The organism is uncultured Rummeliibacillus sp., from assembly GCF_934216135.1.
In the GTDB taxonomy this organism is placed as follows: Bacteria; Bacillota; Bacilli; order Bacillales_A; family Planococcaceae; genus Rummeliibacillus.
Genome location: NZ_CAKQBI010000003.1, coordinates 115,344 through 173,014, shown reverse-complemented (window position 1 = coordinate 173,014; position 57,671 = coordinate 115,344). Strand labels below are relative to the sequence as shown.

General features: G+C 33.2%; 60 protein-coding genes, 2 pseudogenes, 1 riboswitch and 1 other annotated feature (2 of these 64 cut by a window edge). Of the genes and pseudogenes, 40 read left to right on the top strand and 22 right to left on the bottom strand.

The window, feature by feature from the left end; all coding sequences use genetic code 11:
* The 6 genes in view from Q0977_RS03645 to Q0977_RS03620 are tightly spaced (at most 18 nt apart) and all read left to right on the top strand, a layout consistent with a single transcriptional unit that may run on beyond the window.
* Positions 1 to 224, top strand: the end of a protein-coding gene (locus Q0977_RS03645; protein WP_299510691.1) for a cobyrinate a,c-diamide synthase. Its footprint begins 1,165 nt before the window's first position; the window shows 224 of its 1,389 coding nt (coding positions 1,166–1,389); its start codon lies off the left edge, out of view; its stop codon occupies positions 222 to 224.
* 13 nt (positions 225 to 237) lie between these two features.
* Positions 238 to 858, top strand: a complete 621-nt coding sequence (locus Q0977_RS03640) for a bifunctional precorrin-2 dehydrogenase/sirohydrochlorin ferrochelatase (protein ID WP_299510689.1) — start codon at positions 238 to 240, stop codon at positions 856 to 858.
* Positions 855 to 1,619: a uroporphyrinogen-III C-methyltransferase gene (gene cobA / locus Q0977_RS03635; protein WP_299510687.1), complete on the top strand. Its 765-nt coding sequence runs from the start codon at positions 855 to 857 to the stop codon at positions 1,617 to 1,619. The genes Q0977_RS03640 and cobA overlap by 4 nt, the downstream gene beginning before the upstream one ends.
* Before the next feature lie 12 nt (positions 1,620 to 1,631).
* Positions 1,632 to 2,195, top strand: coding sequence for a nitroreductase (locus tag Q0977_RS03630; RefSeq protein ID WP_299510685.1), 564 nt, complete (start codon positions 1,632 to 1,634; stop codon positions 2,193 to 2,195).
* A gap of 18 nt (positions 2,196 to 2,213) precedes the next feature.
* The gene (locus tag Q0977_RS03625) at positions 2,214 to 2,750 is read left to right on the top strand and encodes a cob(I)yrinic acid a,c-diamide adenosyltransferase (protein ID WP_299510683.1); all 537 of its coding nucleotides are present in this window, start codon (positions 2,214 to 2,216) and stop codon (positions 2,748 to 2,750) included.
* Between the two features lie 18 nt (positions 2,751 to 2,768).
* Positions 2,769 to 4,286 (top strand): cobyric acid synthase, encoded by a 1,518-nt coding sequence (locus Q0977_RS03620; protein ID WP_299510681.1) that lies wholly within the window; start codon positions 2,769 to 2,771, stop codon positions 4,284 to 4,286.
* 88 nt (positions 4,287 to 4,374) lie between these two features.
* Here Q0977_RS03620 and Q0977_RS03615 read toward each other — a convergent pair whose 3' ends face one another.
* A complete protein-coding gene (locus tag Q0977_RS03615) occupies positions 4,375 to 4,920 on the bottom strand; it encodes a pyridoxamine 5'-phosphate oxidase family protein (RefSeq protein ID WP_299510679.1) in 546 nt (181 codons plus the stop codon).
* 108 nt (positions 4,921 to 5,028) lie between these two features.
* Between Q0977_RS03615 and Q0977_RS03610 the strand changes: the two genes are divergently transcribed.
* The 4 genes from Q0977_RS03610 (at position 5,029) to Q0977_RS03595 (ending at position 7,871) form a co-directional block, all read left to right on the top strand.
* Positions 5,029 to 6,417: a PLP-dependent aminotransferase family protein gene (locus tag Q0977_RS03610; RefSeq protein WP_299510677.1), complete on the top strand. Its 1,389-nt coding sequence runs from the start codon at positions 5,029 to 5,031 to the stop codon at positions 6,415 to 6,417.
* A gap of 11 nt (positions 6,418 to 6,428) precedes the next feature.
* Positions 6,429 to 6,827, top strand: a complete 399-nt coding sequence (locus Q0977_RS03605; protein ID WP_299510675.1) for a VOC family protein — start codon at positions 6,429 to 6,431, stop codon at positions 6,825 to 6,827.
* Positions 6,828 to 6,925: 98 nt separating this feature from the next.
* Positions 6,926 to 7,348: an N-acetyltransferase gene (locus Q0977_RS03600; protein WP_299510673.1), complete on the top strand. Its 423-nt coding sequence runs from the start codon at positions 6,926 to 6,928 to the stop codon at positions 7,346 to 7,348.
* Positions 7,349 to 7,364: 16 nt separating this feature from the next.
* Positions 7,365 to 7,871 (top strand): flavodoxin family protein, encoded by a 507-nt coding sequence (locus Q0977_RS03595; protein ID WP_299510671.1) that lies wholly within the window; start codon positions 7,365 to 7,367, stop codon positions 7,869 to 7,871.
* Between the two features lie 139 nt (positions 7,872 to 8,010).
* Here the strand turns inward: Q0977_RS03595 and Q0977_RS03590 are convergent, their stop codons facing one another.
* The 4 genes from Q0977_RS03590 to Q0977_RS03575 form a co-directional block, all read right to left on the bottom strand.
* Positions 8,011 to 9,090 (bottom strand): AbrB family transcriptional regulator, encoded by a 1,080-nt coding sequence (locus tag Q0977_RS03590; protein WP_119416771.1) that lies wholly within the window; start codon positions 9,088 to 9,090, stop codon positions 8,011 to 8,013.
* Between the two features lie 99 nt (positions 9,091 to 9,189).
* Entirely contained in the window at positions 9,190 to 10,722 is a 1,533-nt protein-coding gene (locus Q0977_RS03585) for a cation acetate symporter (protein ID WP_299510667.1), read from the bottom strand.
* Positions 10,722 to 11,120, bottom strand: a complete 399-nt coding sequence (locus Q0977_RS03580) for a DUF485 domain-containing protein (RefSeq protein ID WP_299510665.1) — start codon at positions 11,118 to 11,120, stop codon at positions 10,722 to 10,724. The genes Q0977_RS03585 and Q0977_RS03580 overlap by 1 nt, the downstream gene beginning before the upstream one ends.
* Positions 11,121 to 11,824: 704 nt before the next feature.
* Positions 11,825 to 12,262 carry a hypothetical protein gene (locus Q0977_RS03575; RefSeq protein WP_299510663.1) on the bottom strand — a complete coding sequence of 146 codons (438 nt, stop codon included), beginning with the start codon at positions 12,260 to 12,262 and terminating at the stop codon, positions 11,825 to 11,827.
* 161 nt (positions 12,263 to 12,423) lie between these two features.
* On the opposite strand from Q0977_RS03575, the gene Q0977_RS03570 reads away from it, so the two are divergent.
* From Q0977_RS03570 to Q0977_RS03560, 3 genes are all read left to right on the top strand, one after another.
* Positions 12,424 to 13,374 (top strand): tyrosine recombinase XerC, encoded by a 951-nt coding sequence (locus tag Q0977_RS03570; protein ID WP_119416775.1) that lies wholly within the window; start codon positions 12,424 to 12,426, stop codon positions 13,372 to 13,374.
* 180 nt (positions 13,375 to 13,554) lie between these two features.
* On the top strand, positions 13,555 to 13,737 hold the full coding sequence (locus Q0977_RS03565) for a hypothetical protein (protein ID WP_299510660.1): 183 nt from the start codon (positions 13,555 to 13,557) through the stop codon (positions 13,735 to 13,737).
* A gap of 90 nt (positions 13,738 to 13,827) precedes the next feature.
* A complete protein-coding gene (locus tag Q0977_RS03560; RefSeq protein WP_299510658.1) occupies positions 13,828 to 15,309 on the top strand; it encodes a methyl-accepting chemotaxis protein in 1,482 nt (493 codons plus the stop codon).
* A 50-nt stretch (positions 15,310 to 15,359) separates the two neighbouring features.
* On the opposite strand, the gene Q0977_RS03555 is transcribed toward Q0977_RS03560, so the two are convergent.
* Positions 15,360 to 16,397 carry a PTS transporter subunit IIC gene (locus Q0977_RS03555; protein ID WP_299510656.1) on the bottom strand — a complete coding sequence of 346 codons (1,038 nt, stop codon included), beginning with the start codon at positions 16,395 to 16,397 and terminating at the stop codon, positions 15,360 to 15,362.
* 466 nt (positions 16,398 to 16,863) lie between these two features.
* Between Q0977_RS03555 and Q0977_RS03550 the strand changes: the two genes are divergently transcribed.
* From Q0977_RS03550 to Q0977_RS03490, 13 genes are all read left to right on the top strand, one after another.
* Entirely contained in the window at positions 16,864 to 17,130 is a 267-nt protein-coding gene (locus Q0977_RS03550; RefSeq protein WP_124217546.1) for a YhdT family protein, read from the top strand.
* Positions 17,130 to 18,578 carry a sodium/pantothenate symporter gene (panF, locus tag Q0977_RS03545; protein WP_299510741.1) on the top strand — a complete coding sequence of 483 codons (1,449 nt, stop codon included), beginning with the start codon at positions 17,130 to 17,132 and terminating at the stop codon, positions 18,576 to 18,578. Before Q0977_RS03550 ends, panF begins: the two co-directional genes overlap by 1 nt.
* Positions 18,579 to 18,755: 177 nt before the next feature.
* A complete protein-coding gene (locus Q0977_RS03540) occupies positions 18,756 to 18,914 on the top strand; it encodes a transcriptional regulator (protein WP_119417311.1) in 159 nt (52 codons plus the stop codon).
* Positions 18,915 to 19,054: 140 nt separating this feature from the next.
* Positions 19,055 to 19,239, top strand: a riboswitch (cobalamin riboswitch).
* 158 nt (positions 19,240 to 19,397) lie between these two features.
* Entirely contained in the window at positions 19,398 to 20,975 is a 1,578-nt protein-coding gene (locus Q0977_RS03535; RefSeq protein ID WP_299510652.1) for an Ig-like domain-containing protein, read from the top strand.
* An 81-nt stretch (positions 20,976 to 21,056) separates the two neighbouring features.
* A complete protein-coding gene (locus Q0977_RS03530; protein WP_299510650.1) occupies positions 21,057 to 21,989 on the top strand; it encodes a DUF4430 domain-containing protein in 933 nt (310 codons plus the stop codon).
* An 11-nt stretch (positions 21,990 to 22,000) separates the two neighbouring features.
* A complete protein-coding gene (locus Q0977_RS03525; protein WP_299510648.1) occupies positions 22,001 to 22,882 on the top strand; it encodes an energy-coupling factor transporter transmembrane component T in 882 nt (293 codons plus the stop codon).
* Positions 22,855 to 24,543, top strand: a complete 1,689-nt coding sequence (locus Q0977_RS03520; protein WP_299510646.1) for an ABC transporter ATP-binding protein — start codon at positions 22,855 to 22,857, stop codon at positions 24,541 to 24,543. Before Q0977_RS03525 ends, Q0977_RS03520 begins: the two co-directional genes overlap by 28 nt.
* The gene (locus Q0977_RS03515; protein WP_299510644.1) at positions 24,507 to 25,229 is read left to right on the top strand and encodes an ECF transporter S component; all 723 of its coding nucleotides are present in this window, start codon (positions 24,507 to 24,509) and stop codon (positions 25,227 to 25,229) included. Before Q0977_RS03520 ends, Q0977_RS03515 begins: the two co-directional genes overlap by 37 nt.
* A gap of 133 nt (positions 25,230 to 25,362) precedes the next feature.
* A complete protein-coding gene (locus Q0977_RS03510; protein ID WP_299510642.1) occupies positions 25,363 to 26,778 on the top strand; it encodes a S8 family serine peptidase in 1,416 nt (471 codons plus the stop codon).
* Positions 26,762 to 26,956: an Ig-like domain-containing protein gene (locus Q0977_RS03505; protein ID WP_299510640.1), complete on the top strand. Its 195-nt coding sequence runs from the start codon at positions 26,762 to 26,764 to the stop codon at positions 26,954 to 26,956. The genes Q0977_RS03510 and Q0977_RS03505 overlap by 17 nt, the downstream gene beginning before the upstream one ends.
* 269 nt (positions 26,957 to 27,225) lie before the next feature.
* Positions 27,226 to 27,978, top strand: a complete 753-nt coding sequence (locus Q0977_RS03500) for a helix-turn-helix transcriptional regulator (RefSeq protein WP_299510638.1) — start codon at positions 27,226 to 27,228, stop codon at positions 27,976 to 27,978.
* 57 nt (positions 27,979 to 28,035) lie between these two features.
* Positions 28,036 to 28,239 (top strand) — a binding site (T-box leader).
* 84 nt (positions 28,240 to 28,323) lie between these two features.
* Positions 28,324 to 29,715, top strand: coding sequence for an anthranilate synthase component I (gene trpE / locus Q0977_RS03495; RefSeq protein WP_299510636.1), 1,392 nt, complete (start codon positions 28,324 to 28,326; stop codon positions 29,713 to 29,715).
* Positions 29,712 to 30,302 (top strand): aminodeoxychorismate/anthranilate synthase component II, encoded by a 591-nt coding sequence (locus Q0977_RS03490; protein WP_119417077.1) that lies wholly within the window; start codon positions 29,712 to 29,714, stop codon positions 30,300 to 30,302. Before trpE ends, Q0977_RS03490 begins: the two co-directional genes overlap by 4 nt.
* Before the next feature lie 173 nt (positions 30,303 to 30,475).
* Here the strand turns inward: Q0977_RS03490 and Q0977_RS03485 are convergent, their stop codons facing one another.
* Positions 30,476 to 31,072, bottom strand: coding sequence for a tetratricopeptide repeat protein (locus Q0977_RS03485; RefSeq protein ID WP_119417078.1), 597 nt, complete (start codon positions 31,070 to 31,072; stop codon positions 30,476 to 30,478).
* A 248-nt stretch (positions 31,073 to 31,320) separates the two neighbouring features.
* On the opposite strand from Q0977_RS03485, the gene aspA reads away from it, so the two are divergent.
* The 3 genes from aspA to Q0977_RS03470 all read left to right on the top strand — a co-directional run bounded on the left by aspA (position 31,321) and on the right by Q0977_RS03470 (position 33,609).
* On the top strand, positions 31,321 to 32,745 hold the full coding sequence (aspA, locus tag Q0977_RS03480; protein WP_199670778.1) for an aspartate ammonia-lyase: 1,425 nt from the start codon (positions 31,321 to 31,323) through the stop codon (positions 32,743 to 32,745).
* 100 nt (positions 32,746 to 32,845) lie between these two features.
* Positions 32,846 to 32,998, top strand: a complete 153-nt coding sequence (locus Q0977_RS03475; RefSeq protein WP_299510749.1) for a hypothetical protein — start codon at positions 32,846 to 32,848, stop codon at positions 32,996 to 32,998.
* 125 nt (positions 32,999 to 33,123) lie between these two features.
* The gene (locus Q0977_RS03470) at positions 33,124 to 33,609 is read left to right on the top strand and encodes a cupin domain-containing protein (RefSeq protein ID WP_299510737.1); all 486 of its coding nucleotides are present in this window, start codon (positions 33,124 to 33,126) and stop codon (positions 33,607 to 33,609) included.
* 359 nt (positions 33,610 to 33,968) lie between these two features.
* On the opposite strand, the gene Q0977_RS03465 is transcribed toward Q0977_RS03470, so the two are convergent.
* Complete coding sequence (locus tag Q0977_RS03465) at positions 33,969 to 34,721, bottom strand: MerR family transcriptional regulator (RefSeq protein ID WP_299510632.1); 753 nt, start codon at positions 34,719 to 34,721, stop codon at positions 33,969 to 33,971.
* 95 nt (positions 34,722 to 34,816) lie between these two features.
* On the opposite strand from Q0977_RS03465, the gene Q0977_RS03460 reads away from it, so the two are divergent.
* From Q0977_RS03460 to Q0977_RS03440, 5 genes and pseudogenes are all read left to right on the top strand, one after another.
* On the top strand, positions 34,817 to 35,509 hold the full coding sequence (locus Q0977_RS03460) for a CPBP family intramembrane glutamic endopeptidase (protein WP_299510630.1): 693 nt from the start codon (positions 34,817 to 34,819) through the stop codon (positions 35,507 to 35,509).
* A gap of 183 nt (positions 35,510 to 35,692) precedes the next feature.
* Positions 35,693 to 36,877 (top strand): MFS transporter, encoded by a 1,185-nt coding sequence (locus Q0977_RS03455; RefSeq protein WP_299510628.1) that lies wholly within the window; start codon positions 35,693 to 35,695, stop codon positions 36,875 to 36,877.
* Between the two features lie 363 nt (positions 36,878 to 37,240).
* Positions 37,241 to 37,531: pseudogene (locus tag Q0977_RS03450) on the top strand (MFS transporter); the annotation flags it as partial.
* A gap of 279 nt (positions 37,532 to 37,810) precedes the next feature.
* A complete protein-coding gene (locus Q0977_RS03445; RefSeq protein WP_299510626.1) occupies positions 37,811 to 38,575 on the top strand; it encodes an LAGLIDADG family homing endonuclease in 765 nt (254 codons plus the stop codon).
* A 17-nt stretch (positions 38,576 to 38,592) separates the two neighbouring features.
* A complete protein-coding gene (locus Q0977_RS03440; protein WP_119415911.1) occupies positions 38,593 to 38,964 on the top strand; it encodes an rRNA methyltransferase in 372 nt (123 codons plus the stop codon).
* A gap of 219 nt (positions 38,965 to 39,183) precedes the next feature.
* On the opposite strand, the gene Q0977_RS03435 is transcribed toward Q0977_RS03440, so the two are convergent.
* The gene (locus Q0977_RS03435) at positions 39,184 to 39,465 is read right to left on the bottom strand and encodes a hypothetical protein (protein WP_299510623.1); all 282 of its coding nucleotides are present in this window, start codon (positions 39,463 to 39,465) and stop codon (positions 39,184 to 39,186) included.
* 241 nt (positions 39,466 to 39,706) lie between these two features.
* Between Q0977_RS03435 and Q0977_RS03430 the strand changes: the two are divergent.
* Positions 39,707 to 40,154, top strand: a pseudogene (locus Q0977_RS03430) (topology modulation protein).
* A 67-nt stretch (positions 40,155 to 40,221) separates the two neighbouring features.
* Here Q0977_RS03430 and Q0977_RS03425 read toward each other — a convergent pair.
* Complete coding sequence (locus Q0977_RS03425) at positions 40,222 to 41,883, bottom strand: ABC transporter substrate-binding protein (RefSeq protein WP_299510621.1); 1,662 nt, start codon at positions 41,881 to 41,883, stop codon at positions 40,222 to 40,224.
* Positions 41,884 to 41,981: 98 nt separating this feature from the next.
* On the opposite strand from Q0977_RS03425, the gene Q0977_RS03420 reads away from it, so the two are divergent.
* Positions 41,982 to 43,214, top strand: coding sequence for an MFS transporter (locus tag Q0977_RS03420; RefSeq protein ID WP_299510619.1), 1,233 nt, complete (start codon positions 41,982 to 41,984; stop codon positions 43,212 to 43,214).
* Between the two features lie 10 nt (positions 43,215 to 43,224).
* On the opposite strand, the gene Q0977_RS03415 is transcribed toward Q0977_RS03420, so the two are convergent.
* From Q0977_RS03415 to Q0977_RS03400, 4 genes are read right to left on the bottom strand one after another with little or no spacing between them, the layout of a single operon-like run.
* Positions 43,225 to 43,680 carry a GNAT family N-acetyltransferase gene (locus Q0977_RS03415; RefSeq protein ID WP_299510617.1) on the bottom strand — a complete coding sequence of 152 codons (456 nt, stop codon included), beginning with the start codon at positions 43,678 to 43,680 and terminating at the stop codon, positions 43,225 to 43,227.
* A 39-nt stretch (positions 43,681 to 43,719) separates the two neighbouring features.
* Positions 43,720 to 44,259 carry a GrpB family protein gene (locus Q0977_RS03410; RefSeq protein WP_119415905.1) on the bottom strand — a complete coding sequence of 180 codons (540 nt, stop codon included), beginning with the start codon at positions 44,257 to 44,259 and terminating at the stop codon, positions 43,720 to 43,722.
* A gap of 24 nt (positions 44,260 to 44,283) precedes the next feature.
* Entirely contained in the window at positions 44,284 to 44,967 is a 684-nt protein-coding gene (locus Q0977_RS03405; protein WP_119415904.1) for a response regulator, read from the bottom strand.
* A gap of 14 nt (positions 44,968 to 44,981) precedes the next feature.
* A complete protein-coding gene (locus Q0977_RS03400) occupies positions 44,982 to 46,556 on the bottom strand; it encodes a sensor histidine kinase (RefSeq protein ID WP_299510733.1) in 1,575 nt (524 codons plus the stop codon).
* 114 nt (positions 46,557 to 46,670) lie between these two features.
* On the opposite strand from Q0977_RS03400, the gene Q0977_RS03395 reads away from it, so the two are divergent.
* A complete protein-coding gene (locus Q0977_RS03395; RefSeq protein ID WP_299510615.1) occupies positions 46,671 to 47,717 on the top strand; it encodes a DctP family TRAP transporter solute-binding subunit in 1,047 nt (348 codons plus the stop codon).
* Positions 47,718 to 47,976: 259 nt separating this feature from the next.
* Positions 47,977 to 49,257 carry a dicarboxylate/amino acid:cation symporter gene (locus Q0977_RS03390; protein WP_119415902.1) on the top strand — a complete coding sequence of 427 codons (1,281 nt, stop codon included), beginning with the start codon at positions 47,977 to 47,979 and terminating at the stop codon, positions 49,255 to 49,257.
* 151 nt (positions 49,258 to 49,408) lie between these two features.
* Here the strand turns inward: Q0977_RS03390 and Q0977_RS03385 are convergent, their stop codons facing one another.
* Positions 49,409 to 49,906 carry a GNAT family N-acetyltransferase gene (locus Q0977_RS03385; protein WP_119415901.1) on the bottom strand — a complete coding sequence of 166 codons (498 nt, stop codon included), beginning with the start codon at positions 49,904 to 49,906 and terminating at the stop codon, positions 49,409 to 49,411.
* Positions 49,907 to 50,225: 319 nt separating this feature from the next.
* Here Q0977_RS03385 and Q0977_RS03380 point away from each other — a divergent pair, with 319 nt between their 5' ends.
* Positions 50,226 to 51,431, top strand: coding sequence for an MFS transporter (locus tag Q0977_RS03380; protein ID WP_299510610.1), 1,206 nt, complete (start codon positions 50,226 to 50,228; stop codon positions 51,429 to 51,431).
* A 173-nt stretch (positions 51,432 to 51,604) separates the two neighbouring features.
* On the opposite strand, the gene Q0977_RS03375 is transcribed toward Q0977_RS03380, so the two are convergent.
* The 7 genes from Q0977_RS03375 to Q0977_RS03345 form a co-directional block, all read right to left on the bottom strand.
* A complete protein-coding gene (locus tag Q0977_RS03375; protein ID WP_299510731.1) occupies positions 51,605 to 52,906 on the bottom strand; it encodes an NAD(P)-binding domain-containing protein in 1,302 nt (433 codons plus the stop codon).
* Positions 52,907 to 53,035: 129 nt separating this feature from the next.
* Positions 53,036 to 53,242: a hypothetical protein gene (locus Q0977_RS03370; RefSeq protein ID WP_124217565.1), complete on the bottom strand. Its 207-nt coding sequence runs from the start codon at positions 53,240 to 53,242 to the stop codon at positions 53,036 to 53,038.
* Between the two features lie 9 nt (positions 53,243 to 53,251).
* Positions 53,252 to 53,536 (bottom strand): Fe-S cluster assembly protein HesB, encoded by a 285-nt coding sequence (locus Q0977_RS03365; protein ID WP_299510605.1) that lies wholly within the window; start codon positions 53,534 to 53,536, stop codon positions 53,252 to 53,254.
* A 1-nt stretch (position 53,537) separates the two neighbouring features.
* Positions 53,538 to 55,313, bottom strand: coding sequence for an arsenical pump-driving ATPase (gene arsA, locus Q0977_RS03360; RefSeq protein ID WP_299510603.1), 1,776 nt, complete (start codon positions 55,311 to 55,313; stop codon positions 53,538 to 53,540).
* The gene (gene arsD / locus Q0977_RS03355; protein ID WP_119415895.1) at positions 55,313 to 55,681 is read right to left on the bottom strand and encodes an arsenite efflux transporter metallochaperone ArsD; all 369 of its coding nucleotides are present in this window, start codon (positions 55,679 to 55,681) and stop codon (positions 55,313 to 55,315) included. Before arsD ends, arsA begins: the two co-directional genes overlap by 1 nt.
* Before the next feature lie 101 nt (positions 55,682 to 55,782).
* Positions 55,783 to 56,835 (bottom strand): ACR3 family arsenite efflux transporter, encoded by a 1,053-nt coding sequence (gene arsB / locus Q0977_RS03350; protein ID WP_299510601.1) that lies wholly within the window; start codon positions 56,833 to 56,835, stop codon positions 55,783 to 55,785.
* A 1-nt stretch (position 56,836) separates the two neighbouring features.
* Positions 56,837 to 57,157, bottom strand: a complete 321-nt coding sequence (locus tag Q0977_RS03345) for a metalloregulator ArsR/SmtB family transcription factor (protein ID WP_119415893.1) — start codon at positions 57,155 to 57,157, stop codon at positions 56,837 to 56,839.
* Between the two features lie 213 nt (positions 57,158 to 57,370).
* Here Q0977_RS03345 and Q0977_RS03340 point away from each other — a divergent pair, with 213 nt between their 5' ends.
* A protein-coding gene (locus Q0977_RS03340) for a YbjQ family protein (RefSeq protein WP_299510598.1) crosses the window boundary here: on the top strand, positions 57,371 to 57,671 show its 5' portion. 14 nt of this gene lie beyond the right edge of the window; 301 of the gene's 315 nt are visible here — the first part of the coding sequence; its start codon is at positions 57,371 to 57,373; the stop codon falls past the right edge of the window.

Sequence of the window (57,671 nt, the reverse complement as noted above, 5' to 3'; positions counted from 1 at the left end):
CAAAAGGACATGAATTCCATTATTCTATATATTCAAAACCTGAAGACGTACCCCATGCCTATGAAACAAAAAGCCGTTTTCGTAAACAAGAGGAAGGCTATATGCATGAAAACTTAATAGCAGGATATACACATTTTCACTTTGCTTCTAACCCGATTTTAGCTATCCAATGGATAGAGCAATGTAAAAAATATCAGAAGAAAGCTGTGATTTCCCATTACTAATTACTATCCTATTATGTTGAATATCTCAGGAAAACAAGTCGTTGTCGTAGGTGGCGGTACTGTTGCTACAAGAAAAATTACAAGTTTATTAAGCTCCCAAGCTCAAGTAATAGTAGTTAGTCCTGAACTCTCACCTAAACTTCAACAATTAGCAGAAGAAAATGTGATTCAATGGAGAAAAAAATCCTTTTCTCCAGAAGATATAGTGAATGCATTTTTAATTATAGCTGCAACAAATTCTACTAATATCAATGAATTAGTCGCATCATCTGTTAGTCAAAATCAACTTTGTAATATCGTTGACAATGAAGCATTAAGTCAATTTATTGTCCCATCAGTCGTTCAACGTGGTCCTCTGACAATTGCAGTTTCAACGTCTGGTGCAAATCCAAAACTAGCAAAAAAAATCAAACAAGATTTAGAGGATCAATATGATGAATCATATGAAGATTATATTTTATTTTTACAACAAGCTAGACGACGAATTATTGATGAAGTAAAAGATTCTAAGAAAAAAAGTATCGTCTTAGAAGAATTACTAGATTCTCAGTTTTTCGTATTAACAACAACAAAACAACTAGCAGAACGTGAAAATCTATTCAAAAAATTATTAAAAAAGGGGACGATTCAATGAATCCCGGAAAAGTCTATTTAGTTGGTGCAGGACCAGGTGATCCAAAACTTATAACTGTATATGGCTTAGAGTGTATTAAAAAAGCTGATGTCATTGCATATGATCGCCTTGTTAATCCAGCTTTATTGGAAAACGCAAAAGAAGGTGCAGAATTGATTTTCTGTGGGAAATCCCCTGGCAAACATCATTTAATACAAGAACAAATTCATGAGTTATTAGTAGAAAAATCACTTGAAGGTAAAGTTGTAACTCGTTTAAAAGGCGGGGATCCTTGCGTTTTTGGTCGTGGGGCGGAAGAAGCTGAAGTGTTAGTCGAACATGGTATTGACTATGAATTTGTTCCTGGGATTACTGCTGGTATTGCAGCACCATCTTATGCTGGTATTCCTGTTACACATAGAGAATATGCTTCCAGTTTTGCAATAGTTACAGGACATGGTCGTGAAGAAAAAGGGCAAGATCATCTCAATTGGTATGCATTAGCTAATGGAATAGATACAATCGCTTTTTATATGAGCGTGGGGAATCTGGAACATATTAGTAAGAAGTTAATAGAAAATGGCAAACCAAGTACTACACCCGTTGCTGTTATAGAATGGGGAACAACTGAACACCAACGAACTATTACAGGTACATTAGAAAATATTCATAATCTCGTCGAACAGGAAGGTTTTCACAATCCATCGATGGTCTTAGTCGGAGATGTTGTTCAATTACGTGAAAAAATCCAATGGTTTGAAAGAAAAGCTATAGTAAAGTAAGGGGAAAATAAAATGACTATTATTGAAGCTATAAAAGAACGTCGTGCAATTCGAAATTATGAAGATCGTCCAGTTGAAAAAGAAAAAATTGAAAAATTATTAGAAGTTGCTACATTTGCACCAAATGATCGATTACGTCAACCTTGGCATTTCTATGTTATTCAAGGTTCAGCAATGAAACGCTATGAAGAATTGGCTACTGAGTACTTACAACAACGGTTTCCAACAAAGCCTCATTTAGTAGAAAGTTCATTGAAAGTTGTCACAACAACACCTGTTGCGATTGTTGTTACTTCAGCATTAAATCCAGATAAACCAGATGATTCAGAAGATAATATTTTTGCAACTTGTTGTGCAATTCATTCGATGTGGTTAGCTGCTCAAGAACTTGGTTTAGGCTTTGTTTGGAGAACAAGAGGTGTTGGTTTAGTTCATGATGAACGTATGCACAACTTTATCGGTTCACCTGAAAATGAAAAAGTAGTTGGCACAATTTTCATTGGCTATCCTGAAGAAGGAAAAGAAGTACCTCCTACAACTAGAATACCGTTCGAAGAAAAAACAACTTGGTTATAGAAAAAGGGAGGGAAGAATTTGGCACGTCAAGGTTTAGTTTTAATTTATACAGGTGATGGCAAAGGGAAGACTACTGCTTCTCTAGGTGTGACATTACGTGCGATTGGAAGAGGTTTACACGTAAAATATATGCAATTTATTAAATCACCTGACCGTACATATGGGGAAGCGTTATCACTTCGTAAACTTGGAGTAGAAATGGAACAAATGGGCATTGGATTCACATGGACAAAAACGCCGGAAGAGCATCGTGAAGCTTTGAGTTTGGCATGGCAAAAAGCTAAGGTTGCACTTGCAGATCCTACTATAGATTTATTAGTTCTTGACGAATTAAATAATGCTTTATCTATTGAAAAATTTCCTATCGATGATGTTCTTCCTTTGAATGAGGTGATTGAAGCAATTCGAAATCGTCCTTCTTCGATGCATCTTATCATTACAGGAAGGAATGCAAAACAGAAGTTACTCAACTTAGCTGATTTAGTTTCAACAATCGACGCAACAAAGCATTATTATGAAAGAGGAATACCTGCTGTAAAAGGATTAGAATTTTAATGAAAGAAGGTCTAGTATATGACTGCAAAAGCATTAATGATTCAAGGTACAGCATCAGATGTAGGTAAAAGTATGATCTGTACCGCTTTTTGCCGCATTTTTTCAGATGACGGAATGAAAGTTGTCCCATTTAAATCACAAAATATGGCGCTAAATTCTTTTGTAACAATTGATGGTGGTGAAATTGGCCGTGCACAAGGCGTACAAGCAGAAGCCGCAAAGGTAATTGCTACTACAGATATGAATCCAGTATTACTGAAGCCAAAGCAAGATATGGTATCAGAGGTTATTGTACATGGTAAACATTTTATGGATATGAGTGCTACAAGTTATCGAAATCATTTTGTCCAAAAAGCAATGCCGATTGTCGAACAATCTATACATAAATTACAAAATGAATTTGATGTTATTGTTTTAGAAGGAGCTGGTAGCCCAGCAGAGATTAATCTGAAAGACCGAGATATTGCGAATATGCGAATGGCACATGCTACAGACGCTGCTGTTATTTTAGTAGCAGATATTGAACGTGGGGGTATGTTCGCTTCCGTTATTGGTACATTAGCAATTCTTGATGAAACTGAAAGAGCTAGAGTAAAGGGAATTATAATAAATAAGTTCAGAGGAATGCGAGAGCTTTTAGATGATGGAGTAGAGTGGCTTGAAAAAGAAACAGGTATTCCTGTCCTTGGCATTATCCCTTATATAGATATTAATATTGAAGCAGAAGATTCTTTAGCTCTATCCTCGTTACGTTTTAAAAAACCAAAACAAGGTGAGTTTTCAATAGATGTTGCGATGATACGTTTACCACGTATTTCAAATTTTACAGATATAGATCCATTTTTTGATGAACCGGAGGTAGGTGTTCGATTAGTTCGTAATATTAAAGAGCTAGGGGAGCCTGATCTATTAGTTATTCCTGGATCCAAAAACACAATTGAAGATTTACAATGGTTAAAAAATGAAGGTTTTGAAAGAGCTGTCCATGAACTAACTGTAAAAGGGACAAAAATTTTTGGCATTTGTGGTGGATTCCAAATGTTAGGTCACTCCCTTCAGGATCCTAATGCTGTAGAAGGAGACGGCAGAAGCGCTATAGGACTTTCTTTATTACCTGTCACAACTATTTTCAATACAGAGAAGAAAACTGTTCAAATGACAGGGAAAATCATGGCTGGGAATTTTGGTTCAATATCTTTAACTGGTTATGAAATCCATCTCGGTAAAACAGTTATTGAAAATGAGTCAGTACATCCATTCATGAAGCTATCGGATGGAAGGTATGATGGAGCAATTACGTTGGATGGAAATGTGATCGGCACGTATTTTCATGGTATCTTTAATAATCGCGAATTTACTCGGAAAATTGTCAATGAATTACGTATTAGAAAAGGACTAAAACCACTCAATGAAAAAGTTCAAACTGATTATGAACGTAGAGAAGCTGCCTATCAGATATTAGCAAAGCACGTCAGAGATAATATAGATATGAACAAAGTTTACAAAATGATTGAAACGCCAGTAGTATTAAAATAATAAAAGTTAAAATACAGTTACTTAGGCTATAAACAAATTCCTGATTTTAAGTTTGTTTATAGCCATTTTTGTGAAGTATCGAATGATTTTATTTGGAAGAAGATTCTGTAGTAATATTTCTTCCTTGATAATATAATTGATCTTCTATTTTAATGTTTTCTTTCGCTGTTGTTTCAGTAGGCGTTAGCTTAAAGATACATGTTTTACTCCCAAGAGAAGATTGATGGCGTGCTATATGCTGGGAAGATAAGGGGGTGTTATAATACCCTGCTACATATTTGTCTAAGAGAGCTTGCATCGCATTGGTCGCCTCACTTAGATTATTTACAATTTCAATATCTCCAAATAACATAACGCTTAAGTATGCAGTATCCGTATTAGCAGGAATAGGTGACACCATAGTACCTTGAAATTCACTAATGACAAAAGATGCAACAGGATTATTTTTTATAAAATCTACTTTTTTCCCTTCAGATGCTCCATGAAAATAGATACTTCCGTTAAACCATACATAATTTAAAGGAACTATATATGGTACATTGTTATTCGCTAATCCTAAAAATCCGGTTTCTGCTGAAGATAATAATTCTTCTGTTTTTTGTTTGTTATTACAAATTCTATCTTGCATCCTCATCTTATATCCTCCCTTTATTATGATATAGTTTATTTAAACATTTATTTGACCATGTCAAAATAGACAGATTCTAATAATTTAAACAGGACAGTATGAAGGGGTGTAAATATGGAGCTATTTTTAGATTCAAAGGGGAAACAGTCTAAATACATACAAATATATGAGCAACTGAAAGAAAAAATTATGAGTCGTGAATTAGTTGCTGGAGAGAAACTTCCGTCTATCCGATATTTGGCTCAAGAACTAAAGCTCAGTAAGCATACAATTGATGCAGCATATCAACAATTATTAGCAGAAGGTTATATAAAAAGTGAAGCTAGAAGTGGTTTATATGTATTACCAATAGAAGATTTTCAAATTCCACAAGAAGTAATTCAAAAACAATTTCGTATTAATCGAGAAGAACAACCTATCATTGATTTTCATTATGGAACGATTGATGTTAACAATTTCCCCTTAACTAATTGGAGCAAATGTATAAAGGAAGCGATGGAAGAAGATTTGAATTGTTTACAATATGGAGAGCCTGAAGGAGATTTACACTTAAGAGAAGAAATTAAAAAATACGTTGCTCGTTCAAGAGGAATCTCTTGTACAGTAAATCAGATTTTGATCAACAATGGTACACAGAGCTCAGTAGCATTTATTATTCAGCTTTTAAAGTTAATGAATCACCCTGTGTTTTTTGAGAACCCTGGTTATAACGAAACTCGAAATGTCTTTCAAGTTTCAAATTGTGATATTATACCTTTACCGGTAGAAAATGATGGTGTATGTGTAAGTATTCTTAATAACAACGAAGCTAAAGCGTTATATGTAACCCCTTCGCATCAGTTTCCATTAGGAAGCATATTATCTATTCAAAAACGATATGAGTTATTAAAATGGGCAGAAATACGAGATTCATATATTATAGAAGATGATTACAATAGTGAATTTCGTTATCTTGGAAAACCAATCCCTTCATTAAAATCATTAGATCAGTTGCAAAGGGTTATATATTTAGGAACATTTTCAAAAAGCTTACTTCCAGCTGTTAGATGTTCATATATGATACTACCGGAGTCAATAATTAATAAAGGAAAAATAATGATTAATCAGCAAACACAAAATTGCTCTCCTATTTTGCAAAAGGCCATCGCTATTTTTATGAGGGAGGGATTTTTTGAAAAGCATGTACGAAAAATGAAGACAACCTATCAAAAGAAACAACAGCTACTTATAAAAAATATTAAAGAAAAGTTAAAGGATGAAGTCGATATAATAGGGCAACAAGGCGGTTTACATATATTATTAAGATTAAAAAATATAGATGCTGAAACATTAATAAATCGTGCAAGAAAAGTTGGAATCAAAATATATTCTACTCAACAATATTGGATGAATTCGTCTGAATTATCAAATAGCTATATTATGCTTGGATTTGGTGGGTTAACTAATGAAGAAATAGTAACAGGAGTTACTAAATTGGGAAGTTGTTTTAATAATAAAATTTAGGAGGGGTATCAATGATTTTTGAAATGACTACACAGTTTCGGGTTTCTAATTTTAAAGAAGGGCAGGAATGGTATGAAACACTGTTTAATAAGAAACCAGATTTTATTCCCCACGATGGATTTGCAGAGTGGGAAATCATTCCTGGCTGTTGGTTACAAGTCGCTGAAGGAACGCTTACTGAGGGTAATGGACCATTACGATTAGGGGTTCCTAATATTGAAGCTGAAAGAGATAGACTTGTAAAAACATTGAATATTGATCACTTTGAAATACACTCAAGACCAGAAGTACCGGTGAAATGGGGGACCTTCAAAGATCCTTGGGGTAATCAACTTGGACTTTTTGAATATATGGATAAAAGCGAGGAACAGAAGCGTATTAAAATGATAATTGGGTCGAAAGATGTTTAGAAACTTTTATAAAAAATCTTTCTTTTTCTTATGTAGATAAAAAATGATTATAATGGTAAAATATATCTCCAAAATATAGACTGAATAGAGGTAAAATTATGAAAATATATCAACAATGGGATCGAGAAGACAGTGATTATATTCGCAAAAAAGTAATAGAACACAAATTTTCTAAACTACCTGAAGACGTCAAACACCCAGTCAAGAACATTAGTTTTATCCTTAGAGATGAAGAGGATGAAATTTTAGGTGGTATTACGGGAACAATTTTTTGGTATCACTTACATATAGATTTTTTGTGGGTAGATGAATCTCTTAGAGGTAAAGGATACGGAAGACAGTTGTTAGAACATATAGAGGATATTGCACAAAAGAATAAGTGCAATCTTATTCAACTGGATACATTTAGCTTTCAGGCACCAAATTTTTATCAAAAGTATGGTTATGAAATAATTGGTGTAATCGAAGAACATCCTACTAAAGATCATAAACAGTATTATCTTTCGAAGAAACTTAGTTAATGAAGTTTTTATCAATTTGATACAATTGGCGGACATTGTTGTCCAAGATATCGAACATGAAAAAGTGTATATAAAGGATTTGAATATTCTACCAATAGAGGATTTAAGGCATACTAAAAATGGCTTTCAAGCAGTTGATGATGATTATGACCAATTGATTAAAGCATTAGAGAAAAGTGATGTAGTAATCTTTGCAACACCAATTTACTGGTATAGCAAGTCAGGTATAATGAAAAATATGATAGACCGACTTAGTCAAGCAATTCGAGATGAAAGATATCCAAATTTGAAAGAGCATTTAAAAACAATCCGAACAATCGTTGTAGCTGTTGGTGGTGATGAACCAAGGATTAAAGGAATGCCACTTATACAGCAGTTTCAGTACATATTCGAATTTTTGAATATGCCTTTTTCATCTTATATTATAGGAGAAGCCAATAGACCTGGTGATATTCTAAAAGACAAACGAGCTTTATCAGAAGCTGTTTGGTTAAATGAAAAACTTAAAGAAGGATTATTGTAGAAGAAACGGATTAAAATAATGTTACATTCTAAACATAACTATAAAACCGATTTAGCCTTAATGTAGGGAAAATCGGTTTTTCTTATATCTGTTTTTTACTATATGTGATTTGGGACGCCAAACTACATTCAACCTTCTACTAGTCATCTACCTTTTGAAACTTTTTATTAACTAGTGTAAGTGCAGGTGGTATTAATATATAGATATACAAAATTCTAAATAATTGATAAATGGTAATCGTAGCAATATCTGCATGAACTTCATGTCCGATAATGCCCATTTGGTCCATGCCACCAGGTGCTAGACTTAAGAACCCAGTTATAATAGATGTACCTTCTAAGTTTTTCATGATTAACAAGCTCATGATAAAAGAAGCAGAAACTAAAATCAGACTACTGAATATAGCAAAACTGAATAGTCTACCTTTATGTTTTAATGATTCTGGATGTAAAAGTAATCCAATATGTATTCCAACAACAAATTGACAGATATTTAGTAACCCAGGGGGCATAGAAGAAGCAGGAAATATTGTAACATTCAATAAAATTGTTAAAATAATAGGCGCTAACATGTATGCTGCTGGTAATTTTATCTTCTTTCCGATAAGAGCTGCAATAGTACATAATATCATATAAATAAAGAAATGATTCCAATTTAATATTTCTAAATTACTTTGAATGTTTGCAGCAGCAGATTGAGTAGTCGTTTGTAAAAATGGAAGATGAACAACAATTGGAACCAATAACACAACCATGATTACTCGAATTGCATGAAAGAACGTTACAGTTGATAGGTCAATACCTTTCATATCTTGAGCAAAAATAATAATTTGAGTAAGGCCACCTGGCACACTACTAGTTAAGGCCGTTGGAAAGTCTATTTTTCCATATTTAGATATGAAGAAAGCAAAGATACAACTAAATACGCATAATATTGTTGTTAACAAGAACATAAGAGGGATGTCTTGAAACATAGCCTTTAAAATTTCTTTATTAAATGATATTCCTAGTGAATATCCAATTACTATTAAACCTGTATTTTGTATTGGTTTAGGCCAGTACATTTGTAGGTGGAAAACACGATTTGCCAATAGTACAGCAAGCATTGGACCAAGTAAATAGGGAACTGGAGCATGGAGCAATTTAAACAAGAGGACGCCAACTATTCCAATCATAGCTGTTTTTAAAAATGTTTTTACGTCGAATTTTATGTTGATCATATCCTTTCTATACTAATATTATGACAGAATCATACTTAGAAAGGAAAGAACTAATATAAAAAAGATTAGGAATATAGAATACCCCTAATCTTTTTTATATTATAGATTTGGTTTCAAACCTGTATTCGCTTTAACCTCAACCTCTGCATATTTTTTAGCATCCGATTTTGCACCGACTAGTGAGCCAATCCATCCTGCTAAAAATCCTAGAGGTACTGAAATAATAGCTGGATTTGTTAATGGGAATAAGGCAGTACCAGTTAAAATCGCAGTTCCTTCTGGACTCCAAATGTTAGGGCTTAAGATAACAAGAATTAATGCAGAAACTAAACCTGTTACCATTGCGGATACTGCACCTGTAGTATTGAACTTCTTGTAATAGATTGTGTAAATAATAACAGGTAGGTTTGCACTTGCAGCAATACAGAAAGCAAGAGATACTAAGAACGCAACGTTTAACGTTTGTGCACCTAAAGCAAGTAAAATAGAGAATACTGATACACCAACAGAAGCCCAACGAGCAGCTACCATTTGTTGTTTTTCAGTAATGTTTCCTTTCTTGAAAATTTGACCATAAATATCATGGGCAAATGCAGAGGCACCTGATAATACAAGACCTGCTACTACTGCAAGAATTGTCGCAAATGCTACCGCACAAACAAATGACATTAGTAAGTCTCCACCTAAAGCTTCAGCTAAAAGAGGAGCAGCCATATTACCTGCAGCATTCGCAGCAACTATTTTTTCAGCTCCAACAAATTTAGCAGCACCGAATCCTAAGAAAATAGTTAAGATATAGAATATCCCAACAATCCAAGTTGCTGTAACTACTGAACTACGTGCAGTTTTTGCATCTTTAACTGTAAAGAATCGCATTAAGATGTGAGGAAGTCCAGCAGTTCCTAATACTAAAGCAATCATCATTGATAATGTGTCTAAACCGTTTGTATATTTTACCCCTGCATTTAAATACGCATCACCATGTGAAGTTGCCGTTTTTACAGAAGTGAACATTTCTAAAATGTTAAAATTAAATTTCATAAGCACTAGGAATGAAATAATGACAGTACCAATCATTAACAATACGGCTTTGATAATTTGCACCCAACTAGTAGCTGCCATACCGCCCCAAAGAACATAAATAGTCATCATGATACCAACTAGTAAAACAGCTACCCAATATGGAATACCTAATAATAATTGAATAAGTGCACCTGCCCCAACTAACTGAGCAATCATATAAAATAAAACGATTACAATTGTACTAACTGCAGCAGTACCACGAACCTTCTTTTGATCAAAACGTGCAGTAATCATATCTGCTAATGTATAGCGTCCAAGATTTCGTAAAGGTTCAGCCACAATATATAAAACTACTAAATAAGCTACTAAATAACCAATACTATAGAAGAAACCGTCAAACCCAAATAATGCAATTGCACCCGCAATACCTAAGAAAGATGCTGCAGATAGATAATCACCAGCAATTGCAATACCGTTTTGCCATCCAGTAAGTCCGCCGCCTGCTGTATAAAACTCACTTGCAGAGTTTGTTCGTTTAGAGGCAATGTATGTTACAACTAATGTTAGGCCTACTATTGCTACAAAGAAAAATATGCCAATTCCACTCATTAATATCCACCATCCTTAGCCTTCTCGATTATTTTTTGTGCATCTCCATCAAACGAAGCTGCTTTACTAACATAAGTCATACATAAAACCCATGTCATAATGAAAAGACCGATTGAATAAATCCAAACCCATGTAATATCCCCAAAAGCTTTACCATCTAAAGCGGTTGTAAAAGAAGTCAAAATAGGTAATAGAATATAAAGCCCTAAAAAAATAATTGAAATAGGTACTATAAATTTATTTTTCTTTTTTACTAAACTTTTAAATTCTGAACTCTCTGAAATATTAATATACTCTTCCGGTGTGAAATCTACTTTCTTCCCTGGACCTTGTTTCGAGTTTCGATTAAGATCAATTACTTGATCTTCTCCTAAAACACTTGTTAGGTTTTGCCCCATAAAAATTCCCCCTTTGTCTATTAAGAATTTGAAAGCACTTTCAAATCCTTGAGATAATAATATTCAAATTTGACAAAAATAGCAACAAATTTTTCGATAAAAATTAGTATTTTCTGTAATATGTATTGCATTTTCTCTTAAAATCATTAATATTAGTTTTTTGCGTAAAAAATTATCTGCTTTTAAAAGTTTAATTATTGAAATAGAGAGTTTAAAAATTAATGTCTTCTAAAATACCTTCTATATGTAATATTAATTCTGAATTAAACATAAAAATTCTACTATTTTTAGAATCGTTAAAATAAGGGATTTTAAGTACGATTTCTGGATAACTACCTTAAAAAGATTAATATATGAATCAGTTATATTAAGGAAGTGTATTTTTTGAATTTTAAGTTTTTATACATTTGGCATGAATTTTATATTGAAGAGCCGATAAAGATTTACGTACTACTTTTAAAAATCCTAAATTAAATGGAGAATTTACCATTTTTTTAATAATTATTAGTTTTAAAAACGATTTATGAAGTATTAGAAAGTCGAATCTATTTAATGATTGATATTTTCTGTTTAATATCAATAAATTCTATTATTTTTAGAATTAAAGAAATATGGACTTTTTAATAAAATTCGCGCATGACTTATCATGAAAAGAACGAAAGCTGATAAACTCATTTGAGATAAAATAAGCCTACCAGCGATTTTTAAGGTTTCTCTGTTTTTATTATAAAACTAGTATATTCTTTATCTTCCACTATAACATCAATTTTCCAAAGACCTTCTTGACCAAAACCTAATTTCTGATGGTTAATTCCATGATTAATAAACTCGCTAAGCTTTTCAGTATCTCCAGTCTCTTTACTGGTAGCAGTAATTTTCACTTCTTTATTAAGTAAATTCTTATTAGCTTCAAATAAATAAATTTTATAAAGTCTACCTTGGTTTGCAGGGAAATCAGGTTCATTTTTTTCTCCGTTTTCTCTTATAAAACCAACTTTCCCATCAATTCCGTAAAAAGTGGAATCTTCATATTTAAAAGTCGGTGTTATTGTCCAATCTGTTTGATCCTCTTTAGAGCATCCTAAAATCAATATAGAGAGTAGAAGAAAACAGAAAACACTCAAATTTTTAAATCTGACCAATAGATTCGCACTCCTTCCTGATTAAATGATTATTGGATATATATTCTAGTTTTAGTATACTAAAACCTTTTAAACTAATTAAATTAGTAAAAAGGTTCCCAAATGTATATTTGGGAACCTTTTTTATGCTAAAATAAGAGGTGAAAGGTGACGATATACATATGAATCAACAAAAGCCTAAAATCCTTCGTGACTTTCTTGTCTATTTATCTGCTATTAAAGGGAAATCAAAAAGAACACGAGATGAATACGATTATGATTTAACGTTATTTATGAAATTTATGCGTGCTATACAAGAGGACTTAAATATAGATGAGCTAGAAACTATTAATATATACGATATAAATGCTGAATTTTTTAAAGAAATTTCATTAGAAGATATGTATTTATTTTTAGAATATTGTGAGGAACGCCGAAATAATGCTGCAAATACGAGAGCGCGTAAAGTTGCTACATTAAAATCGTTCTTCAAGTATTTGAGATCAAAGCGACATATTATAGAAGAAAATCCAGCAGAAGATCTTGAAACCCCAAAAGTAAGTAAGCGTCAACCCATTTACTTAAGCTTCGATGAGGCGAAAACCTTTATGACAGGCATCCGAACTAAAACACATCATGATCGGGATTATTGTATGATGACTTTCTTTTTGAATTTAGGAATACGTGTCAGTGAACTTTGCAATTTAAACTTAGATTCGATTCAAGAAAGATTTATAACAGTGAGAGGGAAAGGTGATAAAGAAAGAACTGTTTACCTTAATGATGCATGTGTAAAAGCATTAAAAACATATTTAGAAGATGAAAGACCTCATATAAAAGATGCAGACAAAAATCCAGCGCTATTTTTATCTCAAAAGGGAACTCGCCTCACTAGACAACGTGTCGCGAAAATTGTAAAGCAGATCAATCATTCATCAGGATTAGATAAGAAGAAACTTTCACCTCATAAACTAAGACATACGTCCGCAACAATGATGTATAAAAGCGGAGCGGATATTAGAAGTTTACAACAAATACTTGGACACTCAAATGTTTCAACAACACAGATATATACGCACGTAGAAGATAAAGAAATTCAACAAGTAATTGAAAACAATCCATTTAATATTTAATTTACGATAATTATATTATGTAAACTAAATGATTACAGTGATTTTATTAATAAGAAATAATACATTAAGGAGGTCTGTATTATAAAGCAGGCATTATTGTACCTATCTCTATTACTTTTAATTATTTCTGGATGTTCTACTAACAATAAAAATCATAAGCACTCGAAAAATAACGCCCATATGGATGGCTACATATTTTTTTATGAAGATAAAGATCTTTCATCTGTTATATTTTTATCAGAAGAAAGTGGTATCGAATCAGAAGAATTAAATTATTTATCGATTCTAGAAATTACAGAAAAATATAGTAATTACTATTTTATAGTTGGGGCGGAAAAAACTTTCATCTACCATCCAATATAAAATCTAGAGATAAGGTGACAATTAGTTACGATAGAATTTTAGAATCGTACCCTCCGCAAATCCCTGTTTTAAATATTGAAAAGGAGTTCGATGGCTGTACTTTTATCAATCATCATTCATATTATGCATAGGGGGTTTAACTTTTTAGAAGATTATATCATACAACAAGGTATGGCGGATATAACAAATTCCAATAGTTTGTCCCTCAATATTTTATTAGCCATTCCCATTGTACTGTTGATCATTAGTACCATTCTGTATTTAAATAAACGAGATTATGAACAACTTCCGACTTGGTTAACTTTAACTTTCACATTTTCAAGTATATCTATGATTGCTGGAGGAAATGGATTAGTAGAGTATCATTTTTCTATATTTATGGTATTAGCAATTATCTCAAGCTTTTCAAGAGTTAGACTAGTGATTGTCAGTACGATCATTTTTGCTATACAACATTTAGCTGGTTACTTTTGGTTTCCTGAGCTAATTTGCGGAACCACTAATTATCGATTTTCTTTACTACTAATACATGCCTTATACTTAATCCTCACAAGTTTAGCTACTATTCAGCTGATTATCAGTAGACAGCAAACCGAGGGAAAACTAAATAAGGCACGTACAGAATCTACAGACCGATTACAACTTGCACTAAATGAGATTGAAAATACGAGTATTGAAATGAATAAATTACTAGAAAAATTACAATTAGATGCGGCTGATTCATCTAATACAAGTTTAAATATTTCAAAAACACTTAAAGAGAACTTATCAGGTACTGAAGAAGAATTAGCAACTTTAGAAAAAGGTGTTACAGAAAATAACAATTTACTATTACAATTTAATGAGATATATAAGAGAACAGATAATGTTTCATCTATTGCCAACACAAGTTTAGAACAAATTCAAGAAGGGCATCATGCATTGAATCATGTTAATCAGCAAATGAAAGTCATTTCTGAAACGATATTATCAATGCAACAAGTTACAAACGATTTAATGATTTATTCAAGTAAAATAGGAGATTTTCTATCCATCATTACAGATATTACACAAGAAACAAAGTTGTTAGCCCTTAATGCATCAATCGAAGCAGCTCGGGCAGGTGAACAAGGAAAAGGTTTCGCTGTTGTTGCAGGTGAAGTTGGAAAATTGGCCGTTAATACACAACAATCTGCCCAAAATATTGAAAATGTTATAACAACAATCCAATCTCATATTAAAGAAGTTTCATCTAAAATGACAGTTAGTATAGAAGAAATTACAAAAGGAAATAAGCAAATGGAGGTTACTGAAGAGACCTTTGATAGTATATTTGAAACGATTAAAATCGTTGATCACGAAGTAAATGCAATTTCCCAATCAACATCAGAATTTATCGAACAGACGAATCATACCAATTCATTACTACAAAATTTAGTCAGTGCTAATCAAGACTCAACAAAGCATTTACAAACGATTTCTGAAGCATCGGAAAAGCAGTATACAACCAATATTTCATTAAAGAATATCATTGGTTCTATAAACAATATATCTTCAACTTTGGAATCAAAGTTAAAAAGATTAGGCAATTAAAAGAAAAGAGGAGAATCCATAATGGACTCTCCTCTTTTAATATGATTAATTTATTGATAGTTAACTGAGTAGTCTTTTGAATCAATCCATTTAAGTTTACGTTCGAAAATACGAAGTAAAACTGTATTTAAAATAATTGGTAGAGCGAAGAACATAATTAGCATAATGGTAATATTGTGGAGGTCCCAACCACCATGAGCTAAATTCATATAGTTTAATGGTCCGATCAAACCTGCAAGACCAAATCCAGCGCTATATGAAGTTCCAGTAATATTCAACATACCACCTAAGGCACCTAAAATTGCTGCAGTGATAATCATAGGAAACGCAATTCTTGGTTTCATAAAGAAGTTACGCATTTGAATCTTAGGAGAACCCATAACGTGAGCTAAAGCAGTTCCTAAATTATTCGCTTTATAACTTGCGATACACATACCAATTCCAGATGCAACAACGCCAAGATTTGCTGTACCAGCACCGATACCAGATAACATTACAACTGTTGCAACACCAATTGTAGATAAAGGTGAAAGGATTAAAATACTAAAGATAACTGCAATAATCGCACCCATTAATACGGGTTGTAATTCTGTAACATTTTCAATGACAACTCCAACATAACCTGCTCCTGTGCGGACATAAGGAAGTGTAATTAAACCAATACCACCAGGGATGAATAATGATAAAGCTGGCATTAATAGAATTGTATAATCCTTGAAACGATCGCCGATAAATTGTACAAATACCACTGCTAGAGCTGCTGTAATACCTGTATTGATAACAACCCCAATACCTTGCATTGTGATAGCACCGCCATCACCCATTGTCCAAACGCCACTTCCGACCATTGACGCCAGACCAACACTTGCTGTTTGAATAGGTGTTAACTTAAATGTTAAACCAATCATTACACCTGTTACTACTGGTAATAGGCTCATAGCTAAAACTGATATGTCTAAAATATGTTGAAACACAGGAACATATGGAATAATTAATTTTAAAATTTCTCCAACTAATGCATTTGGAATAAGGGCTACAATGATTCCCAAACTCATACCGGTTAATAGTTTGTTGAAAAAGTCTTTCATAATATCAATCTCCATTCAATCGAGTAATGTACTAAATTATATAACACTTGATGTTACAGTCAATAGTGAATATTCTAAAAATTATAGACAAATGACGTATTTTAGAATAAAACTGTTTTATAGAGAAATATATATATAAAATGAGAGAATATTTTTTCTGACAATTCAAACCATTTTGCTTATTTAGTTGTATAACAGCTAGATCTTCACGTATTAATGTAATCTTATATAGGCCGTTTCTTATATATTTTTAAAAGTTTTTATGCTTATATAGAGGGAAATATATCTTTTGGAATCTACTTTTTGATAACTACAATCTTATGTAAGTTATTTTAATTGAAGAATAGTGCTAAATAATATTATTATGTAAACTAAATATTCATTTTAAGAAGGAACTGCTACTTTATTTTTTATTCACAAATAAGTAAAATAGTAAAGTATTCGATTTAATAGAAGGAGAAAAAATATGAACGATAAGCGTTATAAGGTTGCTCATCGTGAAGCACTTATTGGTATTGCATTAGTAGTCGTCAATTTTGCAATATGGTTTGGCTTTGCATATGGGCTTGGTTCAGGAAATCCGAAAGAGTATACATATGTATTCGGTTTTCCGGCTTGGTTTTTCTATAGCTGTATAGCTGGCACAATTTTTATGATTGTTTTATTAATGGTCATTATAAAATTTTTCTTTAAAGATGTACCATTTGAAGAAGAGGATGGTGACGATCAATGATGAATTGGCAAGTTATCCTTCCATTAATCTTTTTCTTAGTCATTATCTTTTTAATAGGGATATGGGCAAATAAACATGTCATGCAATCGAATTCGTTTTTACAAGAGTATTTTCTAGGTGGTAGACAAATGGGAGGATTCCTCCTTGCAATGACAATGATGGCCACATACGGAAGTGCATCTAGTTTTATCGGAGGGCCCGGTGTCGCTTATAATACGGGTCTTGGTTGGGTTCTGTTATCGATGGCACAATTACCAGCAGGTTATTACGTTTTAATGGTTCTGGGTAAGAAATTTGCGATTATCGCTAGAAAATATAAAGCGATTACATTGATAGATTTTTTACATGAACGCTATAAAAGTAATTTCGTTGTTATTGTTTCTGCATTGAGTATTATAATCTTCCTATTTGCTTCAATGGCTGCACAATGGATTGGTGGTGCAAGGTTAATTGAATCTTTAACCGGATTAAATTATACTTCTGCATTATTCATTTTTGCGATTGTAGTCCTTGTATATGTAATAATAGGTGGATTTAGAGCCGTAGCATTAACAGATGCTGTACAAGGTACTGTGATGTTTTTAGGTAGTGTTATTTTGCTTGTTGGTACCATTATTACTGGTGGCGGCGTTTCTAATATCATGTCCGACTTAGTTGCTGAAAATCCTAAGTTAGTATCTCCGTTTGGTGCTGATGGAAGTTTAACGCCACTATATGTATCTACATTTTGGATTTTAATTGGTATTGGTGTTATTGGTTTACCTCAAATTGCAGTACGAGCAATGTCATATAAAAATTCAAGAAGTATGCATTCAGCAATCATTATTGGAACAATTGCAATAGGGACAGTTATGTTCGGGATGCATTTAACAGGGGTATTGGCACGCCCGGTGTTACCTGGTATTGATATCGGTGATAAAGTTATGCCACTTTTAACATTGAAGGTATTACCACCTTATTTGGCAGGTATCGTTTTGGCTGCTCCAATGGCTGCGATTATGTCTACTGTAAATGCTTTGCTAATGCTTGTAAGTTCTACTATTGTGAAAGATATATATCTAAACTATATTAAGCCAAAAGCGAATGATCATGAAGTGAAAAGACTAAGCTTTTTGGTCACTGCTTTAATCGGCTTAGCGGTTATTATTATTGCGTTAAAACCGCCTAGCTTGCTTGTATGGCTTAACCTTTTCTCATTCGGTGGCTTAGAATCTGTATTTGTTTGGCCTGTTGTATTAGGTCTATATTGGAAAAAAGGAAACAAATATGGAGCAGCTTCTTCCATGATTGTAGGTTTAGTCAGTTATATTTTCATTTACGAAAAATGGGGAACAACTTTCTTAGGAATGCATACAGTAACAACTTCTATTCTATTATCTCTTGTAAGTTATGTAGTAGTTAGCCTTCTAAGTAGTTCTAAATTTAAAGACGTTAAACACATCATTTAAAGATTTAAACTCAAGCTTTATTGTACTAATAGGGCTTGAGTTTGTTTATGTTTACGTATTGTATAAAAATTTATTTTAATATTTGTTTTTTAAGAAAATTCCGTTGACAGATGTTTTAGACTGTTATATATTATTATCAATAATAATATTTGTTATATAACAGGAGGAGAAATACAAATGGATATGTATAGAGAAAGCTATGAACGATATTGTAACGCATGCCAAGAATATGGATTGGAATCGAAAGACTTTTACTTTTTTATCAATCATCTAACGGAAGAACAACTTAATGCCTACAAAGAATACTCAAAAAGGAGAAACGACCAAAATGACTGATGCCGTCGCGAGTGACTTATAAACCCCCTGCTGATCATATAATGATTGGTAGGGGGTTATTTATTTTCGTCAAAATTTAAAAAATATTAGAAAAATATTTACATGACCTAAAGAATGTGAAATACTGATAGATGACAATTACATAACTTTTAGATAGAAGTGCCTATCAATTGATAGGATAATAGGGAAATCGGTGGAAATCCGATGCAGCCCCGCTACTGTAAATGTATTTGAACTTCGCGTATACCACTGGCTAACAGCTGGGAAGGTGCGAAATTTCTAATATACATAAGCCAGGAGACCTGCTTTTATCTTTAGTTCTGATCTTCGAGGGGAGGTATCGAACTGTGAAATACATTTGTTTATTTCACGTCCAATTATCTTTACATATATATGTAAAGACATTAAATTTGTATTGCTTTCATTACCTCTATTCTAGAAGACAGTTAAGCGTTAATTGTCCAAATGAATGGAGGTATTTTTATGTACAAAAACAAAAACTTTAAAAAATGGATTGCACCAGTCTCATTAGCTAGTTTATTGCTCACATCTCAACTTCCTGCTTCAATTATTGCCCATGCAGAGGGAAACAAGGAAGTAAATGCATCAGTGAAAAATGTTGAATACCAAAAAGCTTTAAAGAGCTCAGCTTTATGGCTATACAAAAATACCCCAAATGCTAAGTTTGGAAATGAAGATGTTGTAACTGATTTAGCACAAACTGGATTCCCTGTTGCAAAAAATTATTATACAAATTACTACAAGAATATTGTTTCAAAACTAAAAGCAAATAACGGGAAAATCTTCGATGGAGAAAGAGAAGTCTCATCAGGTAAGTACGGAAAAGTAGTACTAGCATTAACATCAATAGGAAAAGATGCTTCAAATATTGAAGGTTTTAATTTAATTCAAACTATGATGGATAAAGTTTTGAAGGAACAAGAAAATCAAACTTACTCTGCAACATCAAATTATAATGTACTTTATGCTCTTGATTCAGCAAATTACAAACTTCCTGCTGATGAAAAATATGCAAATTTAAAAGAGCAAATGATAAAAGATTTATTAAGTGATCAATTCACTGATGAAAACGCAGGTTCATTTGGGGTTTCATGGCAATGGCCTGGCGTTGATGGAACTGCAATGGTAACGACGGCTTTATCAAACTACACCTCTTTAGACGGCGTTAACGATTCAATTGATAAGGCTTTGAAATATTTATCTGCTAATTTAAATAAAAATGCAGGTTACGATGGCTACTACGGTGGAGATAGTCCAGAATCTATTTCACAAGTAATTCTAGCTCTTACTTCTTTAAATATTAATCCAAAATCAGATCTTCGCTTTATCAAAAATAACAATTGGGCTATTTCTAATTTGATGACTACATACGATCAAGTATCGGGTGGATTTAAAAACTCCCCTACATCAAAAATAGCTAACGATATGTCTACCGACCAAGCAAACCGTGCTTTAGAAGCATATGATCGTCTAGTAAATAATGAAAAGAAATTCTACGATATGTCGGATGTTAAAGCCGAAAACCTTGCATATGACACAAAAGCTCCTGATAAACCAACTGTTAAAACACTAGCAGACAACAAAACTACTGTAACTGGTAAAACTGAACCATACGCTACTATTACAGTAAAATACGGTTCTAAAATCATCGGTACAGCCATTGCAGATTTTAAAGGTGTATACTCAGTCAAAATCAAAAAACAAAAGGCAGGTACCACATTAAAAATTTTAGCAACCGATCTTGCTAAGAACACTAGCAAGACTGTCTCTGTAAAAGTTGTTGATAAAACAGCACCAAAAACACCAATCGTTAAAAAGGTAACAAAAAATTCTACAAGAATAGTTGGAACAGCAGAAGTGAAATCAACCGTTTATGTTGTGAAAAATAAGAAAGTAATACAAAAGGGAAAAGTCTCATCGAAAGGTAAATTCTCTTTATCTATCAAAAAACAAAAAACAGGTACAAAATTAACGGTTTATGTTAAGGATGCAGCTAATAACAAAAGTGTATCTAAGACGATTACTGTTAAATCAAAATAACTAGTCAACAATGTAAATTTTAACCCAGGGTGTTAGAGACAAATTCTAACACCCTATTGACATCTATATGGAGGTGTTATTTTGAAGAAAGTACATTTTTATATTCTTTCTTTAATTATTGCGATAATCTGCCTTGCTGGTTGTAAAGTCCAAACAGTTGAACAATACAATCATCAAAATACAGATGAAAAAAGTGTGGAAGGGTCTAGTGAAAAGGTAATTCCTATAAATGGGGATAAGGAAAAAGAAAAGGTAACGGATAAGAAAAATATTGAAACTGAAAAGCAAGTAAATAAACAAGAAGATTCTAAACAAGTAGATTCTAAAGAAACGATTAAACTACCTGATGAATCAAGCCAAAAAGAAAAAACTCAAAAGGCAACCCAACGAGCGAATGAAAGTGATACTTCAGAAAAAGAAAGAAGCAGTATATCTAAATCAAAAAATCAAGAAAAGCCCGAAAAAAAGGAAAAAGTTAATAAGAAGAAAACAGTAACATCGCCCAATAAAGAAACTTCATCATTCAAGAAAACAAATCCATCAAAATCAACTACTGAATCAAAAGTGGCTGACAAAAATGTTGTTAAAGAAAAGAAAAAATACGTTACGATTTCAGTGAGAGCTGATACTCTTTTAAAACCTGAACATTTTGCAAAACTTGATAAACCATTACAAAGCGAAAAATATGTACCCAAAAATGGCGTAATCATTGCTACGTCAAAATATGAAATTCTTAGTAAAGATGATACAGCTTGGAGTATAACCTTAAGGGCTTTAAAAGAGCATCATATTCAATTTGAATATGAAGGGGCTGGAGAAAACAAATACGGTAGTGTTTATATTCAAGGGATCAACCATTTATATGAAAAAGATGCGGGATCACTTTCAGGATGGATGTATAGTGTAAACGGTAAGAATCCGGGTCTAGGTTCGAGTAGTTATACCGTAAAAGATGGAGACCAAATTATTTGGCAATATACTGTAGATCTAGGGAAAGATATTGGGTTGTATTAGGAGGAAATACATTGAAAGCTTTTGCAAACTATCATCCGATTGTTCTTTTTAGTTATTTTCTATTAGTAGTAGGAATGACTATGTTTTATATGCATCCAATATACTTGATGATATCCCTTATCTTCTCGATTCTATTGAGTTTACAAGTGAACAGAACTTCGTTTCTATCTGGTTTAAAATGGATGGTTCCATTTTTCTTCGTTGCAGCTTTGATCAATCCATTAATTAGCCATGATGGAGAACTGATTATTTTGTATGTTGATAATAACCCTATTACAATTGAAGCCATCGTATACGGCTTTGCGATGTCAATTATGATTTGCTCCGTAATGTTCTGGTTTGGTTGCTACAATACCATTATGACTTCGGATAAGTTTCTTTATTTATTCGGTAAAATTTCACCTTCATTCGCATTAATCATTTCATTGACATTGCGCTTGGTTCCTCGTTTTAAACATCAAATTCATGTAATTTCACATGCGCAGAAAACGATTGGAATGGATGTTACTACAGGAAGCTTATTACATCGCATTAAATGCGGAATTCGAATTATTTCGATTCTTATTTCATGGGCATTAGAAAATGCAATTGAAACAGCAGATTCTATGAAAGCAAGAGGATACGGGATGTCGAAGCGTTCAACTTTTTCATTGTTTACATTTGAAAAAAGAGATGGACTACTTTTATCAATCATGCTTGTATTAGCGTGTGTGAATGTGTTTGGGAGCTTTTTAGGATATAACGATTATTATTTTTACCCTACTTTCAGTGAAATAACTTTTCATCCGATTTCTTATCTTCTATATGGATCTTTTACATTACTTGTAGCTATTCCAGTTACGATTGAACTTTGGGAGGCAATAAAATGGCGTTCGTTGATATCCAAAAATTAAATTTCAGCTATCCGCTTGCAAAACAACCTGTATTAAATGATATTGATTTATCTATTGAAGCAGGTGAATTTGTGGTCGTATGCGGGACTTCTGGCTGTGGAAAGAGTACATTACTAAAACACTTAAAAAGGGATATCACCCCACATGGCGATACATCTGGTTCAATCCTTTTTGAAGGAATACCACTAAATGAATTACCTGAAAGAGTGGCTACAGCTGATATTGGCTTTGTCATGCAAAATCCTGAAAATCAAATAGTGACAGATAAAGTTTGGCATGAATTGGCCTTTGGTTTAGAAAATCTAGGATTTGATACAATGACGATTCGCAGGAAAGTCGCAGAGATGGCGAATTATTTTGGAATTCAAACATGGTTTCGAAAAAGTACAATGGAACTTTCTGGAGGTCAAAAACAAATACTTAATCTTGCTGCTATAATGGCCATGCAACCGAAACTTCTCATTTTAGATGAACCAACATCTCAACTTGATCCGATTGCTGCACGTGAATTTATCTCAACTATACACAAATTGAATGTAGATTTTGGCTTAACAATTATTTTAGTTGAACATCGATTAGAAGAAGTTTACCCAATAGCAGATCGAGTAGTAATAATGGATAGCGGAAGGATTATTTGCAACGGAACACCAAGAGTAGTTGCTCAGGAACTGCAAGAAATTTCAAATGTTCATCCGATGCTTTTAGGTTTACCTACCCCTATTCGTGTCCATCATGCACTGAATAGTCAATCAGAGGTACCTTTAACGATTCGAGAAGGTAGACAATGGTTATCTCAAAACTTTGTTGTAGAAAGTACAAGAGAAAATCTAACAAAAACTTCTGTCATTGATAAGGAGCCAGCTTTAGTTGTAACCGACGCTTGGTTTCGATATGAAACAGATGGAAATGATATTTTAAGAGGTTTTTCATTGAAAGCTTATCCTGGTGAAGTAATCAGTATATTAGGTGGAAATGGTGCTGGTAAAACTACTGCACTCGGTGTCATGTCTGGACTACATACACCCTACCGTGGGAAAATAAAGATTTTTGATAAACCTATTAAAAAATATTCAAATGATGCATTGTATCATAAATGTTTGGCTGTTTTACCACAAGATCCACAAACATTATTTGTATCTAAAACCGTAAAACTAGAATTGGAAACAGTTGTCCAAACATTGAAATTATCAAACGAAGAAGAAGCAGATGAAATCAATTCTATCGTTCGTTTACTCAATTTAGAGTACTTATTAGAAAGACACCCTTATGATTTAAGTGGTGGTGAACAGCAAAAGGTAGCTTTTGCAAAAATACTATTACTACATCCTCGTATTCTTTTACTAGATGAACCCACAAAAGGGTTAGATGCTGCTTCAAAAGAAGTTTTAGCAGATATATTGCAACGTTTAAAAGCAAAAGATATCGCGATTGTTATGGTAACGCATGATATTGAATTTTCGGCATCTCATTCAGATCGTTGCGCACTATTTTTTGATGGAAGCATTATTTCAACTGATGAAACGAAGACATTCTATAGTGGAAACCATTATTACACAACTGCTGCACATCGAATGTCGCGTCATCTATTTTCAAATGTCATTACTTGTGAGGATGTGATTAAACGATGCAACATACAACTAAAAGAAACAATTCAATTATAAATAAAAGATTTGTTGTGACTTCTATAGTAACATTAATCATTATTCCTCTTTGTTTAGTGATAGGCGTGACATTATGGGAGGATCGTCGCTATAACATTTTATCTCTTATTATTGTACTATTTGCATGTGTCCCATTTTTCATTTCTTTTGAACAGAAAAAACCAAAACCAAGAGAAATCTTAATCATTGCAGTGATGTCAGCAATAGGGGTTGCAGGACGTGCTGCTTTTATTTGGGTACCTGCATTTAAACCTGTTACGGCCATCGTCGCAATAACCGGATTTGCATTTGGACCTGCAGCAGGTTTTCTAACTGGTGCAACCACAGCGATTACTTCGAATATCCTTTTTGGACAAGGGCCTTGGACACCTTTTCAGATGTTCACCTGGGGGATATTAGGATATTTTGCAGGGATTTTAGGAAGAACAAAATGGATGGAACATAAAATACCATTAATCATTTATGGATTCTTTAGTGGTATTCTTTATTCAGTAATCATGGATATTTGGACCGTTCTTTCCTACGATGGAGAATTCTCATGGAAAAGATATCTAGCCGCAGCTGGAACAGCCATTCCTTTTACCGCAACATATGCAGTTTCTAATATTTTCTTCTTACTTGTCCTTGCTAAACCGATAGGTGAAAAACTATCTCGCATAAAAATTAAATATGGCATATTAGAATAATAGTAGAAAAAGATTGCTTTTTATGTTGAAATACAATTAAGCAATCTTTTTTCTATTAAAAATACATAATATTATTGAAACAAAATACCACCTTGCTCTAAGAATGATGTTTCGGTACTACGGAGGTAATGATATGAAAAATGGGACATTTCTAAAGCTAAAGAAGAAAACATTGCTCTTAGCTATTTGCTTAACTGGTTGCTGGTCTATGAATTATGCTCCAGACGTATTTGCAAAACAATCTACAGATGTGATGATTTCCTATAAAAATGAGGAAGGAAAAACTGACATTTTAAAAAATGTTTCAAAAGTAGAAAAGGTTTTAGAACAAGTTGGAATGGTCAGAGCGACTGTCAATGAACAACAAATAGCAAAACTTAAAAATAACAACAATATTGAATTTATCAATACTAGTTTGACGAAAATGAAAATTGCAGATGATACATCAGAGAAATCTTCCCAATCAATACCGACTTTTACTTCATATTGGAATTTAAACTATGTAAAAGCCCCATTTTTTTGGAGAAACGGATACTTAGGCAAAGGTGTAAAGGTTGCGGTGATCGATACAGGCATAAATAATGTACCAGACTTAAAGAATGTCGTAAAACGTATTTCATTTGTAAAAGATAATCCTAAAACAAAAACTATCGATGAATCAGACGTATGGGACAGAGGAAATTATGGCGAAGGCCATGGAACAAGTGTAGCAGCTGTCATTGGTGCTCAAATAGGTGGTAAAACATTTAATACTTCGATTTCAGATATTATTGGTGTTGCACCAAATGTTCAGCTTTATTCCTTAAAATATGCGGATGGGACAAAGGATGGTACTGTCGGAGAGATAATTACAGCTATTAATTGGTCAATAAAATACAAAATGGACATTATTAATATTTCATCTAGTGTTTATGAAGATGATGCTGGTTTGAAAAAAGCCATCGATAAAGCTGTGAAGGCGGGGATCATTATCGTTGCCTCTGCAGGTAATGAAGGATCTAACAAACCCACCTACCCTGCACGTTATAATAATGTAGTTGCTGTCAGTTCCATTGGTAAAGATAAAAAAATAAGCAAATTTTCCAATACAGGTACGTCCATTGACTTTGCGGCACCCGGAGACTATATTCCCACTATCAATAGCAAGGGTGAATTTTTCTATGCAACAGGTACATCCTACGCTGCGCCACATGTTACAGGACTACTCGCATTACTTAAAGAAAAGTATCCATATAGTTCAGTGACGGAGCTTCTTCAAAAATTAAAAACTAACGCATTGGATTTAGGGATAAAAGGCAAAGATTCTAAATACGGTTATGGTTTAGCTCAATTGCCAAAGCTTTATAATTCCGTATTGAAAGATTTAAATGATGTCCAAATTACAAAAGTTAAAGATCATCAAGCAACCATAACATATACAGTGTCTGATCCATCTTCTTTTAAAAAAGTTATTATGATCATCAATGGTACTAAGACTATATCAACAAAAAAATCATCATCTTATACGTTGAAAAATTTGGATGACAATATATTTGAGGGGCAACGCTGAACCTAACTCAAAAGTATATGTATATAGAAATAATAGTTTACTAGCTTCTGATCAAGTTGAGCCAAATGGTGGCTTTTCATTGTATATAAAAAATCAACCTCAAAAAACAGTATTAACAGTAATCGTAAAAAACAGTCTAGGAGTTAAAAGTAAGCCATATAAGATTACTGTTAAATAAGAGATTAAATAAGGTAAAGCAAAGCACCAATGACATGCATTGGTGCTTTATTACTGTACTAAACAATAACTTCTTTCAGATAGGTAACTAGTTCAACCAGTCAAATAAAGATCAATACTTTTATAAAATTCAATAACCATTTACGTTTATATTTTATTAAATTGATTAATATAATTTCGATAAAACTAATAAATTTCTATCGGCTTTTCCCACTTTTTAGAAAGAATTTTGGTATAATATAGTTAAAAGCCCAAAAGGAGGGTTCGTCATTGAAAGAAAAGAATTTTCAACAAACAGTAGGCTTTAGTGTAAAAGATACGTTAGCTCTCTATTGGCTTTATGCAACCCAAGATTCTGAAAAGTACTCTGTAGAGATCCATCAGCAATTTCAAGATGAATTCCCAGGGCGTAAAGTTGGCTATGAATATGTTGCTAGAATAGCGAAGCAACTTGAAGCAGAGGGAGCACTTCAAGCAAGACAAATGCATAAGAAAGTCTTATATACATCAACTGAAATTGGGAGAAATAGACTTCAACGGTATAACGAGCTCTATTTTGAGAGATTTCATGAGATTGTTCTCGTTTTAGATCGTTTCTATTATGAGTTAACAAGAAATGGTGAGAAACCACCGAGACCTGAGCATCCATTACCAGAAGAATTTAGGAGTTATTTTTCTAAACTGATTTCTGTCAAAGATGCTGTGAGATATTTAGCTTTAAAGCTTTCACAAACTCGTTCTAGTTTTTATATGGCAGAAGTTGGTCAGCAATTAGAAGATTTGTTTGGTTGGTGTCCATCAAACGGCTATTTATACCAAATTGCATGGGAACTTGAAGATGAAGGTTATTTAGTGGGATCATGGCCAGATGAAAAGAGAACGGTTCGAAATTTAAGAAGTACAGATGATGGCGTATCATTTTATAAGACGATCGCTGCTTCTTTAGAAGAACGAATTACGACCACACGACGTTATTTGCGTTATATGTTAAAATTTTTCACTAAAATCCATATTAATAAATAATATATTGAATATTCTTATATCTTTGTTTATAATATGTAACATACTTACAATTTCAAATTGAAATCGTTGAGCAGGAGTAGTAAATAAGATGAAATGGTGTAGAGAGTCGGCGTTTGGTGGAAGCCGATCCATTCCCTTATTGAATGGGCCTGTGAGTGATTACTTGAACATGTAGTAGGGTAATCCGGCACATACCGTTATTATGTGAGTGGTAGCAAAATTGCTACAAAATAGGTGGTACCGCGGAATTCCGTCCTTCATAGATTTTTTTTCTATGGGGACTTTTTTATTGTTGCGGTATGAGCTGGATTGAGTTGAGAAGAGCTTAGTAAAGGAGTTAAACAAATGACAGTTGAGACGAGAATGTATGAGATGAAGACAATTCAGGGTGATATGCTTACACCTATTTCGATTTACCATGCTTTAAAGGGTTCAAAGAAAATGTTATTTGAATCATCAGCAAAGCATGAAGAAAGTGGAAGATATTCATTTATCGCAGTTAATCCAGTTGCAGAAATGATTTCGTCTAATAATGTTTATCAATTATTCAATAAAGATCATGAACTACTAAAAACAGATACAGATGCATTTGAAATGCTAAAAGAACTAATCCCCACTGAAGAGGAAACATACCCTTTTTCATTCTTTGGTGGTGCTATTGGCTATTTTGGATATGAGACGGCATTTTATCATGAAAATATAGGAGAAATTTTACAAGACGATTTACAAATGCCTGATATGCATGTTTTGTTTTACGATACGTTTATTGTTGTCGATCACTTAAAACAAGAGGTGCATATTGTTGCTATTGATCTCTTAAAAGATGGACTTACACATGATCAATTGATTCAGCGTGTAAATGAGATTGATAGACAACTAGCTTCTCCTATTTTCACTCAAAGTGAAGACGATACAGATACAATTCAATTCCGTTCAACGATGGAAAAAGAAGAGTTTTGTATGATGGTCAAACAAGCAAAGCAACATATTGAACAGGGGGATATTTTTCAAGTTGTATTATCTCAAAGATTCGAAGCAGATTTTACGGGGAATCCGATGAATCTCTATCGAAGACTTCGAACAACTAATCCATCACCTTATATGTTCTATATGGACTTTGAAGACTATGTCATTCTTGGAACATCTCCCGAAAGTTTAGTGAAAGTAAACGGTAGAACGGTGACCACAAATCCAATTGCTGGTACTCGACGAAGAGGCCAATCTGTTGAAGAAGATTTAGCGTTAGAAAAGGAATTGTTACAAGATGAAAAGGAACTTGCTGAACATCGTATGCTTGTAGATTTAGGACGTAATGATATTGGAAAACTTTCAAAAATAGGTACAGTAAAGTTACCAAAATATATGCAAATAGAGCGTTACAAACATGTTATGCATATTGTTTCTGAAGTAACAGGGGAATTAAAAAAAGATATCCATCCTTTAGATGTATTGGCGACCTCTCTCCCAGCTGGAACAGTTTCTGGTGCACCTAAAATACGTGCTATGCAAATTATTAACCACTTGGAACATCACAAAAGAGGAGTTTATGCGGGTGCTGTAGGTTATGTCTCAATCTCTGGAGACATGGATATGGCTCTTGCTATCCGTACGATGGTTGTTACAAAAGGGAAAGCATACGTGCAAGCAGGTGCAGGAGTAGTTTATCATTCAATCCCTGAAAATGAGTACGAAGAAACACTAAACAAAGCAAAAGCATTGTTGGAGGTGCGCTCATGATTTTACTTATAGATAACTATGATTCATTTACGTATAATCTTTATCAACAAATTAGTAGTCTTGGAAAAGATGTTAAAGTCGTTCGGAACGATGCTTTGTATGTGGAAGACATTCGCAAATTACATCCGGAAGCTATCGTGATTTCTCCAGGCCCTGGAACACCAACAGAAGCGGGAATCTCCGTTGATATTATTAAAGAGCTGTATACTGAGTTCCCTATACTCGGGATTTGTTTAGGTCATCAATCTATCGGTGAAGCATTTGGTGCAAAAATTGTTCGAGCGAAACAAATTAAACATGGACTCTTTTCTGACATCGAATTCAATCAGACAGGTCTATTCGAAAAATGTCCAGAATCTGTTTCTGTAATGCGCTATCATTCATTAGTGATTGATCCAGATACCTTACCAAATGATTTAAAAGTAACGGCAGTTGCCAAAGATGATGGGGAAATCATGGCTATACAACATAAGCATTATCCCGTATATGGGTTACAATTCCATCCAGAATCTATTGGAACAAAAGAAGGTAACTTAATGATTCGGATGTTTATAGAGAGTTATAGTCAACAAATGCTGAATCATTAGGAAATGAGAAAACACTCTTATCAATTGTAAGATAAGAGTGTTTTTATATACTGTCACTTCCAATGTTAACACATAATATTATTATGTAAACTAAATAAGGTATAATTTTGATAGCAGGGAATAAGACTATATTAAAAGCCAACAGTTAAACTCGACTGTTGGCTTCATCAATCTTAAAAATATAAATTTCCTACATCCAAACTACCTAAGTGATCCCACTTAATCCACGCTAAAGCAAGTTCTTTCCCAATTTGAATATAAAATGTCGATTCTTGATCCGTATAGTCTTTTTCAGTGCGATTATAAATTGCTAGTATATCTGCTAGTTCCTGATCACCTTTTAAATGAGCTGTATAAATTTCTTTGAAGGCTACTAGTTCTGGCTCTTGACTTAAGGCATTGTCGTCAAAGTCAGCAATTGCGTGTGCTAAGTGACGCAGTGTGTTCGTATCGTAATAAATGATAAATGCCCCGATAACCGGTAAATCTTTTGTTAATACTTCCGGAAGTTGATCGAACATTTTTTGTGTTTCTTCGTTTAAACCAAAATGTTCGATTTTCGCAATTTCAATATGTAATGCTGACAAGTAAGCGGATACTGCAAGTTTACTTTGTCCCATTAGATAAGCAACTTTCCCGATTCCTCGATATAGATTACTATTTGACGGTTCTTCTTTAATAGCAGCTGTGTACATATTTAAGGCTTGGTCATATCGACCTGTACGTCTTAGTTCAAGCGCGTGTTCAACCATTTTCTCAACATTTGACATAAATAATTCTCAACCTTTCTTGTTAGATGTAACTATTATATAGTATTTCGAGTGAATAGTTGAAATATATGATGGACTATTTGTTCAGCAATGTACAAAATAGCGTGTATTTTTAGTATTTTTTTAATATTACAACCTATTATAAAATCAATTTTGTAACATTTTTTAGAGAGAATTTGTGTTACTATCTATATGAAAGATTTAGTGTAAAGAGCTTACGCAATTACATCTTAGAACTGGAGATAATGATTATGGTAACAACTGAATTTCGAATCGAAAAAGATTTTATAGGAGAAAAAGAAATACCAAAAGAAGCTTATTATGGTGTTCAAACTATGAGAGCTATTGAAAACTTTCCTATTACAGGATATCGAATTCACCCTGAACTTATTAAATCTTTAGGGATTGTAAAAAAAGCTGCTGCACTTTCAAATATGGAAGTTGGCATGTTAGATAAAAATATCGGTAAGTATATTATTCAAGCTTGTGACGAAGTTATTGCTGGACAATGGAATGAGCAATTTATAGTAGATCCTATTCAAGGCGGCGCAGGCACATCTATTAACATGAATACAAATGAAGTGATTGCCAATCGCGCACTTGAATTAATGGGAGAAACAAAAGGTAATTATAAGGTAATCAGCCCAAATAGTCATATTAATATGTCACAATCAACAAATGATTCTTTTCCAACTGCAACACATATTGCGGTTTTAAGCTTATTAAATCAATTACTTGAAGCTACTAAAACAATGCAAAGTGCGTTTGTTTCTAAATCAAAAGAATTTGCTGGTATTATTAAAATGGGTCGTACACATCTTCAAGATGCAGTTCCAGTCTTACTTGGACAAGAATTTGAATCATATAGTCGTGTAGTATCACGTGATATCGATCGTATCTCACTTTCAAGACAACATCTTTATGAAGTGAACATGGGTGCAACAGCAGTTGGTACTGGCTTGAATGCAGATCCAACATATATTAAATCGGTTGTTCGTAATCTTAGCGTATTAAGTGGCTTACCATTAAAAGGTGCGGAAAATTTAATAGATGCTACTCAAAATACTGATTGCTATACAGAAGTATCGGCTAATTTAAAAGTATGTATGATTAATATGTCAAAAATCGCAAATGACTTACGTTTAATGGCTTCTGGTCCACGTGATGGTTTGTTTGAAATTATCCTTCCAGCACGTCAACCAGGATCATCTATTATGCCTGGTAAAGTAAACCCTGTTATGGCTGAAGTCGTTAACCAAGTAGCTTTCCAAGTTATTGGTAATGATTTAACTATTTCTTCTGCTTCAGAAGCTGGACAATTTGAATTAAATGTCATGGAACCTGTATTATTCTTTAATTTAATTCAATCAATTTCTACTATGACAAATGTGTTTAAAGTATTTACAGAAAAATGTTTAGTTGGTATCAAAGCAAATGCAGAACATCTTAAAGAATATGTGGAAAAAAGTGTTGGTATTATAACAGCAGTGAACCCACATATCGGTTATGAACTAGCTGCACAAATTGCAAAAGAAGCATACGCTACTGGTGCTTCTGTACGTGAACTTTGCATTAAATCTGGTGCTTTAACAGCAGAACAATTAGATAAAATTTTAGATCCTTATGCAATGACAACACCAGGTATTGCTGGCGGAAAATCACTTGTTAAATAAGATTATCTAAAACATTATAAAAATATAAAGAAAAGCCTCTCTAACATTAATTGGAGAGGCTTTTTCTCGTATTAGGCTTATGCAACATTGGAAAGCAAACATGCTACATAATGGATCTGCAGGTTATGTTAATGGAAGTGCTCCTTCACGTAAGCTTAGAGAAGCGTATTTCTTTGCTAATTTAACGCCAACTGTTCGCCAATTAGAAAAAATGAAACATCTATCTAAAAACTCAATAAGTAAAGTGATCTAGGTGATAGTACTTTATCAAATAAAGAACGTCGAAATGAATCATTTCGGCGTTTTATTGTGCGTGCATTTAGACGATGTTGAAGTTTCCGTTAATAGATTAATTTGCAATTAAAAAAGGTATGAAAAATTAATAAAAAGGAGAATTCTAATGATATATCACAATTAAGGAGGATCAGCATGGTACAACATAATGAAACGCTCAAAGATAATGGTGCTAACCCGTTTGTCATTAATATTAACGAAGCGGCAAAGCAAAACAATAATTATCGTACCACTTTATGGACAGGTAAGCATTTACAGCTAACGTTAATGAGTATAAATCCAGGAGAAGATATAGGACTAGAAATCCATTCTGATGTCGATCAATTTTTACGTATAGAGCAGGGGCAAGGGATAGCACAAATGGGCAAGAGTAAAGATAATTTAACCTTTAAAGAAAATGTCAATGATGATTCTGCTATTTTTATCCCTGCTGGAACATGGCATAATGTAACAAATACAGGAAGTACTACTTTAAAGTTATATTCAATCTATACGCCACCTAACCATCCATTTGGAACGATTCATCCTACTAGAGCTGATGCAATGGCCGCAGAAAAAGAGGGAGAATAACAGTATTTGATTTGGCAAGATCTCAGATAATTTTTATCATTACAAAAAAGTCCAATTTCTCAGCATTTGAATTGAAGAATTGGGCTTTTTATATTGTAATTCCCTTAGTTTTATAAAGCTCATTCTTGAAGCAATAATAGATTAGATCAATCCTATCTTTTACAAACAGAACATTTGTTCTATCGGTGTAAAAATAGCATTTTTGATAATAATGCGATAAATTATGATAATTTAAGCAAAAATGCATTGTATAATCATAAAATATATGTATAATTATTATATTTCTCTATATATAGAACAAATGTTCCTTATATCAGATTTTTAAATTGAAAATGTTATAGACTATTATTTTTCGTTTATTAATTATTTTCATAATAATTAATTGCTTTTTCTAGAAATAATATAATTTCCTTTTTAACAGGGTAAAGGCTCAAATCAGCTGAAATCTCTTCAGATTTACGTGCTTCCCAAAATTTCTTTGCTAATTCATCATCGCCATTAAACATTTCGTTGGATAACAGTAATGTATCGTGTGCGATCAATTGACCTTCCGGGGAATCAAACGTTTTCCCATCCTCTATACATAACTCAATTCGCTTTGCTAGATTAAGCCACTTCAATAGATGATCTGAATTACTCTCCATTTTCGGAAGTTGCTTCTTTAAAGCCTCTTGTTCTTCTTTATTGAATAATTTATTCAATACTTCATTTTTCCTTTGCAGTTTCAAAGATTGGTTTTCTTCTGAAAGGAGCGGCAATAATTGCTCCCAGTGAATATCATCATCCAGTTTCAACATATTCACTAGCGTATTTGTATGATTCAAGGATTGTTGCAAGTGTTTGATTTTATCTTCAAGCTGCGTTTTATGTATGGATAGTGTTGTTTGAATCGTAACTTGGTTCATTATTTTTTTGATATCTTCTAAAGATATAGAAGCGGATTTTAGTAGCAAAATCTTTTCTAGAAGCAGTAGATCATCAGTTGAATAGTATCGCTTCCCATTATTCTCTTTTAAAGTAGGCTTTACGAGATCAATTTCATCATAATATCGCAGTGTACGTAAGGATATATTTAGCTTTTTCGATACCTCTCCTGTAGAAAAATACGTCATTGAATCCATCCTCCTTAAAATAACGCTTGTAGGTTACGTAACGTCACCATTTATTCTAAATGTAACATACTTTATTTTTCAGGGGGAATTTAAGAATGAAGAAAGATAGTACTGCATCTTCGAATTGGACTTATAAGGAATTTACTTTATTACTTTTATTAACGCTTGTGTTTGTACCATTCTTCGTCGAATATTTATTGCATAGTTTTTTACTGCACATATTCAAGGATAGACTTTATTCAGGTACAGCAACTGGTTTTCTAATGGCGATTGTGTTTACTTTAGGTGTGTATTTTATTGCGCTTAAGCCACATCATTTGAAATGGTTTGAAATAGGCCTATGTCGGTTTACTAAAAGCTATTGGAAATCTATCATTTATTGGATATTCATTTTAATAGTTACTAATTGCATGATTTTAATGTTGATGTACCTATTCCATATAGGTGTTGAAAATACGAAGACTGAGTCATTACAAAGAAATATCACTTGGTTTACATTTAGCATTGCATTTATATCAGCAGCCATTATTTCACCTATTTACGAGGAAATTTTCTATCGGGGCTTTCTTTATAAATGGATGAAGTTAAGATGGGGAGTTAGAAGCGGAATACTATTTAGCTCGCTCATTTTTACAATCGTTCATATTCCAACGTATAACACGCTACCAGTGAACTTTATCTCAGGCTTAGTATTTGCATGGACTTATGAAAAATCAGGTTCTATAATACCTGCGATGATTATTCATAGTGTTTTAAACGGTATTGCCGTTATTCTGACGGTACTTTAACCAATTTTCATGTTGAGTTATATTAAAAGCTAAAATTTTTTCGTCATAGAAGTGTTTAAAAATATTGGTGTATACTTGATTATGAAAAATGAAAATGTAGTTAGTTTTTCAAATACGAAAGAAGATAACCGAGCATTATTGCTTTGGGATTGATTGACTTTGCAAGAAATGGAGATAAATAACGTGGAAAAGGGAAAAATTTGGACGAAGGATTTTATATTTTTATTAGCATCTAATTTCTTAGTTGCTTTAAGCTTTTACTTATTAATGACGTCGATGGCTGTATATGCGATTCAGCAATTTAAAGCATCAGAAAGTAGTGCTGGATTGGCTGCAAGTATTTTTGTAGTTGGGGCATTATTTGCTCGTTTACTTGCAGGAAGGCTTATGGATGTAATAGGTCGTAAAAAATTGTTGTATAGTGGATTAACTTTATTTTTAGTCGCTTCGATTACATATTTATTTGTTACAAGCATTGGTTTCTTAATGGTTATTCGATTTTTACATGGGATTGCATTTGGTATTTCGACGACTATTTTGGTAACTGTATCTATGGCAAGACTACCAGATGATAAAAGAGGCGAAGGTACGGGGTATTTTTCATTAAGCACGGCAGCTGCAACAGCTATTGGTCCCTTTTTAGCGTTGTATATTACGAATAATTTTAGTTATAACACGATGTTCGCTTATTGTATAACTTTCAGTATCCTAGCATTGGTATCAACAGCATTAGGTAAAATAACAGAGGTTGATTTAACACCGGAACAAAAAGAGAATTTGAAAAAGGGCTTTAAATTGAAAGATTTCTTTGAGAAAAAAGCTCTTCCAATTTCATTGCTTATGTTCATAAGTGGTATTACTTATTCAAGTATTATTTCTTTTATTAATTCGTATGCTATTGAGATCAATTTAACAAAAGCTGCTTCTTTTTTCTTTGTCGTTTACGCTATATTCTTATTTATAGCTCGTCCGATTGCTGGAAAATTGTTTGACAAAAAAGGTGAAAATATCGTTGTTTATCCTTCTTTTGTATTGTTTGCGAGTAGCTTATTATTAATTGCTTTTGCGAACAATGGCTTTATTCTTTTACTGGCGGGCGTATTCCTAGCTCTAGGGTACGGAACATTAATGTCTAGTATGCAAACAATTGCTGTGAAAGTATCACCACCACATCGCTTAGGATTAGCCATTTCAACATTTTTCGTTTGCATGGATGCCGGTATGGGAATCGGTGCTTATGTTATTGGCTTAATTGTTGAACAATTTGGTTTTCATACGATGTACATTATTTTAGCTATAGCCATCTTCTTATTAATTCCTGCTTATTATTTTGTACATGGTAGGAAAGCAAGTAGTGTAAAAGTGTAGGGGATTGTAAACATACATTTACCTAAAGTCGCTGTCTGTCGATTGCAGATAGCAACTTTTTTATTGTCTTTATTCTAGTTAAGTAGTTTTTGAAGTAAGTGGTATGTATCATTCTTGATTAAAAATTAGCTTACAATATTCAAAGTATAAACACGAACAATCGAATATCAAAGCAAGTAATCATTCGTATTAATTGCTGAAAAATGCGATTTCACCATCGGCTGGATAAAATTCGGAATAACTTAAACACGAACGATTAAATTAAGAATAACCTACCGCTTAAAAGTAATATTTTACTGGGCTTTTATTAGAATTAATTGCTACGATACATTAAATGAATTTGCTTTGTGATTGTTTCAGGTTATCACCATGCCACTTAATACAGCGGCTCTCAACGCATTGCCACGCGAATTAGCGTCGCATGGTTCAGCAGTAAACAATACAGTACGCCAGTTAGCCGGTGCAGTCGGTACTGCTGTCATTGTCACAATTTACTCAACACAGTTAACACACGCAATGAAAGTATCAACAACATCACCACTAGCAACAGCAGCCGGCGAGACATATTTCTACTTGTTTATACTTGCTTGTATCACATTTGTTTTAGCTTGGTTTACACCGAAACCGAAAAAGGTTGAAATACAAGTGTCTTAAATTTAATAAATCTCTTTATTTTTAAATCATAGGTACTTGAAGTTGCTGTCTGTATTTTGCGGGCAGCAACTTTTTTATTATTTTTAACCTAGATAAGTAGTTTTTAGCGTTATATTGACTATGTAAGTAGACAATGAAGATGTAATATTGAAGTAAGAAGATGAAATTAGCACTTTTCTTGACCAACAGAACGTTAGTTCGCATTATATAAATAAAGAAGTATTTAGTGTATCTCAAGTAGAAAATCACTAATTATCTATGGAAAGAAAGGGGATAGCTATGCCTAGAAAACCTGGTATTACAGATGAAGATATTATTTGTTTGTATAAAAGTGGACTTTCGGACAAAGAATTATCGTCTATTATCGGCTTAACGAATCGTGCTATTCGAAATGTGATCAATAAACATGGAATAAAATTAAATGGTGTACCAAGAAAACATAAAGTAAATGAGCATTTCTTTAAAGATTGGACACATGAGATGGCTTGGGTTTTAGGGATGTTTATCACAGATGGATGTGTACACAAAGGTACGCAAACAATATCTTTTTCACAAAAAGGTGAAACGATATTAAAAGAAATCGCTAATTATATGGATGCAGATTATGTTCTTGCACCAACAGGTCCAACAAGAACTGTGCCAACTTTATTGATCAATTCAAAAATCATTAAAAATGATCTTCAGAACTTAGGAATTACATCTAAAAAGTCGTTAACTGTACCGTTTCCGGAAGTTCCAGAAGAGTTTTTACCATCATTTATTAGAGGAGTAATAGATGGTGATGGGTGGGTTCAAAAAAGAGGTTATGTAATGAATATAACGACTGCTAGTGAACAATTTGCAGATGGTTTATTATCAGTATTTCAAAATTGGGGTTTACGATCTGAAATTACAATCGAAATGACTCAAGCTAATCGTAAAATTTTCCGAGTATGGGTGAAAGGAAAAAATACTTTACCAAGACTAGCCAAAATTATTTATAATAATGTACCAGAACACTATATTTCAAATAAAAAAGCGCTTATGCTAAAGCATAAAATTTAAAATAAGGACTGAATGCAATGTGGAAAAATATAAACGGTAAATTGTATCAATCAATTGATACAGCAAGAGTAAAATTTAGAACAAATATTAGTAAATCATTATTAAATCAATTAGATAAGATTGCTGTTGAAAATGACACCCATGTAAATTATTTATTGGAATCTGGTCTGAAAAATCTAATAGAGCTAGATACTATTACGTTTGATAAGAAGTGCCGTCCTAAAGATCGTGTACAATATAAAACTACATACGATTCAGAATTACTCGAACAGGTTAAAATATTTGCGAAAAAACATCATTTATTTATAAACGATGTAATTGAATATAGTGTAAAATACATCGATATGGAAGAAGTGAAAAAAAGTCGTCATAGATTCAGAATAGAATAGTGTTTATCGCTATTCTAAACTACGCCCCGGTCATAATATAAATTCTAGGAAGTTACGTTTCATTCCAAAAGTATACTTGAAATAGTGAGATATTTTAAGTTTTTAAACAATATAAAAACTTCAGCATTTTTATATACTGAAGTTTTTCACCGTATTATTTATTTGTTTGATAATTAATCTTTATCAAATGCATTTCACACCAAATGCTCCGTATATTAATTATGTCTTTTCGTTATTCTTGTGCGTCTTTATCCTTGTATATCCATTTCGAATCTTCCATTTCATGGTTTTGTATATGTGTATAATCATCGTTTTTAATTCTGTTATTTGATATGAATTCTGTATAGTTTTTTGAATATTAATACTTACATTATCATCCATCGATTCTAAATTTTTTATGGCCTTTTCAAATTGTTTCTCTGATACTTTTATTCTCATATCGATTAATACTAACGGGATTAAGCATGTAGATAAAATCAGTACGATATAAACCAAAAACAATACTGATCCCCCTTTCCTATCCTCTATTTCTACTACACACTATTCCCTTATTTATATGATTAATAAACATCAGTGATACAAATTTTTCAAATTATTTAAAAATACGCCACATTTTTTCATTAGAATTAAGTTTTATTTCAATTTCTTTACATTTTATTAAAATTACAATAAAAGTTATTATCTGTTAGGTTTATAATGTAATCGTACTACTTCAACAATAGTTATTCATAAGGAGACTTTTATGAAAAAGATTATGCTTATCGGTTCAGGAGGTTCAGGAAAATCTACATTAGCTAGACAGTTAGGCAATATTTTAAACATACAGGTATACCATCTAGATGCGATATTTTGGAAACCTAATTGGGAAGGCGTTTCAAAGGAAGAACAAATAAGCATTCAAACAGATCTAGTCAAAAAAGATGAATGGCTTATTGATGGAAATTATGGAGGGACATTGGATATTAGGATGGATGCAGCAGATACAATCATCTTTCTTGATATAAATAGAACAATTTGATTTTGATTTTTTAAGATGGATATGGAATTATCCTAAGATGAAAAGACCTGATATTTTAAGAAAGCTTCATGACTTGCCTGAAAATAAACAAATTATCATATTAAAATCCAAGAAAGATGTCCAAACATTTTTGGAGTATTTAAAAACTAAATCTGCTGAAAGAATACTATAAAAATAACCATCATATTATCGGTATGATGGTTATTTTTATATAAGTTAGTCCTCTTTGCTAAAGCCATTCAAAGAATATGTGGTTTCAACCATAAACTTGAGAAGTCTACATAACCAAAGCTTTTTATAGAAATGTTTTGAAGATCTGTAGTAAACGGTATCATTCTTTTTGAATAGTAAAGTGGTATCATGATCGACTTTTCGATTAACATTTTTTCGATTTGATGATTTAATTCTTTCCAATTTGCAATCGATGTACATTTAAAGTTTGAGGATAATTCCTTTATATCAGAATCGACAGAAAATACTTCTGAAATTAAATAATCTAATCCCTTTACTAAATGAAAGAACGAATATTGTGGATTCACTTCATATACTTCACCGAATATAGTAATATCCGCTTCAATATCTTTTAAATTCCCATAGAGGGCATCATTAAACGTTTTATGAACAATCTCTATCTGAATACCAGCTGCTTCTATTTTCTCTTTCAACCAATATGACATTTCCTTCGTATAGTTAACTACTTGCATTTTAAGAGGTCTATATATACGTGGCTTTTCTTTTACGAGAGGAATGTTAAACGCTTCCCTATTCCCCAACTGAAACCCTTCTGCATTTGGATAATAAGAGCCTTTAAAACTTTCATGTGAAGCTATTTCATGACGATATTTTGCAATGATTTGATGGATATAATGACGTAAATCTGGATTTTCAAGCGGAGATTCATGACAATAATTCATAACAACTACACCAAATCCAGAATCACTTTTCACTTCAAACAACTCATCTGCTTCATCTGTTTGAGAAGTATGATAGATGATTTCAAAATCTGTAGGTACTTGAATAAACTCAATTCTATCAAGTAGTGGACGTTCTTTATAATAAGTATCAAATGCCTTTATAAGCGTTCTTGTTTCATTATCTTCAACAAGATAAAAAGGACCTGTTCCAATTAAATTTCCTTCGTACGCTTTATAGATACTTGCATATGTATTACTTAATAGAGGCAGCATATAATCTGCAAATGAATGAAGATCAAAATCTACTACATAAGGTGCTGGCGAATAAATACGATAAACAGGTTCCCAAATGTCAACATGTCTAAGATGCCTTCTAAGCTTTTCTAAACACGATACAACATCTGAAGCTGTTAACAGCGAGCCATCATGAAAACGAACACCTTTTCTTAGATAAATACGAAATTTCCCTTCTAAACATTCCCAACTATGCGCAATCCCTGGAGTAAAGTCCCCTGCTTCGTCAACATTAATAAGACGATCATAAAGTGTAGTGACCATATTAGCGCTATATACATCTATTGCCTCTAAAGGATGAAATGAGATAAATCGAAAACGTAACGGAATGATAAGGCTATCGTTTTCATCTTGTATAAATCCAATTTTTGTTTGAAATAGAGTCGTTAACCGCTCCTTACTTGAAGGAGACCAATCAAACGTTAGTAATTTCGCTGCATTTTCTACAGATTCCTCTTCCAACAATCGGATTGCCTCTTTAAGATAAATCGTTTCAACTGGTTTTAGCCATTCAATAGATGAGCTATTCCCTCTTCCTTTACCAGGTATGTATCTTATCCAACCATTATCTTGCCATTTCCGTAACAAACGCGTTGTTTGCTTAAGTGATAGTCCTAGTACATTAGCAACTTGTTGTTGCTTACATTCCCCTGTCTTAACGTTTTGATAAAGCTTTAAAAGCATACTATCCATTCTCTCACCCTTTCAAAACTAGACATCATTTCCTATATTGTCTATTTTTAACATTATAAGTCTAGTTTACTATTATTGAAAAGAGAGAGGTGAAAAACATGAATATTTTTCAATTACCACAAAATATTAAATTACGATTAATCACATCATTTTTCAATCGAATGGCTTCAAATTCTGTGATGCCGTTCATGGCGTTGTTTTTTACACAAGAGAAAAATAAAATTTATGCAGGAATTATATTAGTAATCTCTGTGGCTGTAAGTTTTATTTCTGGGATTATTGGAGGTTATTTAGCAGATTGCTTTAAACGAAAGCATCTTCTCTATTGGACATCTACGATTGCGCCTACATTTCTATTAATCATGACTCTATGTCTTATTCCTGAAAAAAGACCGATTTACTTATTCGCGGTCATTTACTTGCTATTTATCTTCTCAAACAATTTAGGGCGTCCTGCTTTAGAAGCTATCATTTTAGATTCATCAACACCTAAAAATAGAAAAGCTATTTATACATTAGAGTATGGGTTAACGAATTTGTCTATCAGTCTTGGAGCAATTTTAGGCGGGTTACTATACATCAATCATCAAATCTTATTATTCGCTATTTTAACCATTATTACTTATGGTATTTCAGTAGCATATTTTATCTGGTTAGAAGATGAACAAGTATCAGTAAGAAAGAAAACCAATGACAATATGTTTATTGACTTATTACAAAGCTATCAAACCGCATTAATGGATAAACGTTTTGTACAGTTAGTGTTAGGGTTTATGTTTGTATTTACTGCTGAACGTTCTCTTAGTAGTTATATAAGCGTACGCCTTAAAGAAACATTTGATACCATTTCAATATTCAATTTTGAAATTGAAGGGGTACGGATGTATAGTATTTTAAACGTTGAAAATACGTTATTAGTTGTTTGTTTTACTTTCTTAATAGCAAATTTGACTAAATCATTATCCAATAAGAAAATACTCTTAATAGGGTTAATCTTATATGGTATTGGCTATAGTTTAATAACTTCCGCTAATAACTTTTTTGTTCTAATCTTATTAGGATTTATCGCTACACTTGGAGAACTATTGTATTCACCTGTTTTTAACACAGAACAAGCAAATTGCATTCCAGAAGACCAAAGAGGTTCCTACTTAGCGTTTTCTAGCTTAAGCTTTAACGGAGCTACCTTGCTGAGTAACGCTTCATTGATCTTAGGTGCATACCTTTTACCTTGGCAAATGTCGATTTGGATTGCAATTATTATTTTTCTAGGTATTTTCATCATGTATCATGGGTTATATTATGTAAAAAAAAGAGAGCAATTTGCTTAATGCTCTCTTTTTAGTTCAAATTTTTTTCGAATAAGGTCAAAGATAAATTCTCTTCAACTGTTATTTCTTTTAACATTGTAAAACCATTCTTTTGATAAAATTCTATGGCTGGTGAATTTTTGGAGCCAGTTGTTACAATCATTTTTTTTGCATCATGAAATTCTTCCTGAAGAAAGTATAGAAGTTTTTTTGCAATTCCTTTTCTCAAATGATTAGGATGAACAAATAAACGATGGATATCTACTATATCTTCCTCAAGTTTCACCGATATTACGCCACACAACTCTTCATCTATAAAATATCCAAAGAATGTTTCATCACAATTATGTAATGACGCAACAGTATCTTTCAAAGGAGGTATTTCATAATTATCTAGTAACGCTGCTTCTATCCTATAAGATGGAAATTGAACACTCAAAACACGTTCAGCGCTTTCTAGATTCTTAATGTTAATCTTTTTGATCAATCTATATCCCCCTCCATTAAGTTATTAAAACCTCTTAGGCTAAATAGTTCCTCTACAGGCTTCTTTCCAAGCTTTAGCCCTTTGATCTATCTCTTGTATGAGGTCATGCTTTCCTTTAATATATTCTTCAATATTCGTTGGGTATTGCTGAGCTAATGTTTGCTTTAACACCGCATATTGATTTGCTTCGACAGGATGTGTTTTTAAATAATCACGAAAAGTTAAATGCCGTTCGATTTCCTGATCACCTGTTTGAAACATATGTATATGGTGTGAGCGATGGAGAAGGGTTCCTTTGATCAAATAGCGCCTACCTGGAATTCCGTTTTCGCCTTTTGGAATATAACCGTTATTTGTTAGTTGTTCATTATATGAGTCTATTTTCTGAATATCTTTCACTTCAACGAGTACATCTATAATAGGCTTAGCAAACATATACGGAATTGATGTACTACCTATATGATGAATAGCGATAACTTCATCTACTAGTATTTGTTCAAGACTTTCTGCTTCTTCGCTAAAAAGAATTGGCCAATTGAAATCATAAGGAACTACTTTTACTTCTCTCACTTCTCCCATACGCTCTCCCCTATCTATTTAATGTTAATAAATTAAGCGATATTGATTGACCGGACGTCCTACACCACCGTATTGAATGTCAATCTTCACTTTGTTTTGCTTTTCAAGATAATCTAAATATCTACGAGCAGTCACACGCGCAAGCCCAACACCATTTGCTACCTCTTCTGCTGAGACAGACTGCTCCTGTGTACCAATATAAGTGACAATCTTCTCTAGAGTAGCAGCATTAAGTCCTTTAGGTAGTTTTGTATCAGTTTGATGTGGCTTTTGTTGATGATGAAGGAGGAGGTCCAACTCTGATTGAGTCATCTCACTCTTTCCATCGATTTTCGTTTTAAACTGACGATAATTTTGTAATGTATGCTCCATTCGTTCAAACGAAAATGGCTTCATAATATAATCAAACACACCTAATTGAAGCATTTTTCGAATTGTCTTCATATCATTTGCTGCTGTAACAGCAATAACATCCACTTTTAACCCTTTTTCACGAATCTTTGTTAACGTTTCAATACCATCTTGTTCTGGCATAAAAATATCCATAAAAACAAGATCTGGTTTAAGTTGTTTGATTTGTTGAATGCCTTCTACACCATTTTTAGCCGTACCTATTAAATGATAACCAGGTACTTGTTCGATAAATTGACGATTAACTTGTCTTACCATCGGATCGTCTTCTACTAGTAAAACTTGTATTAGGTCCATCCTTTCAACCCCTCTTATACATAAAATGTAACATAAATACTTGTTCCTTCTCCAGGTGTACTTGTAACGTCTATCGTACCGTCAAATTTTTTTACGATATCTTGTATTAAATAAAGGCCAATACCGTGATTCTCATTTCTTTTTGTTGTATAACCGTTATCAAAGATACGTTCAATTACTTCTTGTGACATACCGACACCGTTATCTTCCACTAAAACGGATAAAGTTTCATCATCCTGATCGATACTAATCATTACTTTCTTTTCGTCTTTTTTAGCTAATTGCAATGCATCAAAAGCATTTTCAATTAAGTTCCCGATAATAACAACAAAATCATTAAAATCTAACTGCTCCGGTAAATAAGTTAGTTGACTATTCATATCAATTTCAACGCTAATTCCTAATTCTTTCCCGTGATTGATCTTACTTAACAACAAACCGGATATATTTTGGTTTTTAATACGATCATTTAAGAAGTTTGCTATTTCTTCTTGTTTATCTTTTACTTCTTCAATATAGTTAAGCGCCTGTTGATAATGACCTAATTGCAAGAGTCCAGCGATTGTATGAATCTTATTTTTATGCTCGTGATTTTGAATACGTAAAGCTTGTACAAATTCTTTCACGCCTGTAAGCTCTTCCGCTAACTTCTTTACTTCTGTACGGTCTTGGAAGATTGCAATCGCTCCTACCGTTTTACCATCAACTTCAATTGGTACCCGGTTACTCATAATCGTATGCTGATTGATCAAGAGCTCTTTGTTATAGATAGGGATATTATAATCGAGAATTTCCGGTAGTCGTGTATCAGGTAAAATATCATATATTTTCTTACCGACTAAATTGTCTTCTGTAACCCCTAAAATTTGTTTTGCCTTTGTATTGAATATAGTAACTGTAAACTCATTATCAATCGTAATGATTCCTTCATGCATAGCGTTGAACGTTTCTGTCCGTTCTGTATACATTTTGGCAATTTCATGTGGCTCTAGATCAAACATTTGCTTCTTCATATTACGTCCAAGGATCCATGCGCCCCATGCACCAAATAGGAGGGACAATAATGTAGCAACTAAAATTTCTTTTCGAATCCCATACAAAATTTCGAAAATACTTGGTAAGTTGTAGCCTACAATGACGACACCTATTTGCTTGTGTTTAGCATCCATAATCGGGACAAAAGCTCGAATTGTCGTACCTACCTCACCTTTTGCCTTTGACAAATAATAATGCTCGGTAAAAGCTGCATTTTCATCGTTTGTTTTTGACTTTTTGCCTATTAAATCTTTAACAGGGTGTGACAAACGAATATGGTCCATATTTAGCACAACAATATAATCTGCTTTGTTTATAATACGAATGCCTTCAATTGTTTCATTAATGGTTTTTGCTTGTTCTTGAGGCTTTTTATCTGATAGTAATTCATGTTGAACTTCTGGAAGCTTTGCGACTGTTCTAGCAATCAGCATAGCTTGATTTCCAAGTTCCTTTTCTTTAGTGGATAAAATATTCCCAATTACAAATATCCCTGCAACTAAAAATGAAAACACAATGATGAAGAAGGTGAGCGACATAATTTTGCCGTTCATAGACAGATGTTGCTTTCGTTTCACCGCTCGTCCTCCAATCTGTTAGTATATAAATATTGTAACATTTGCAATTATGTTAGAATAGAAAGAAAATGTCAGAATGTTGGTGATTGCATGAAAGTTTATATAACAACCGCCATTTTAACAATTGTGCTGCTTCTTAGCTATATCGGTTATAGTCAGCAATTTTGGCAAAATTCAACGTTACCGGTGGATGAAGAACAACAAGGCTTAAATAAGCAAATCGTGATCAATTTTAGCCATGTAGTGGCAGAGGATACGCCGAAAGGTCAAGCAGCTATTAAATTTGCTGAGCTTTTAGAGCAAAAATCGAATGGACGAATACATGTCGTTATTTATCCTAATGGCATGCTTTATAATGATAATAATGAGTTAAAAGCATTACAGAATAATGATGTTCAAATGATTGCTCCTACCTTTTCTAAGATGACAAAAACGATTCCTTCTTGGGAAGTATTAGACTTACCTTACTTATTCCATACGGATGAAGAGGTAGAAAACGTATTAAATGGGCGTATAGGCGAACAATTACTTAACCAGTTGAATCACGTAAATATAAAAGGATTAGCATTTTGGAACAATGGCTTTAAACAAATGATTTCGGAAGAAAAGCCTTTAGTAAGATTAGAAGATTTTAAGAATATAAAAGTACGTGCTATGCCAAGTAAAGTATTACAAACGCAATTTGAATTACTTGGTGCAAAATCAGTGAATACATCATTTGATGAATTATATACGGAAATTGAAAACCATGAAATTGATGCACAAGAAAATACGTTATCGAATATTTATTCGAAAGGATTTTATAAAGTCCAAAATAACATTACATTAACGAATCATGGCTTATTAGGTTATTCAGTTTTAATGAATGAAGACTTTTGGAACAGTCTTCCCCAAAATCTTCAAGAAGATGTGTTGGATGCGATGAAAGAAGCAACTGAGTGGAATTTTCAAATGGCGAAAGAAATGAACTCGAATGATTTAGAAAAGTTAAAAAAACAAGATCATATTAAAATAAATACATTGTCTGTTGCAGAACAAAATAAATGGAAGCTTAAATTCAAGCCACTTTATTCGCTATATAAAAATCATGTTGGCGCAACATTTTTAAAAGAAATTCAAACAGAGCTAAATCATTAAGTATACTGTTTTAGTACAAAATGAGTTTAATTGATTAAATAATGAAAAAATTTTTAAGTCGGGAATTTATTCTCGGCTTTTTCTTATAGCTTGATATGACTGAATTTACTCGACAATTTAAAGCCTATATAACTTTTAAGACCAAAATGACCAAAAAGAGTTTTATAACCATAATAATAGATTTGAGAATTATAGGAGTATGATAATTTTGTAAGCGATAACAACGAAGAAACACATCACACACAAAGAAGGAATGGATATGAGAATTAATTTTAAAAACTTAACCGTACAAGTTATTTGTGCAATTATTTTAGGGATTATTGTTGGTGTATTATTCCCTAGCTTCGCTGCTCAACTAAAAGTATTAGCGGACATTTTCATTAAATTAATCAAAATGTTAATCGCTCCAATTATTTTCTTAACAGTTGTTACCGGAATCGGTGGCATGGGGAATTTGAAGAAAGTTGGCACAATCGGTGGGAAAGCACTGATCTATTTTGAAATAGTTTCTTCCATTGCATTAGCAATCGGTTTAGTTGTTGTTCACATTATTCAACCAGGTAGGGGTTTAGATACATCTTCAGCTAATGCTGGTGCAGTTACTCAGTTCACTAAACAAGCTGCCGAATCAAATCATGGTTTTGTAGCATTTATCACAAACATTATTCCAGATAACTTTTTTGGATCTCTTGCAAACGGCGAATTATTGCCAGTACTATTCTGCGCAATTCTATTTGGGGTAGCCGCTGCATCAATTGGTGAACCAGTAAAACCAGTGATTAAACTTTGCGAACAAGTTTCAGAAATCTTCTTTAAAATCATTAATATGGTTATGAAGCTTTCTCCTATCGGTGCATTTGGCGCTATGTCATTTACAATTGGTAACTTCGGGTTATCATCATTATGGTCTCTAGGTAAACTAATGCTTGGTGTCTATACGACAATGGCACTTTTTGTTATCGTGGTACTTGGTTTAATCGCAAAATTCTTTGGCTTTAATATTTTAAAATTCATCAATTATATTAAAGATGAATTGTTCCTAGTATTAGGAACATCTTCTTCGGAATCAGCCTTACCATTAATTATGAAGAAGCTTGAAAAATTCGGCTGTTCAAAACAAGTAGTTGGACTAGTTGTTCCGACCGGATATTCTTTCAACTTAGATGGTACATCTATTTACTTATCAATGGCTGCTATGTTTATCGCACAAGCTTACAATGTTGACCTATCCCTATGGCAACAAATCTACTTATTAGGGATTTTAATGATTACCTCTAAAGGTGCTGCAGGGGTAACTGGTTCAGGATTTATCACGTTGGCAGCAACATTAGCTGCATTCCCAATGATTCCTGTTGAAGGTATTGCTTTACTAATCGGTGTTGACCGCTTCATGTCTGAAGCTCGTGCAATAACGAACATCATCGGTAATTCAGTTGCAACAGTTGTCGTTGCCAAAATGGAAAAAGAATATAGTCCAGAACAGCATCACCATTTAGAAGAAGAGATTAAAATTGCGCATGAAAATGCACATGCTCACTAGCAGAACGTCATGAAAGGAACTCGATCTCCTCGACAATGACTTTCGATATCGCCACCCGCACTCTCCTCGTTGCGGGTGGTTTTTTATTTTTAATGTAATGAATCGAATTCGTAACTAAAGCTAGATGGTTCGTCATAATATCTTTTTTAACTCAATTGACCTTTTTACTTCTACGTTCTAATAACAAAACATCTCTCCACATACCATTATGTTGCGCAATCTTTTCACGAAACCCCACTTCTCGGAATCCTTGGTTTTTATGCAATTTTATACTTGCTATGTTTTCTTTGAAAATTGAAGATTGTAAAGTCCAAAATCCGTGTTTTTCACTTTCCTCTATCAATTTTAAAAGTAATAAAGTTCCTATTCCTTTGTTTTTTACTTTTGTGGACACATAGATACTAACTTCTCCAACACCTTTATATACAACTCGCTTAGATACTGGGCTTATGGCAATCCATCCAACTACATTCTTTTTGTTTACAGCAACCATTCTACATGTAGGATGATGTGATGTAGTCCACTCTTCAAAAGTTGGTACTTCAGTCTGAAATGTTGCATTTCCTGTAGCAATTCCTTCTACATAAATTTTCTTCACCATTGGCCAATCTGTATCTAACATCTCTCTAATTTCAATATGCTCCCCCATTTAAATCCTCCTATTTCGTTCAGTATGTACTGCTGTTTTATCTAAGTAAGGTAAAATTGTGATGCAACATTTATTATAAGAAAATTATTAATTTTGTGATATTATATTTAAAGAAGTGATTTCTTATTTAACAAAAATGCTTATGGAATTAAGTAATCTAATTAAACTAATTGATACAAAAGATAAGGTTAAACAATTTGTGATAAATCTATATCCCCCAGATTTATCCGCTAGAAAAGGAGCTAAATTTTAATGATTAGTCCAATTTAATATTCCCTCTTATTCTTGAATTGAATTAATAATATCGGGGGATATATCCATGAAAGTTAATAGAAATTTTTCTTTATTACTTTTAGGTCAGTCAATCGCTAATATAGGCGATGTATTATATATGGTTAGTATTATAAGTACGATTTTTGTTTTAACGGGCTCTGCAACTACATCATCACTTGTACCATTTACGATTACTACTTCTATGTTTATATCTAGTCTACTGACACCTATTCTAGTTGGAAAAGTAAATCTGAAATGGTTGTTGGCTTGTTCGCAGATTGGAAAAACGATTTTACTTGTTATTTTAGGTATATTGTTACTGCATATTACGGCATCTAATTACTATTTAATCTTTATAATAATAGGATTGATTGCTTTTTTTGATGGTTGCGCAAATCCGATTATACAAACATTAATCCCATACTATGTTAAACCAGAACATCTAATTCGAGCTAATGGAATGACTGATACTGTAACGCAGGTTATACAAGCAGTTATGTGGTTCATAGGAAGCTTATTTCTACTTGTGATGAGTTCTCAGCAACTTGTTTGGTTAGTTGGATGTTTATTCGTCATTGCAAGTATCCTAATGTGCCTTTTAGAAAGTGTACATCATAAACCAATTGAGCAAAAAGGAGTTCTAGAACAGATTAGTGAAGGATGGAAAACTTTATCTAATACACCTGTATTAAGAAAGATTGCTTGGATCGACTTTCTGGAAACAATTGCAGGAACGGTTTGGATTGCTGCCATTTTATATGTGTTTGTCAACGATGCTTTGAACGTCGATGAGAAATGGTGGGGATTTATCAACGGAGCATTCTTTATAGGTATGATTTTAGGGAGTATTTATTGTATTAAATTTTCCTCTTTTGTTGAAAAGAGATTAGGAACTTTTATATTTGTCGGTTCATTCGCCAGTTTCTTCGTCATCATCTTATTTGGTCTAAATAGTAGTCCAATCATTGCCTTACTTTTAGCGCTCTGTACAGGTATTTTCGGGCAAATCAAGAATATTCCTCAACAATCCGTTATTCAAACTAGTGTTTCAAAAGAACGGTTGGCAACTGTTTATACATCATTAGGTGCGATTGGAACTGGGATTTTCGGCGTGAGTTCTCTTGTTATGGGAATGATACCAGATTTGTTTGGGATTAGAGTCGTATTCGTTATTTCGGGGCTATTGTTTGCGATCATAAGTATCATTGTTCATACAAATAAACAATTGTTTACTAGAAATGTGATGGAATAATAAATTACTAAAAGACTAACTGCTCCATTTTTCAATTGATTTCTTAATAGTTTGTGTATTTTTAGACCTAGAGTAACTTCAGTATAGTAAAAAGAGCTTGGATGCCCCAAGCTCTTTTTTGTTGGTATTGATATAGCGACTTGATACTTAACATAACTATTTACATATTTACTTTAACAACATGATGCCCCTGTATTATTTAGGTTAGTACTACATACACCAGTTTCAGGTAAATCAAGCTCGACACGTTTTGAAGCTTCTATATCTCCTGCAAGATAAGCTGTAATCGAGCGTACTTGTTCATACCCAGTTGCCATTAAGAAAGTAGGTGCACGTCCATAACTCTTCATCCCAACAATATACAATCCTTGTTCAGGTTGACGAAGAATTGCTTCTCCGTGAGGTCGAACTGTACCACAACTGTGAACGTTTGGATCGATGAGTGGTGCAAGTGCTTCTACGCTTTCTGTAGCTGGGTCAATAGATAATCGGAGTTCTTGCTCAATTGAAAAGTCCGGGCGATTACCAGTATTAACGATTAACTCATCAATTTCCTTTATAGAAATGATTTCATCATGATAACGTCCTACAAGCTCCAATTGTTCGTTTAATGCTTTGACTTGCATTGTATAAAATGGTGTATAGACTTTAACTTTACCTGAATCGACTAATGAATGGATTTTAGTACCTAATGCACCACGAGCTTCTAATGCATCCTTTTCTTCTCCTCCGAAAGCATCTGCTACATGTTTTTTACGAAGAATCCATAGTAATTTTGTTTGTGGATATTCGATTTGAAGTTCGGCTAATTCTAATAATGTATTAATAGCTGAATGTCCACCACCAATTACAGTAATTGTCTTATTTGCATAGTGATTTGTATTTTCCTTAACATTTGGTATTCCATATTCAATATGATCTTGGCATTCTTTTTCAGAAGCAAGCCAAACACCATTCGATGTTGCTGGATTAGGATTTTCCCAAGTTCCAGTTGCATCAATAACGGCACGAGCTTCTATTATCTCTACACCATGATTGCGTTCTACATAGATTTCAAATGGTTGTTTTTCACGATTTAATGATTTCATTTTATCGTTTTCTTTACGAGCAATAGATACAACTTTTGAATTGTAACGAATGGATTCTTTTAATACAGGTAATTCGCTTAATGGTTTTAAATATTGATCTATTAATTCTTTACCTGTTGGTAAGAGATCATCCTGAGGTGATTGCCAATACGTTTCTTCTAATAACTTGCGTGCAGCTTTATCTATATCGTATTGCCAAGGACTAAACAAATGCACATGTTGCCATTTACGAATATTTTCAGCTACTTGTTGACCTGACTCTAAAACGATAAATGGTACTTTTTGTATTGCTAAATTTGCAGCTGCTGCAAGACCAATAGGACCAGCACCGATAATAGCAACTGGTAAATCCAAATTAAATTGTATTGGGTTAGTCGCTTCTGTCATCTTAACTTCAGGAGAAGAACAGCAAGATGTTTCATTTACTGTTTCTGATGAACAACATGAAGTCGTAGTAGATTCTGCCCCACAGCAAGATGATTGCTTTGTTATATTAAACAGTTTAATTTCTTTCATTTAATACCCCTTCTTTTCTATTTGCTCTATTGCTTTCTTAAAATGTAAGGCGGTGTTTTCTCCATATAAATTAGGGTTACCTCGAAAAAATTGTTCAGTCATATATTGACTTGCTTCTTTTAAAGAAAATTGCCTTGCATTCATCACAAGCTCCAAATAACGTATAAAATAATCTACCGATAATGTGCTAGCATGATTAACTGTCATCTTATATCCTTAGCAACCGCAACTTGGTGCGTAGCCCTCTAATACTAAACCCATTTCTCCATCTTGTTCTTCTACATTAATCGTTACATTTTGTAACTCTTGGGCCATTTCAGGCATGATTGCAATATTAACATCGTTTACTTTTTCGATTTGATCGCCTTCTTCAGCTGGCACGAGTCCAACAGCTAGATTCATACCACAACATCCAGCAACTCCATAAAAGCGAAGTGTATCAGCATTATTTTCTTTCATCGCACTTAAGATATATTGTTTTGCATTTTCAGTCATTTTCATTTTATTTTTCCTCCAATAATGTGTGTAATCCATCTAATCCTGTTGGTTCTTTAAGACTCCAAGGGATTATGACAGTATGATTATTTGATAAAGTATTGATTTTCTCTAACCATTTAACTTCATGTTTTGCCTTTTGAGATAGTAAAGGATTTACTGTCTTTATATTGATAAATGATTGGTTGACAATCCAATGGGAAACATTTAATCCCGCACGTTTTAAATCATTTTGTAAACGAGCTGCTTCATAAACAGGTGTTGCCTCAGGTAATGTTGTAATAAGTATCGATGTCTTATCTTTATCTCTCAATGTAGGTAACAAATGCTGTATAGCAATTGGAACCTCACCTGAAGTACGACTTATTTCCTTATGATAGCTCTCCGTAGAATCAAGTAACAACAAGGTATGACCAGTAGGAGCCGTATCTATTACGATAATTTCATCGGGGTGGGATTCAATAACTTCAGCAAACGCTCTAAATACAGCGATTTCTTCCGTACAAGGAGATTCTAAATCTTCTCGTATAAAGGCAAGCCCATCCTCATCCATTGACTCACATGCTTTTTGTAATACTTCTTTTTTATAAGATTCCAAAACTGTGTTCGGATCAATATTACTAATCGTTAATGTTGCTGGCTTATTATCTCCTAATACCCACTTAATGTGTGCAGCAGGATCTGTTGTTGTTAAATGAACGCGCTCACCTTTTTCTGCAAGTCCTAAAGCGACAAGTGTTGCGACTGTGGTTTTACCAACGCCACCTTTTCCCATTGTAAAAATAATACGTTTCGAATCTTCCATAATCTCCTCGATTAACTGATGAATCGATAATGAATGGGGTGAATAATCCTCACTTGTAATATCAGGTAAGCTTTCATTGATGTCTATATTATTGAACCAAGCACCCATTCGATTTAATGATGTAATGGTGTATGGAACGAGCGGCAAGGTATAGGTAGGTAAATTTGATAATTCTACAGGCATATTTTCCATAGCTGAACGTTGACGCTTATAGAAAGCACTAGCATAAGCATCTTCTGAATCAGGAACCTCTAGTAATCCATTAATTATTAGCTGTTGATTTTCAATTCCAATATCTGAAAGTTCTTTTGATGCTCTTGCAGCCTCTTTTAACGGATTAGTATCAGGACGTGTAACAAGTATTAATGTAGTTAGATCGGCATTTGATAAAACGTCAACTGCCTTTTTGTACATTTGCTTTTTCCCTTCTAATCCAGCTAGAGGTCCTAGACAAGATGCTCCAGATGAATTATCAGCTAAAAATCCACTCCAGGCCATTGGAAGTTGTAGTAAGCGCAAAGTGTGACCAGTAGGGGCTGTATCAAAAATAATGATGTCAAATTCTTCTTGAACCTTTTGATCTGTTAAGAGTGCTGAGAATTGATTGAAAGCTGCAATTTCAACAGTACAGGCTCCTGACATTTGCTCCTCCATAGATTGAATGGCTACATCGGGTAATTTCCCTCTATAAGGAGCTATTACTTGTTCCTTATAATCATTTGCAGCTTGCACAGGATCTAAATTTAATGCATATAACGACGTCGTACCTTGAATCAAGGAAGGTTCATTCGTTAAAGGCTGATTGAAAATATCTTGTAAATTACTGGCTGGGTCAGTACTAATTAATAAAACTCGTTTTTGATCATTAGCAACTGAATAAGCTAAGCTGCTTGCAACAGAAGTTTTACCCACACCACCTTTTCCAGTAAAAAATACATATTTGGACTTAGGATAATGTGATTTTGTAAAGCGTTCCATTATAGACCGCCACCTTTTGTATGGAGAGATAATCGTACTTTCGGCTTTTTAGTTAATTCTGAGATTTCTAACCCAGTCCATTTTGCAACCTCTTCATTTGTTGGATAACGATTTGTCATCATCAACTTATCATCCAAAAATACATAAGGTAGCTCATTTACTCCAACAGAAGTAAGCATTTCATTTACTTCTGAGTTGTCGACAAATGCTTGTGGGTCACTTGATAGATTATGGCGTGTAATTGGATAGTTTTTGTTTTCAAGGTTTTTTACAATAAATGAAACACGCAATAATTCGGGATCAATAGATGGTCCACATACACCACTATCACAGCACATTGCTGGGTCATAGATTTCAATTTTTTTCATCTTTCCCGCTCCTTACATAAGCAATTTATATGAATGTAAAAATCTTAGCTTATTCTTTAATATGATTACCGATAGCAGAAACTTCCTAGAATAATATTCCTTTACAACCTAATTTTAAAGTATTTCTTCTGCCATCTTAGTGCCACTCCTACAAGTGCTATTAAGACAGGCACTTCAACTAATGGTCCAATAACTGCTGCGAATGCTTCGCCACTATTAATACCAAATACAGCTACGGCCACAGCAATCGCTAATTCAAAGTTGTTACTAGCAGCTGTGAAAGAGAGTGCTGCTGTTACTGGATAACTTGCACCCGCTTTTTTCGATGCAAAGAATGAAACAATAAACATAATTAAGAAGTATATCAATAATGGGATTGCAATACGTAATACGTCTAATGGTAGAGCAACAATTTTATCTCCCTTTAATGAGAACATCATGATGATTGTAAACAACAAAGCAATTAGAGTAAGTGGAGATATTTTAGGGATAAATTTTTCTTGATACCAATCTTTTCCCTTAAGTTTAATCCCAATAACACGTGTGAGAATCCCTGCTGCAAAAGGAATGCCTAAATAAATCAGAACACTTTTGGTGATTTCCCACATAGAGATTGAAACAGATAAGTTTTCCATACCAAACCAACCAGGCATCACATTCAAGAAGAAGTAAGCAAAAGTTGAATAGAATAGAATTTGGAACACGGAGTTAAAAGCAACTAAGCCAGCTACATATTCGCTATCGCCTCGTGCTAGATCATTCCATACGATAACCATCGCAATACAACGTGCTAAACCAATCAAGATAAGCCCTGCCATATATTCTGGATAATTATGTAGAAAAATAATGGCTAAGAAGAACATTAAAAATGGCCCTAAAAGCCAGTTCTGTAATAAAGAAAGTAATAATATCTTCCAATCTTTAAATACTCTCCACATTTCTTCATATTTCACTTTAGCAAGTGGAGGATAAAGCATAACAATAAGGCCAATTGCAATCGGAATTGATGTAGTACCGACGGATAGTTTATCTAATGTATCCTTAAAATCAGGAACTATAATACTTAGTAAAATACCTAAACCCATTGCAAGAAAAATCCATAATGTTAGATAACGATCGAGAAATGATAACTGTTTTGTTAATGGTTTTTCCATGTTAAACCTCACCTTCTTCAATAGTACAAGCACAATTGTGTATTGAGATAGGCTCCAACTCATCGATGATTGTTTGGATATAAGGTGCTTGAATATCATTTAATCTATAGTGCTTCCAAGTCCCTTTTTTTCTTTCTAAGATAATGTCAGCCTCCTTTAATTTACGTAGTTGTTGGCTAACAGCTGGCTGAGAAACTTGTAAGATTTCAACTAAATCACATACACAGACCTCGCCGTTCTTTAAACTCGCTAACAATTTTAATCGGTTAGCATCACTAACTGCTTTTAATTGCTTTTCCATGATTAATAGCTGATTCATCATATCACCTCTTTTAATTAATTTACTATATAATTATATTCTTATATATTAATATATGCAAGAAAGTGGGAAGTGTTAATAATTTTTTATAATTACTTGTTTCTTAATTAGTATTCACTTTTGAAACTCCCTGTTTAAAAAATCGCTTTCATGTTTTCTAATCAAGTTAAATACAATTAACTAATACAATTATTCCATATGAAGGAGATGATTCATTTGCTAGTCTCTTTTTCGAATACGATTGAAGGTAAAACAATTGAGTCTTATCATGGGACTTTAAGTAGTGAAACAATCATAGGAGTTAATATTATTCGAGAATCTTTAAACTCTTTAACCGATGTTATGGGCGGCCATTGTACTGCTTATGAAGTTAAAATGAAAGAAACACAGCAATTGACATTAGATGGGGTGAAGCAGCTTGCGAGAAATATTGGTGCAAACGCATTAATAGACGTTGATGTTTCAACTTCTCCTATTTATGATGGAATGTTCATGTGCGTCGCTACTGGAACTGCGG

What these genes read in the sequence shown, in the direction of transcription:
- Q0977_RS03620 (WP_299510681.1), top strand. Translation starts at nt 2,769, where the DNA reads ATGACTGCAAAAGCATTAATGATTCAAGGTACAGCATCAGATGTAGGT.
- panF (WP_299510741.1), top strand. Translation starts at nt 17,130, where the DNA reads ATGAATTGGCAAGTTATCCTTCCATTAATCTTTTTCTTAGTCATTATC.
- Q0977_RS03580 (WP_299510665.1), bottom strand. Translation starts at nt 11,120, where the DNA reads ATGGGGCAAAACCTAACAAGTGTTTTAGGAGAAGATCAAGTAATTGAT.
- Q0977_RS03405 (WP_119415904.1), bottom strand. Translation starts at nt 44,967, where the DNA reads ATGGACCTAATACAAGTTTTACTAGTAGAAGACGATCCGATGGTAAGA.
- Q0977_RS03605 (WP_299510675.1), top strand. Translation starts at nt 6,429, where the DNA reads ATGATTTTTGAAATGACTACACAGTTTCGGGTTTCTAATTTTAAAGAA.
- Q0977_RS03610 (WP_299510677.1), top strand. Translation starts at nt 5,029, where the DNA reads ATGGAGCTATTTTTAGATTCAAAGGGGAAACAGTCTAAATACATACAA.
- Q0977_RS03370 (WP_124217565.1), bottom strand. Translation starts at nt 53,242, where the DNA reads ATGACAGTTAATCATGCTAGCACATTATCGGTAGATTATTTTATACGT.
- Q0977_RS03585 (WP_299510667.1), bottom strand. Translation starts at nt 10,722, where the DNA reads ATGAGTGGAATTGGCATATTTTTCTTTGTAGCAATAGTAGGCCTAACA.
- arsA (WP_299510603.1), bottom strand. Translation starts at nt 55,313, where the DNA reads ATGGAACGCTTTACAAAATCACATTATCCTAAGTCCAAATATGTATTT.
- Q0977_RS03565 (WP_299510660.1), top strand. Translation starts at nt 13,555, where the DNA reads ATGGATGGCTACATATTTTTTTATGAAGATAAAGATCTTTCATCTGTT.
- Q0977_RS03460 (WP_299510630.1), top strand. Translation starts at nt 34,817, where the DNA reads ATGAAGAAAGATAGTACTGCATCTTCGAATTGGACTTATAAGGAATTT.
- Q0977_RS03440 (WP_119415911.1), top strand. Translation starts at nt 38,593, where the DNA reads ATGTGGAAAAATATAAACGGTAAATTGTATCAATCAATTGATACAGCA.
- Q0977_RS03410 (WP_119415905.1), bottom strand. Translation starts at nt 44,259, where the DNA reads ATGGGAGAAGTGAGAGAAGTAAAAGTAGTTCCTTATGATTTCAATTGG.
- arsB (WP_299510601.1), bottom strand. Translation starts at nt 56,835, where the DNA reads ATGGAAAAACCATTAACAAAACAGTTATCATTTCTCGATCGTTATCTA.
- Q0977_RS03490 (WP_119417077.1), top strand. Translation starts at nt 29,712, where the DNA reads ATGATTTTACTTATAGATAACTATGATTCATTTACGTATAATCTTTAT.
- Q0977_RS03485 (WP_119417078.1), bottom strand. Translation starts at nt 31,072, where the DNA reads ATGTCAAATGTTGAGAAAATGGTTGAACACGCGCTTGAACTAAGACGT.
- trpE (WP_299510636.1), top strand. Translation starts at nt 28,324, where the DNA reads ATGACAGTTGAGACGAGAATGTATGAGATGAAGACAATTCAGGGTGAT.
- cobA (WP_299510687.1), top strand. Translation starts at nt 855, where the DNA reads ATGAATCCCGGAAAAGTCTATTTAGTTGGTGCAGGACCAGGTGATCCA.
- Q0977_RS03380 (WP_299510610.1), top strand. Translation starts at nt 50,226, where the DNA reads ATGAAAGTTAATAGAAATTTTTCTTTATTACTTTTAGGTCAGTCAATC.
- Q0977_RS03600 (WP_299510673.1), top strand. Translation starts at nt 6,926, where the DNA reads ATGAAAATATATCAACAATGGGATCGAGAAGACAGTGATTATATTCGC.
- Q0977_RS03560 (WP_299510658.1), top strand. Translation starts at nt 13,828, where the DNA reads ATGGCTGTACTTTTATCAATCATCATTCATATTATGCATAGGGGGTTT.
- Q0977_RS03540 (WP_119417311.1), top strand. Translation starts at nt 18,756, where the DNA reads ATGGATATGTATAGAGAAAGCTATGAACGATATTGTAACGCATGCCAA.
- Q0977_RS03630 (WP_299510685.1), top strand. Translation starts at nt 1,632, where the DNA reads ATGACTATTATTGAAGCTATAAAAGAACGTCGTGCAATTCGAAATTAT.
- Q0977_RS03535 (WP_299510652.1), top strand. Translation starts at nt 19,398, where the DNA reads ATGTACAAAAACAAAAACTTTAAAAAATGGATTGCACCAGTCTCATTA.
- Q0977_RS03510 (WP_299510642.1), top strand. Translation starts at nt 25,363, where the DNA reads ATGAAAAATGGGACATTTCTAAAGCTAAAGAAGAAAACATTGCTCTTA.
- Q0977_RS03365 (WP_299510605.1), bottom strand. Translation starts at nt 53,536, where the DNA reads ATGAAAATGACTGAAAATGCAAAACAATATATCTTAAGTGCGATGAAA.
- Q0977_RS03390 (WP_119415902.1), top strand. Translation starts at nt 47,977, where the DNA reads ATGAGAATTAATTTTAAAAACTTAACCGTACAAGTTATTTGTGCAATT.
- Q0977_RS03640 (WP_299510689.1), top strand. Translation starts at nt 238, where the DNA reads ATGTTGAATATCTCAGGAAAACAAGTCGTTGTCGTAGGTGGCGGTACT.
- Q0977_RS03375 (WP_299510731.1), bottom strand. Translation starts at nt 52,906, where the DNA reads ATGACAGAAGCGACTAACCCAATACAATTTAATTTGGATTTACCAGTT.
- Q0977_RS03555 (WP_299510656.1), bottom strand. Translation starts at nt 16,397, where the DNA reads ATGAAAGACTTTTTCAACAAACTATTAACCGGTATGAGTTTGGGAATC.
- Q0977_RS03515 (WP_299510644.1), top strand. Translation starts at nt 24,507, where the DNA reads ATGCAACATACAACTAAAAGAAACAATTCAATTATAAATAAAAGATTT.
- Q0977_RS03345 (WP_119415893.1), bottom strand. Translation starts at nt 57,157, where the DNA reads ATGATGAATCAGCTATTAATCATGGAAAAGCAATTAAAAGCAGTTAGT.
- Q0977_RS03385 (WP_119415901.1), bottom strand. Translation starts at nt 49,906, where the DNA reads ATGGGGGAGCATATTGAAATTAGAGAGATGTTAGATACAGATTGGCCA.
- Q0977_RS03395 (WP_299510615.1), top strand. Translation starts at nt 46,671, where the DNA reads ATGAAAGTTTATATAACAACCGCCATTTTAACAATTGTGCTGCTTCTT.
- Q0977_RS03400 (WP_299510733.1), bottom strand. Translation starts at nt 46,556, where the DNA reads ATGAACGGCAAAATTATGTCGCTCACCTTCTTCATCATTGTGTTTTCA.
- Q0977_RS03615 (WP_299510679.1), bottom strand. Translation starts at nt 4,920, where the DNA reads ATGAGGATGCAAGATAGAATTTGTAATAACAAACAAAAAACAGAAGAA.
- Q0977_RS03570 (WP_119416775.1), top strand. Translation starts at nt 12,424, where the DNA reads ATGAATCAACAAAAGCCTAAAATCCTTCGTGACTTTCTTGTCTATTTA.
- Q0977_RS03590 (WP_119416771.1), bottom strand. Translation starts at nt 9,090, where the DNA reads ATGATCAACATAAAATTCGACGTAAAAACATTTTTAAAAACAGCTATG.
- Q0977_RS03520 (WP_299510646.1), top strand. Translation starts at nt 22,855, where the DNA reads ATGGCGTTCGTTGATATCCAAAAATTAAATTTCAGCTATCCGCTTGCA.
- Q0977_RS03550 (WP_124217546.1), top strand. Translation starts at nt 16,864, where the DNA reads ATGAACGATAAGCGTTATAAGGTTGCTCATCGTGAAGCACTTATTGGT.
- arsD (WP_119415895.1), bottom strand. Translation starts at nt 55,681, where the DNA reads ATGAAAAAAATTGAAATCTATGACCCAGCAATGTGCTGTGATAGTGGT.
- Q0977_RS03475 (WP_299510749.1), top strand. Translation starts at nt 32,846, where the DNA reads ATGCTACATAATGGATCTGCAGGTTATGTTAATGGAAGTGCTCCTTCA.
- Q0977_RS03420 (WP_299510619.1), top strand. Translation starts at nt 41,982, where the DNA reads ATGAATATTTTTCAATTACCACAAAATATTAAATTACGATTAATCACA.
- Q0977_RS03465 (WP_299510632.1), bottom strand. Translation starts at nt 34,721, where the DNA reads ATGACGTATTTTTCTACAGGAGAGGTATCGAAAAAGCTAAATATATCC.
- Q0977_RS03445 (WP_299510626.1), top strand. Translation starts at nt 37,811, where the DNA reads ATGCCTAGAAAACCTGGTATTACAGATGAAGATATTATTTGTTTGTAT.
- Q0977_RS03425 (WP_299510621.1), bottom strand. Translation starts at nt 41,883, where the DNA reads ATGGATAGTATGCTTTTAAAGCTTTATCAAAACGTTAAGACAGGGGAA.